At 62.2% G+C, this 55,705-nt stretch carries 54 protein-coding genes and 1 tRNA gene (1 of these 55 only partly in view); 37 read left to right on the top strand and 18 right to left on the bottom strand.

Features of this window, described 5'->3' with window-relative positions; all coding sequences use genetic code 11:
* The 4 genes in view from ROS217_RS00305 to ROS217_RS00290 are tightly spaced (at most 39 nt apart) and all read right to left on the bottom strand, a layout consistent with a single transcriptional unit that may run on beyond the window.
* Positions 1-271: the start of an ABC transporter permease gene (locus ROS217_RS00305; RefSeq protein ID WP_009815625.1), read on the bottom strand. It extends 515 nt beyond the left edge of the window; only the first 271 of its 786 coding nucleotides appear in the window; its start codon is at positions 269-271; the stop codon falls past the left edge of the window.
* Entirely contained in the window at positions 268-1,020 is a 753-nt protein-coding gene (locus tag ROS217_RS00300) for an ABC transporter permease (protein WP_009815624.1), read from the bottom strand. Before ROS217_RS00300 ends, ROS217_RS00305 begins: the two co-directional genes overlap by 4 nt.
* Positions 1,021-1,025: 5 nt before the next feature.
* Complete coding sequence (locus ROS217_RS00295; RefSeq protein WP_009815623.1) at positions 1,026-1,787, bottom strand: transporter substrate-binding domain-containing protein; 762 nt, start codon at positions 1,785-1,787, stop codon at positions 1,026-1,028.
* Between the two features lie 39 nt (positions 1,788-1,826).
* Entirely contained in the window at positions 1,827-2,624 is a 798-nt protein-coding gene (locus ROS217_RS00290; protein WP_009815622.1) for an ABC transporter ATP-binding protein, read from the bottom strand.
* 92 nt (positions 2,625-2,716) lie between these two features.
* Here ROS217_RS00290 and ROS217_RS00285 point away from each other — a divergent pair, with 92 nt between their 5' ends.
* The 11 genes from ROS217_RS00285 to ROS217_RS00235 all read left to right on the top strand — a co-directional run bounded on the left by ROS217_RS00285 (position 2,717) and on the right by ROS217_RS00235 (position 12,775).
* Positions 2,717-3,358 (top strand): TetR/AcrR family transcriptional regulator, encoded by a 642-nt coding sequence (locus tag ROS217_RS00285; RefSeq protein WP_040650250.1) that lies wholly within the window; start codon positions 2,717-2,719, stop codon positions 3,356-3,358.
* On the top strand, positions 3,355-4,542 hold the full coding sequence (locus ROS217_RS00280) for a pyridoxal phosphate-dependent aminotransferase (RefSeq protein ID WP_009815620.1): 1,188 nt from the start codon (positions 3,355-3,357) through the stop codon (positions 4,540-4,542). The genes ROS217_RS00285 and ROS217_RS00280 overlap by 4 nt, the downstream gene beginning before the upstream one ends.
* A gap of 24 nt (positions 4,543-4,566) precedes the next feature.
* On the top strand, positions 4,567-5,352 hold the full coding sequence (locus ROS217_RS00275) for a dimethylarginine dimethylaminohydrolase family protein (protein WP_009815619.1): 786 nt from the start codon (positions 4,567-4,569) through the stop codon (positions 5,350-5,352).
* A gap of 81 nt (positions 5,353-5,433) precedes the next feature.
* On the top strand, positions 5,434-6,756 hold the full coding sequence (locus ROS217_RS00270; RefSeq protein ID WP_009815618.1) for an NAD(P)/FAD-dependent oxidoreductase: 1,323 nt from the start codon (positions 5,434-5,436) through the stop codon (positions 6,754-6,756).
* Positions 6,757-6,963: 207 nt separating this feature from the next.
* Positions 6,964-8,139: a porin gene (locus tag ROS217_RS00265; protein WP_009815617.1), complete on the top strand. Its 1,176-nt coding sequence runs from the start codon at positions 6,964-6,966 to the stop codon at positions 8,137-8,139.
* Positions 8,140-8,262: 123 nt separating this feature from the next.
* Positions 8,263-8,649: a carboxymuconolactone decarboxylase family protein gene (locus tag ROS217_RS00260; RefSeq protein ID WP_040650812.1), complete on the top strand. Its 387-nt coding sequence runs from the start codon at positions 8,263-8,265 to the stop codon at positions 8,647-8,649.
* A 189-nt stretch (positions 8,650-8,838) separates the two neighbouring features.
* On the top strand, positions 8,839-10,005 hold the full coding sequence (locus ROS217_RS00255) for a porin (protein ID WP_083781482.1): 1,167 nt from the start codon (positions 8,839-8,841) through the stop codon (positions 10,003-10,005).
* A gap of 96 nt (positions 10,006-10,101) precedes the next feature.
* The gene (locus ROS217_RS00250) at positions 10,102-10,932 is read left to right on the top strand and encodes a sulfotransferase domain-containing protein (protein WP_009815614.1); all 831 of its coding nucleotides are present in this window, start codon (positions 10,102-10,104) and stop codon (positions 10,930-10,932) included.
* Positions 10,929-11,798 carry a sulfotransferase domain-containing protein gene (locus tag ROS217_RS00245; protein ID WP_009815613.1) on the top strand — a complete coding sequence of 290 codons (870 nt, stop codon included), beginning with the start codon at positions 10,929-10,931 and terminating at the stop codon, positions 11,796-11,798. Before ROS217_RS00250 ends, ROS217_RS00245 begins: the two co-directional genes overlap by 4 nt.
* A gap of 77 nt (positions 11,799-11,875) precedes the next feature.
* Positions 11,876-12,388, top strand: a complete 513-nt coding sequence (locus tag ROS217_RS00240) for a hypothetical protein (protein WP_009815612.1) — start codon at positions 11,876-11,878, stop codon at positions 12,386-12,388.
* A 102-nt stretch (positions 12,389-12,490) separates the two neighbouring features.
* Complete coding sequence (locus ROS217_RS00235) at positions 12,491-12,775, top strand: hypothetical protein (protein WP_009815611.1); 285 nt, start codon at positions 12,491-12,493, stop codon at positions 12,773-12,775.
* A 145-nt stretch (positions 12,776-12,920) separates the two neighbouring features.
* Here the strand turns inward: ROS217_RS00235 and ROS217_RS00230 are convergent, their stop codons facing one another.
* Positions 12,921-13,127 carry a cold-shock protein gene (locus ROS217_RS00230; RefSeq protein WP_008280689.1) on the bottom strand — a complete coding sequence of 69 codons (207 nt, stop codon included), beginning with the start codon at positions 13,125-13,127 and terminating at the stop codon, positions 12,921-12,923.
* Positions 13,128-13,334: 207 nt separating this feature from the next.
* Between ROS217_RS00230 and ROS217_RS00225 the strand changes: the two genes are divergently transcribed.
* Entirely contained in the window at positions 13,335-13,649 is a 315-nt protein-coding gene (locus ROS217_RS00225) for an arsenate reductase family protein (RefSeq protein WP_040650810.1), read from the top strand.
* 46 nt (positions 13,650-13,695) lie between these two features.
* The gene (locus ROS217_RS00220) at positions 13,696-14,064 is read left to right on the top strand and encodes a hypothetical protein (RefSeq protein WP_009815608.1); all 369 of its coding nucleotides are present in this window, start codon (positions 13,696-13,698) and stop codon (positions 14,062-14,064) included.
* Positions 14,065-14,076: 12 nt separating this feature from the next.
* Here ROS217_RS00220 and ROS217_RS00215 read toward each other — a convergent pair whose 3' ends face one another.
* Complete coding sequence (locus ROS217_RS00215; protein ID WP_157046499.1) at positions 14,077-15,360, bottom strand: hypothetical protein; 1,284 nt, start codon at positions 15,358-15,360, stop codon at positions 14,077-14,079.
* A 153-nt stretch (positions 15,361-15,513) separates the two neighbouring features.
* On the opposite strand from ROS217_RS00215, the gene ROS217_RS00210 reads away from it, so the two are divergent.
* Positions 15,514-16,164: a transglycosylase SLT domain-containing protein gene (locus ROS217_RS00210; protein WP_009815606.1), complete on the top strand. Its 651-nt coding sequence runs from the start codon at positions 15,514-15,516 to the stop codon at positions 16,162-16,164.
* Between the two features lie 63 nt (positions 16,165-16,227).
* Here ROS217_RS00210 and pepN read toward each other — a convergent pair whose 3' ends face one another.
* Positions 16,228-18,780, bottom strand: coding sequence for an aminopeptidase N (gene pepN, locus ROS217_RS00205; RefSeq protein WP_009815605.1), 2,553 nt, complete (start codon positions 18,778-18,780; stop codon positions 16,228-16,230).
* Here pepN and ROS217_RS00200 point away from each other — a divergent pair.
* The 3 genes from ROS217_RS00200 (at position 18,779) to ROS217_RS00190 (ending at position 21,519) form a co-directional block, all read left to right on the top strand.
* On the top strand, positions 18,779-20,365 hold the full coding sequence (locus ROS217_RS00200) for an FAD-binding domain-containing protein (RefSeq protein ID WP_009815604.1): 1,587 nt from the start codon (positions 18,779-18,781) through the stop codon (positions 20,363-20,365). The two genes, pepN and ROS217_RS00200, sit on opposite strands and share 2 nt — an antisense overlap.
* Before the next feature lies 1 nt (position 20,366).
* Positions 20,367-20,561, top strand: a complete 195-nt coding sequence (locus tag ROS217_RS00195) for a DUF2256 domain-containing protein (RefSeq protein ID WP_009815603.1) — start codon at positions 20,367-20,369, stop codon at positions 20,559-20,561.
* A gap of 181 nt (positions 20,562-20,742) precedes the next feature.
* Positions 20,743-21,519, top strand: coding sequence for a gamma-glutamyl-gamma-aminobutyrate hydrolase family protein (locus ROS217_RS00190; protein WP_040650244.1), 777 nt, complete (start codon positions 20,743-20,745; stop codon positions 21,517-21,519).
* Between the two features lie 32 nt (positions 21,520-21,551).
* Here ROS217_RS00190 and ROS217_RS00185 read toward each other — a convergent pair whose 3' ends face one another.
* The 3 genes from ROS217_RS00185 to ROS217_RS00175 all read right to left on the bottom strand — a co-directional run bounded on the left by ROS217_RS00185 (position 21,552) and on the right by ROS217_RS00175 (position 29,405).
* Positions 21,552-25,835, bottom strand: a complete 4,284-nt coding sequence (locus ROS217_RS00185; RefSeq protein WP_009815601.1) for a Hint domain-containing protein — start codon at positions 25,833-25,835, stop codon at positions 21,552-21,554.
* Between the two features lie 374 nt (positions 25,836-26,209).
* Positions 26,210-28,462 (bottom strand): Hint domain-containing protein, encoded by a 2,253-nt coding sequence (locus tag ROS217_RS00180; protein WP_009815600.1) that lies wholly within the window; start codon positions 28,460-28,462, stop codon positions 26,210-26,212.
* A 190-nt stretch (positions 28,463-28,652) separates the two neighbouring features.
* Positions 28,653-29,405, bottom strand: a complete 753-nt coding sequence (locus ROS217_RS00175; protein WP_009815599.1) for an SDR family NAD(P)-dependent oxidoreductase — start codon at positions 29,403-29,405, stop codon at positions 28,653-28,655.
* Positions 29,406-29,478: 73 nt separating this feature from the next.
* Here ROS217_RS00175 and ROS217_RS00170 point away from each other — a divergent pair, with 73 nt between their 5' ends.
* The 3 genes from ROS217_RS00170 (at position 29,479) to ROS217_RS00160 (ending at position 33,111) form a co-directional block, all read left to right on the top strand.
* Positions 29,479-29,961 (top strand): methyltransferase family protein, encoded by a 483-nt coding sequence (locus ROS217_RS00170; protein WP_009815598.1) that lies wholly within the window; start codon positions 29,479-29,481, stop codon positions 29,959-29,961.
* A 128-nt stretch (positions 29,962-30,089) separates the two neighbouring features.
* Entirely contained in the window at positions 30,090-31,664 is a 1,575-nt protein-coding gene (locus ROS217_RS00165; protein ID WP_009815597.1) for a Re/Si-specific NAD(P)(+) transhydrogenase subunit alpha, read from the top strand.
* 13 nt (positions 31,665-31,677) lie between these two features.
* On the top strand, positions 31,678-33,111 hold the full coding sequence (locus ROS217_RS00160) for an NAD(P)(+) transhydrogenase (Re/Si-specific) subunit beta (RefSeq protein WP_009815596.1): 1,434 nt from the start codon (positions 31,678-31,680) through the stop codon (positions 33,109-33,111).
* A 91-nt stretch (positions 33,112-33,202) separates the two neighbouring features.
* Here ROS217_RS00160 and ROS217_RS00155 read toward each other — a convergent pair whose 3' ends face one another.
* Positions 33,203-34,153, bottom strand: a complete 951-nt coding sequence (locus tag ROS217_RS00155; protein WP_040650242.1) for a DMT family transporter — start codon at positions 34,151-34,153, stop codon at positions 33,203-33,205.
* A gap of 291 nt (positions 34,154-34,444) precedes the next feature.
* Between ROS217_RS00155 and ROS217_RS00150 the strand changes: the two genes are divergently transcribed.
* Positions 34,445-35,725 carry a DUF3422 family protein gene (locus ROS217_RS00150; protein ID WP_009815594.1) on the top strand — a complete coding sequence of 427 codons (1,281 nt, stop codon included), beginning with the start codon at positions 34,445-34,447 and terminating at the stop codon, positions 35,723-35,725.
* A gap of 6 nt (positions 35,726-35,731) precedes the next feature.
* Here the strand turns inward: ROS217_RS00150 and glyA are convergent, their stop codons facing one another.
* The gene (gene glyA, locus ROS217_RS00145) at positions 35,732-37,048 is read right to left on the bottom strand and encodes a serine hydroxymethyltransferase (protein WP_040650804.1); all 1,317 of its coding nucleotides are present in this window, start codon (positions 37,046-37,048) and stop codon (positions 35,732-35,734) included.
* Between the two features lie 101 nt (positions 37,049-37,149).
* Here glyA and ROS217_RS00140 point away from each other — a divergent pair, with 101 nt between their 5' ends.
* The 6 genes from ROS217_RS00140 (at position 37,150) to ROS217_RS00115 (ending at position 41,568) form a co-directional block, all read left to right on the top strand.
* On the top strand, positions 37,150-38,040 hold the full coding sequence (locus ROS217_RS00140) for a LysR family transcriptional regulator (RefSeq protein WP_009815592.1): 891 nt from the start codon (positions 37,150-37,152) through the stop codon (positions 38,038-38,040).
* A 68-nt stretch (positions 38,041-38,108) separates the two neighbouring features.
* Positions 38,109-39,260 (top strand): 3,4-dihydroxy-2-butanone-4-phosphate synthase, encoded by a 1,152-nt coding sequence (gene ribB, locus ROS217_RS00135; protein ID WP_009815591.1) that lies wholly within the window; start codon positions 38,109-38,111, stop codon positions 39,258-39,260.
* A 4-nt stretch (positions 39,261-39,264) separates the two neighbouring features.
* Entirely contained in the window at positions 39,265-39,810 is a 546-nt protein-coding gene (locus ROS217_RS00130; RefSeq protein ID WP_009815590.1) for a 6,7-dimethyl-8-ribityllumazine synthase, read from the top strand.
* Positions 39,807-40,289: a transcription antitermination factor NusB gene (gene nusB / locus ROS217_RS00125; RefSeq protein ID WP_009815589.1), complete on the top strand. Its 483-nt coding sequence runs from the start codon at positions 39,807-39,809 to the stop codon at positions 40,287-40,289. Before ROS217_RS00130 ends, nusB begins: the two co-directional genes overlap by 4 nt.
* A gap of 145 nt (positions 40,290-40,434) precedes the next feature.
* Positions 40,435-40,770 carry a hypothetical protein gene (locus tag ROS217_RS00120; RefSeq protein WP_009815588.1) on the top strand — a complete coding sequence of 112 codons (336 nt, stop codon included), beginning with the start codon at positions 40,435-40,437 and terminating at the stop codon, positions 40,768-40,770.
* A gap of 354 nt (positions 40,771-41,124) precedes the next feature.
* Positions 41,125-41,568 carry an MmcB family DNA repair protein gene (locus ROS217_RS00115; RefSeq protein WP_009815587.1) on the top strand — a complete coding sequence of 148 codons (444 nt, stop codon included), beginning with the start codon at positions 41,125-41,127 and terminating at the stop codon, positions 41,566-41,568.
* Here the strand turns inward: ROS217_RS00115 and ROS217_RS00110 are convergent, their stop codons facing one another.
* Positions 41,569-41,751 (bottom strand): DUF6324 family protein, encoded by a 183-nt coding sequence (locus ROS217_RS00110; protein ID WP_009815586.1) that lies wholly within the window; start codon positions 41,749-41,751, stop codon positions 41,569-41,571.
* Positions 41,752-41,829: 78 nt separating this feature from the next.
* On the opposite strand from ROS217_RS00110, the gene ROS217_RS00105 reads away from it, so the two are divergent.
* Together ROS217_RS00105 and ROS217_RS00100 are read left to right on the top strand one after the other, a co-directional pair.
* On the top strand, positions 41,830-42,315 hold the full coding sequence (locus ROS217_RS00105; RefSeq protein ID WP_009815585.1) for a GNAT family N-acetyltransferase: 486 nt from the start codon (positions 41,830-41,832) through the stop codon (positions 42,313-42,315).
* Positions 42,316-42,356: 41 nt separating this feature from the next.
* Positions 42,357-42,433 (top strand) — tRNA-His (locus ROS217_RS00100).
* 265 nt (positions 42,434-42,698) lie between these two features.
* Here the strand turns inward: ROS217_RS00100 and cysK are convergent.
* Positions 42,699-43,784 carry a cysteine synthase A gene (cysK, locus tag ROS217_RS00095; RefSeq protein ID WP_009815584.1) on the bottom strand — a complete coding sequence of 362 codons (1,086 nt, stop codon included), beginning with the start codon at positions 43,782-43,784 and terminating at the stop codon, positions 42,699-42,701.
* Between the two features lie 368 nt (positions 43,785-44,152).
* Here cysK and ROS217_RS00090 point away from each other — a divergent pair, with 368 nt between their 5' ends.
* Complete coding sequence (locus ROS217_RS00090; protein WP_254656356.1) at positions 44,153-44,767, top strand: hypothetical protein; 615 nt, start codon at positions 44,153-44,155, stop codon at positions 44,765-44,767.
* A 92-nt stretch (positions 44,768-44,859) separates the two neighbouring features.
* Here the strand turns inward: ROS217_RS00090 and ROS217_RS00085 are convergent, their stop codons facing one another.
* Positions 44,860-45,174 carry a DUF6476 family protein gene (locus ROS217_RS00085; protein ID WP_009815581.1) on the bottom strand — a complete coding sequence of 105 codons (315 nt, stop codon included), beginning with the start codon at positions 45,172-45,174 and terminating at the stop codon, positions 44,860-44,862.
* On the opposite strand from ROS217_RS00085, the gene ROS217_RS00080 reads away from it, so the two are divergent.
* The 4 genes from ROS217_RS00080 (at position 45,173) to ROS217_RS00065 (ending at position 48,748) form a co-directional block, all read left to right on the top strand.
* The gene (locus ROS217_RS00080; RefSeq protein ID WP_009815580.1) at positions 45,173-46,201 is read left to right on the top strand and encodes a pseudouridine synthase; all 1,029 of its coding nucleotides are present in this window, start codon (positions 45,173-45,175) and stop codon (positions 46,199-46,201) included. The two genes, ROS217_RS00085 and ROS217_RS00080, sit on opposite strands and share 2 nt — an antisense overlap.
* Before the next feature lie 161 nt (positions 46,202-46,362).
* Positions 46,363-47,259 carry an RNA polymerase sigma factor RpoH gene (rpoH, locus tag ROS217_RS00075; protein ID WP_040650238.1) on the top strand — a complete coding sequence of 299 codons (897 nt, stop codon included), beginning with the start codon at positions 46,363-46,365 and terminating at the stop codon, positions 47,257-47,259.
* Positions 47,260-47,326: 67 nt separating this feature from the next.
* The gene (locus ROS217_RS00070) at positions 47,327-48,415 is read left to right on the top strand and encodes an alpha/beta hydrolase (protein ID WP_254656355.1); all 1,089 of its coding nucleotides are present in this window, start codon (positions 47,327-47,329) and stop codon (positions 48,413-48,415) included.
* Between the two features lie 63 nt (positions 48,416-48,478).
* Positions 48,479-48,748: a DksA/TraR family C4-type zinc finger protein gene (locus ROS217_RS00065; RefSeq protein ID WP_009815577.1), complete on the top strand. Its 270-nt coding sequence runs from the start codon at positions 48,479-48,481 to the stop codon at positions 48,746-48,748.
* A gap of 85 nt (positions 48,749-48,833) precedes the next feature.
* Here ROS217_RS00065 and ROS217_RS00060 read toward each other — a convergent pair whose 3' ends face one another.
* Positions 48,834-50,654: a M3 family oligoendopeptidase gene (locus ROS217_RS00060; RefSeq protein ID WP_009815576.1), complete on the bottom strand. Its 1,821-nt coding sequence runs from the start codon at positions 50,652-50,654 to the stop codon at positions 48,834-48,836.
* A gap of 134 nt (positions 50,655-50,788) precedes the next feature.
* On the opposite strand from ROS217_RS00060, the gene ROS217_RS00055 reads away from it, so the two are divergent.
* Positions 50,789-51,619, top strand: a complete 831-nt coding sequence (locus tag ROS217_RS00055) for a fumarylacetoacetate hydrolase family protein (RefSeq protein WP_009815575.1) — start codon at positions 50,789-50,791, stop codon at positions 51,617-51,619.
* Here ROS217_RS00055 and ROS217_RS00050 read toward each other — a convergent pair.
* Positions 51,573-52,562: an alpha/beta fold hydrolase gene (locus tag ROS217_RS00050; RefSeq protein WP_009815574.1), complete on the bottom strand. Its 990-nt coding sequence runs from the start codon at positions 52,560-52,562 to the stop codon at positions 51,573-51,575. The genes ROS217_RS00055 and ROS217_RS00050 overlap by 47 nt on opposite strands.
* Positions 52,562-52,852, bottom strand: coding sequence for an SCP2 sterol-binding domain-containing protein (locus ROS217_RS00045; RefSeq protein ID WP_009815573.1), 291 nt, complete (start codon positions 52,850-52,852; stop codon positions 52,562-52,564). Before ROS217_RS00045 ends, ROS217_RS00050 begins: the two co-directional genes overlap by 1 nt.
* Positions 52,853-52,923: 71 nt before the next feature.
* Here ROS217_RS00045 and ROS217_RS00040 point away from each other — a divergent pair, with 71 nt between their 5' ends.
* Both ROS217_RS00040 and ROS217_RS00035 read left to right on the top strand, forming a co-directional pair.
* A complete protein-coding gene (locus ROS217_RS00040; protein WP_009815572.1) occupies positions 52,924-53,484 on the top strand; it encodes a tetratricopeptide repeat protein in 561 nt (186 codons plus the stop codon).
* A gap of 21 nt (positions 53,485-53,505) precedes the next feature.
* On the top strand, positions 53,506-55,705 hold a 2,200-nt coding region (locus ROS217_RS00035), incomplete at its 3' end, for a helicase-related protein (protein WP_009815571.1).

Here is a 55,705-nt window from a genome sequence, read left to right as displayed (position 1 = left end):
CGCGAATGATGGTGCAGAAAATGCGCGCAGGGGCTGCCAGATACCAAGGCCCCGCCGCCTGTGCGAGACCAAGCGGCACCGCGAGCGTGAAACCCAGCACGACCGTCACCACCAAGATCCAGATCGTGCGCCACAGCCCCTCAAGCGCCAAAGGCAGGTATTGCGGCAGCCAGTCCCACCGCATGGACAGGGCGCACCAGAGCACGAACCCGGCGAAAAGCGCCATGAGAAACAGGCGGCGTGGGATCAGAAGCGCGCGCAAGTCACTCATTGTCCGCCCTCCCTAAGCGACGGCTGGCCGCGCCGCGCCCATTTCTCAATCCGGGCAAAGATCACGCCGGAAAACAGCGTGACGATCAGGTAAAGCGCGCCCGCCGCGAGGAAAAAGGTGAAATAGGCCCGCGTGCTGCCCGCTGCCTGCCGGGTTTCCAGTGTCAACTCGCTAAAGCCTACGATGGCCAAGAGGGCCGTGTCTTTGGTGGCGATCAACCAAAGATTGGCAAGCCCCGGCGTGGCAAAGCCCATCATTGCGGGGATTGTTACGCGTCGCAGCGTCATCAGCGGCGGCATGCCAAAGGCACGCGCGGCCTCAAGCTGTCCGGGTGGGATCGCCTGAATGGCCCCGCGCAACACCTCCGTGGCATAGGCACCCTGCACCACGCCCAAGACCCAGATGCCCGCAACAACTCCGCTGATTTCCACACGGCCATAACCCATGGCGATAGCCGCCTGATTGATCATATCCGATCCGACGTAATAGAGTATCAGGATCAGCACCAGTTCCGGCACGGCGCGAATGACGGTGGTATAAACCGCCAAAAGATCGCGCAAGAGCGGCCCGCCGTAGAGCTTGCCATAGGCGCCGCCCAGTCCGATCACGAGGCCAAAACCAAAGGCCCCAAGCGCGATCTGGAGCGAATTCGCCAGCCCGCGCAAGAGGTTGGCACCCCAGCCCGGAGGCTCGAGCGCGAGCAGGCTGGCGGCATCCGCCAGCCCCAATGTGTCAAGCAGCGCCTCCAAAGGGCTTAGTAGATGCTGGCTTTGAAGTAGCGCGCGGTGATCGCCTCATGGGTGCCGTCGGTCAGAATGGTGGCGATGCCCTTATTCAGCGCCTCGCGCAGCGCGTCGTGCCCCTTGCGCACGCCCGCGCCCACGCCAAGGCCCAGAATAGCCGGATCATCGGCGACATTGCCCTTGATCTCGCAGCAGGCCCCCGCCTCGGTGGCAACGAAATCGGCCATGGCGATGCTGTCGGCCTGCGTGGCGTCGATCCGGCCAGAGACCAGATCCTGATTGGCCTCGTCCTGCGTCTGATAGATGCGGATTTCGGCGGCGTCCTTGAAATATTCCTGCGCATAGGCCTGATGGATGGTCGAGGCCTGCACGCCGAGGATCTTGCCGTTCAGGCTCTCGGGGCTGGCGTCCATTTCAATCGCCTTTCCAGCCACGACCACGGTCGGCGTGTTGTAGTAAGCGTCTGAAAAGTCAATGGTTTTCATCCGTTCCTCGGTGATCGACATCGAGGCCATGATGGCATCGATCTGCCCGCCCGTGAGCGAGGGGATGATCCCGTCCCAAGCCACCGGGGTGATCACGCAATTGAGGTCGGCTGCCTTGCACACGGCGTCGATCACCTCGACCTCCCAGCCGACCCAGGTTCCAGAGGAATCGAGCGAGGCAAAGGGCGGATAGGGTTCGGCGGCGATGCCGATCTTGACCTCTTGCGCGGCAAGCCCGGTGCCGAGGGCTGCCAATGTGGCGGCGGCGAGGATGGTTTTCAGTGTCATGTTAGTCTCCCTTGTTGGTTCTGGTTGATCTGCCCCGCCTTATCCGACGGTTTGCAGAAATTGCTTGAGGCGGGCCGATTGTGGCGCGCCAAAGACGCGCTCGGGGGGGCCTTCTTCCTCGATCCGCCCTTGATAGAGATAGACCACATGATTGGCCACCTCACGGGCGAATTTCATCTCATGCGTGACGATCAGCATGGTGCGCCCCTCGGCGGCAAGATCGCGGATCACGCTCAGCACCTCGCCCACAAGCTCGGGGTCAAGGGCGCTGGTGGGTTCGTCAAAGAGCATCACGGCGGGATCGACGGCGAGGGCCCGCGCAATGGCCGCGCGCTGTTGCTGGCCACCGGACAGAAAGGCGGGAAAAGTATCGGCCTTGTCGCCAAGGCCTACACGGTCAAGCAGCGCACGCGCCCGCTCAATCGCTTGATTTTTCGGGGTTTTCAGGACATGCATTGGCACCTCGATCACGTTTTCCAAGAGGGTGCGATGGGTCCAGAGGTTGAAGGCCTGAAATACCATGCCAAGCCGGGTGCGGATGCGTTCGATCTGGCGGCGGTCGGCGGGGCTTCCGTCTGCGCGCATGGCGATTTCCTCGCCATTGACCACGATCCGGCCAGAGCTGGGCGTTTCGAGAAAGTTGATACAGCGCAGCATGGTCGATTTCCCCGACCCGGACCCGCCGATGATCGCCACCACATCGCCCTTTTGTGCGGTGAGCGACACGCCCTTGAGCACTTCGAGCGGCCCGAATGACTTGTGCAGGTTTTCGACAAGGATCGCGGGCGACACCGGGTCGGGCGCGTCGGACGGTCGGGGCGCTGCGGTCAAGGGCATGTCTCCGGCAGGGTCACTTTCGGCTTGTAGTAAGGCGGAAGAGTTGTAATTATGCAAGCGTATAATTGAGCCTGCGCAGGTTGGAGGCGCTCATGACCGGAGAACGCCGCAAATTCAGGCGCGAAGGGGCCGACAGCCGGCGTCAGGCGTTGGTGCTGGCAACGCTTGATCTGATCGCCGAACAGGGCGTGCGCGGGGCCACGGTGCGCGCCATCGCGGAGCGGGCGGATGTGACCCAAGGCCTTATACGGCATTACTTTTCCACCAAGGATGAGCTGGTGCAGGAGGCCTATCTGGCGCATATGGCGGGCCTGACAGAGCAGACCTTTGCCGGGGTTGTAGAGCGGGAAGCGGCCCTCGGACGGCTGGCGGCGCTGGTGGTGGCCTCGGTGACGCCGCCGGTGGTTGATGCGGCCTCGGTCGGGCTCTGGGCCGGGTTTCTCAACCATGTGCGGCAGGATGCGCGGATGCGCGCGGTGCATGCGCAGACCTATCACGATTTTCGTGACCGGCTGGAGCGGTTGATCGTGGCGGCGCTGGAGGAAGCGGGGCGCGCGCCGGATGCGGGGCAGGCGCGGCGGCTGGCGATTGCCTGCAACGCGGTGATTGATGGGCTCTGGCTCGAGGGTGGCGCGCTGCCCGAAGCGTTTGGGCCGGACGAACTGACAGGGATTGCCCTCACGGCGGTGGGGGCGATTTTGCAACTGGATTTGGAAGAGGCGGCGAAGACATGAGATTTTCCTCTATAAATGAACGACTTGCTGGGCTTGGCGGGGCCAAGTGGAAGGTTCATGCGCGGGCCAAGGAGATGGCGCGCGCAGGTCGCGACGTGATCCGCTTGACCATCGGAGAGCCGGATGTGCCGACGCCGGAGCACCTCAAGGACGCGGCCTATGCTGCGATGAAGGCGGGGCGCACGGGCTATTCGGACGGGCGCGGCGAGCCGGGGTTGCGGGCGGCTCTGGCGGAAAAATACAGCAAAAACAGAGGCCGTGCGTTTCATCCCGATCAGGTGATGTGTTTTCCGGGCACACAAACAGCACTTTTCGCCGTGATGATGGCGGTGGCGGAGGCGGGCGCGGAGGTGCTGGTCGGCGATCCGATGTATGCCACCTATGAAGGGGTGATCCGCGCCACGGGGGCGACGATGGTGCCGGTTCCACTGCGGCCTGAGAATGGCTTTCGGATGGCGGCGGCGGATATAGCACCCCTGATAACCCCTAGAACACGCGCGATTTTATTGACCACGCCGCATAATCCCACGGGGGCGATTCTGACCCGCGCGGATATTGCCGCCTTGGGGCAGTTGGCGATTGAGCATGACCTCTGGATCATTTCGGATGAGGTCTATGAGGATCTGGTGTTCGAGGGATCCGAGTTTGTCTCGCCCCTGTCCGAGCCGGGTTTGGCGGAGCGGGTGGTGGCGGTGTCGTCGATCTCCAAGAGCCACGCCGCGCCGGGATTTCGCAGTGGCTGGTGTGTCGGGTCGTTGGAGTTTTCGGCCAATCTTTTGGCGTTGTCCGAGACAATGCTCTTTGGAAATCAACCGTTTATCGCGGATATGACGGAACAGGCGGTGCGCGAGGGTTCGGATGTGGCAGCAGGTATGCGGCAGAGGTTCGCGGCGCGGGCCGATCTTTTGGCCACGCGGTTGGAGCGGGAGACGGCGTTGGTTGCGCATCGGCCCGAAGCGGGAATGTTCGCCATGGTGGATATTGCCGCGACGGGGATGGACGGCGAGAGCTATGCCTCTGATCTTTTGGAGAAAACCGGCGTAGCAGTGATGCCCGGCGCGTCCTTTGGCAAGACGCTGGAGACATGGGTGCGCTTGGCGCTGACGGTGGACGACGCGCCCTTTGCCCAAGCGATCGACCGGATCGTGGCCCATGCCAATGCACGGCGTGTCAAGATCGCCTGAAATCAAACATAATCAGAGGGTTAGATGATGAATTCCAGCTACGAATTCCGCCGGGCGATCACCCGCAAGCCGGGCAAGAGCATTGTGGGCGGATTGCGGGCCGAGGATATCGGCACGCCGGATCTCACGCGGATGCTGGAGGCGCATGCCGCCTATGTCGCGACCCTGCGCAGCACCGGGGCGGAGGTGGTGGAATTGCGCGCGCTCGAGGACTATCCCGACGCAGTTTTTGTAGAAGATACAATGCTTTGCCTGCCGGAGTTGGCCATCACCATGCGCCCCGGAGCGCCAACGCGGATGGGCGAAGTGGCCGAGATGCGCCCGGCGATTGCGGGGTTTTATGGGGACAGGATCGCAGAAATCACCGCGCCGGGGACCATTGAGGGGGGCGATATTCTGGTGACGGGGCGTGAGATTCTGGTGGGGCTGTCAGCCCGGACCAATCGTGAAGGAGTGGCCCAACTCTCTGATATTGTTAGTGAATATGGATATACTCTGAGGTTGGTTGAGACCCCTGCGGGGGTTTTGCATTTCAAGACCGATTGCGGCCTCTTGGCCCCCGAGACGATCCTGAGCACGCGCAGACTATCGGCGTCGGGCTGCTTTGAAGGCTACGAGGTGCTGCTTGTTCCTGACGGCGAGGAGGCCGCAAGTAATTGTATTCGCTTCAATAATCTGGTGATCATGGCCGCCGGTTTTCCGCGCACGGCAGAGATGCTGGCGGGGCATGGCTATGAGGTCGTGGAGATCGACAATATCGAATGTGCCAAGCTGGATGGCGGGATGTCTTGTCTTTCGCTGCGATTCTGAATGTACATGACGTACGTTTTGTACGCGCGTTGTGGACGCAATTCAGATGCGCCCAATCGGGCGTGAGATCAGGAGAAGATCATGCGGATCGAATGGGCGCGGGAGGCCGATCTTGGCATCCCTTACTGGTGGTCGGCGCTGAGTGCGCCCGAGGCGGGGGAGGACCTGCCCGACACCTGTGACGTGCTGGTGATCGGGGCGGGCTATGCCGGGTTGTCGGCGGCGCTGGCGGCGCATGATGGCGGCGCGCGGGTCGTTGTGGTCGATGCTGCGGAGCCGGGGCATGGGGCGTCCACCCGCAACGGCGGCATGTTCGGGGCGCATCCGCGTCTGGGCTGGGCCGAGTTGGAGGCGAAGTTCGGGGCCGGGGTGGCGGATGCGCTCTTTGCCGAGGCGAAGCCGGCGCTCGACTGGGCCAAGGATCTGATCGCGCGCGAGGGGATCGAGTGCGATTTCCAGAACACCGGGCGGGTGCAACTGGCCTATACGCCCGCGCATTTCGCCAATCAGCGGCGGATGGCACAGGTCGTTACCGAGAAATCAGAAGTGAACGTGCGGATCATTGAGCGCGCTGATCTGGAGCAGGAGATCACGACCGAGAAATATCACGGCGGGCTGTTGTTCTCGGAGCATGGTGCGATTCACCCGGCCAAGTTCCATCAGGGCCTGTTGCGGGCGGTGCGGGCGCGCGGCGTGCCGGTGGTGTCCCATGCGGCGGTGACCGCGCGCGAGGCCGAGGGTGCAGGATACCGGGTGCAGACCGCCAAGGGCGTGATCCGCGCGGCCAAGGTGGTTTTGACCACGAACGGCTACACGCGCCGCCCGTTTCGCTGGCATATGGCGCGGGTGTTCCCGCTGCCGTCTTATATCATCGCGACCGAGGACTTGCCGTCGAACCTGATCGGCCATATCGCGCCGGGGCGGCGGATGATGGTCGAGACGCGGGCGCGGCACAGCTATTTCCGCATTTCGCCGGATGGCCGCCGTGTGCTCTTTGGCGGGCGCGCCTCGATGGCGGAGATGGGGCCGGAGGCGGCTGCGGCGCAGCTCTATAAGGTCATGGTGGGAATCTGGCCTGATCTGGCGGGCGTCAAGCTCAGCCATTCGTGGCAGGGCTTCACCGGCTATAGCTTTTCGCATATGCCGCATGTGGGGCAGGATGAGGGCGTGCATTACGCGATGGGCTTTTCGGGGTCAGGGACGGTGATGGCGCCCTGGTTGGGATCGAAAGCCGCCTATCAGGCGATTGGCGATGCCCGGGGGGCCACGGCCTATAGCGCCACGCCGCTCAGCCGGAGCTGGCTGCATCCGGGCGAGCGGCCACATTTCCTGCGGGCCGCGAATCTCTGGTATCGGCAGGTGGTGGACCGGGTTGAGGACTGGCAGGCGCGGGCCGGTCGCTAGGGCGGCTGAGACAGGCTTTGCCTGTTTTGCGAGCGTTGTGGGCGGCTGGAAGGCAGGAGTGTGTCGGCCCTGCATCATATGCAACAGATTCGTGACATTCACTAATCGGTGTTTTGACTGTGAACCGTTCGTGAGCGTCATGGTGATTATCAGCCGGTCGCGAATTTTCGCGACGGCACGTATCAGAATATTTCTGGAGGGACTTCCTTGAAACACCTACTCACGAGCACCAGCGCGATCGCCCTCGGCGTCGTCATGGTCGCCCCCGCATCGGCCCAGGAATGGGATATGAAATGGGGCGGCTATTTCTCGAGCCATGTGGCCTATGCCACGGTCGATACGAACACAGCCGCGCATCTTGGCGCTGATTTCGACGGCGTTGATGTCTACAGCGAAACCGAAATCGAATTCACCCCCTCGGTGACGCTCGACAACGGCATGACCTTTGGCGTCAACGTGCAGATGGAAGGCACCAACAACGGTGGCGGCGCGACCGGCATCGACGAAACCTACATGACGATTTCGAGCGACGCATTCGGCAAGATCGACCTCGGCAACGAGAACTCGGCTGGTTACAAGATGATGGTGTCGGCGCCGCAGATCGACGGCAGCATCTGGATCAACTCGCCATCGATCTCGGGCTTCATTCCGATTTCGGTCAGCGCCGGTGGCAACCTGCCGTGGAACTTTCGTCAGTCGGCCATCTCGGCCTACACCGAGGTTCTGGGCAACAACGACGTGGCGCGGATCAGCTACTATACCCCGTCCTTCAACGGTCTGACGCTGGGTATCTCCTATGCGGCTTCGGATAACATTGTCGGCACCGGTGCCAACGCAGGCAACAACTTTGGTGTGAACCGCAACGCGGGCGTGACGGACATCTTTGACGTCGCAGTGGCCTATAGCGGGTCATTCGGCGGTTTCGATCTGGATGCCGCGGCGCGCTGGGGCACTGCCGAGAACAACACCGGCCTTGCAGGCACCGATGATCCCGAGACTTGGGGTGTCGGTGCAACCGTCGGCTTCAACGGCTTTGCCTTTGGTGGCTCCTACTCGGAGAATGACAACGGCGGGCTTTTGCCGGATGAAGAGGGCTGGGCGCTGGGCGTCACCTATGACCTGGCCGGTCCCTGGAAATTCGGGATCGACACCTATCAGGGTGAATACAGCGGCACCGGTGCGGCCTCTGGCGACAAGGCCGAATTCGAAGCCTATCAGATCATCGGCAGCCGTGAACTTGGCGAGGGCGTGAGCTGGGCGATCTATGCCGTCTATGCCGAAGGCTCTGTCAACGGCAACGCCGGCGGCACCTTTGCACCGGGCACAGCCAACACCGAGGTTGAAGGCACTCTGATCGGCACGTCGATCAACCTGACCTTCTAAATCCGGATCTGGATTGACTGAGGCGCGCGGGGGTCATTCCCCGCGCGTTTTGCATGTCTGGCGCTTGTCCTATCGCGCAGCCCTGCGATGATGCGTTACGTCAGGCATCAAAAGGAGCAGGTGATGAGCATTTTCGACGAGGATCTCTTTCTCAGGGGGCTGGAGCAGCGCAAATCGACGCTGGGGGCGGAGTATGTAGAGCGCAGTCTGGAGGCGGCGGATGACTTTACCCGTCCGTTTCAAGAGGCGATGACCGCCTGGTGCTGGGGGTTTGGCTGGGGTGACGAGGTGATTCCCCCCAAGACCCGCAGCATGATGAATCTGGCCATGCTGGGCGCGCTGGGCAAAATGCACGAGTGGGAATTGCATTGTCGGGGCGCGATCAACAACGGAGTCACGCCCGAGGAAATCCGTGCAATCATTCATGTTGTGGGAATTTACTGCGGGGTGCCGCAGGCGCTTGAATGTTTCCGGGCCGCAAAAAAAGTCCTGAGTGAGGACCAGGGATGAGCGAAGCCCCTTGTTTGAAAGGGCGCTGGAACTGTGGTGTGGTTTCTGCGTCACAATCCGGGCGGGATGCGGCAAGAGCAGGGGGGTTGCGTTGACAGTTTGGGGGCGAATGGCGCATTTCATAGCACAAGCCGTTTCCAATGACTGGTGCGGCGGATCTGATTAACCTGCTTCTGAGGAGGGACACCCTTGAAAAAGCAACTTCTGAGCACCAGCGCGATTGCTCTTGGCGTAGCATTCGCCGCACCTGCATCGGCACAAGAATGGAACATGAAATGGGGCGGGTTCTACAACTCGCACGTTGGTTATGTAACTGTTGACTCCGATACCCCTGCCCATGCTGGCGCAGACTTCGACGGCGTTGACGTGTATGCGAACACCGAAATCCACTTCAAGCCCTCGGTTACTCTGGACAACGGCCTGACCTTCGGCGTCGACATCCAGATGGAAGGCACCAACAACGGTGGCGGCGCGACCGGCATCGACGAAACCTACCTCTCGATCTCGGGCGACGCGCTCGGAAAGATCGACCTCGGCAACGAGAACTCGGCTGGTTACAAGATGACTGTGGCTGCGCCGCAGGTCAAAGGCGGCATCGGCATCAACTCTCCGTCGATCTCGGGCTTTGTTCCGATCTCGAACGGCGCTGGCGGCAACCTGCCGTGGCTGTTCCGTGACTCGGGCATTTCGTCCTATGCTGAAGTTCTGGCAAACAACGACGTTCCGCGCATCACCTACTACACGCCTTCCTTCAACGGTCTGACCCTCGGCGTGTCCTACGCTGCTGCGTCGAACGTTGCAGGTACCGGTGCAAACGCTGGTAACAACTTTGGTGTGAACCGTAATGCCGGCGTGACCGACATTTTCGACATCGGTATCGCATACAGCCAGTCGTTCAGCGGCGTTGACCTTGATCTGTCGGCTCGTTGGGGTACTGCAGAATCCAACGTTGCTGGCACCAGTGATCCCGAAGTTTGGGGCGTTGGCGCAAGCGTTGGCTTCAGCGGCTTTGTCATCGGCGGTGGTTACAGCGAGAACGACAACGGTGGCATCCGTGCATTCGACTCCGAAGGCTGGAGCCTTGGTGTGACCTATGACATCGCTGGCCCGTGGTCGGTTGGTTTCGACACCTACCAGGGTGAGTACAATGGCGTTGGCGCCGGTTCCGGCGACGCTGCCGAATACGAAGCCTACCAGCTGGTCGGCAGCCGTTCGCTCGGCGCTGGCGTGACCTGGGCCGTGTACGCAGCCTATGTTGAAGGTACTGTGAACGCAGATGCCGGCGGCACCTTTGGTAACGCCAACACCACGACCGAAGGTACCCTCATCGGCACCTCGATCAACCTGTCGTTCTAATCGACCGGTAACAAGACAAGGGGCGGGGGGTGACTTTTCCCCCCGCCTTTTCTATGTGTGCCGCATATGTGAGCAAACTGCGGAGGCCGACGGGGCATGAAGCGAAGCATCATTTGGCTGGCCTCTTATCCGAAGTCCGGGAATACGTGGACGCGGCTGTTCCTCGCCAATTATCTTATGAACGCGCAAGAGCCGGTGCCGATCAATCAGGCGCACCGCTTTGCTGTGGGCGACGCCGTCGTCAAGATGTACAACCGGGTTGCCGGGCGCGAGATTGATCCGCAGGATCTGGCGCTGTGTTTGCGTCTGCGTGATCCGGTCCTGCGCGCCATCGTCGCCAACAATGCCGATGTCAATTTCGTCAAAACGCATAACGCGCGGGTGGCTCCGGAGAAGATCGACCTGATCCCCGACCGCTACACACGCTCTGCGATTTATATCATCCGCAATCCGCTGGATATGGTCCTGTCCTATGCGCGCCATTACGGCATCACGCAGGAGGACGCGGCCCAGAAGATTTGCCATCCCGACAATGGCAATCTGCCGACAGAGACATCCGTGGCGCAATACCTCAGTTCGTGGGAGTTGCATGTCAAGAGTTGGATGGCCTATGCCCCGTGGAAGCGCCTGCTTGTGCGCTACGAGGATCTGTTGGACGATCCCGAGACGCAGTTCGCCAAGGTGCTGGATCTGGTGGGCGTGCCGGTGGACAAGGAGCGCCTGCAACGGGCGATCCGGTTCTCCAGCTTTGACGAGTTGTCGCGGCAGGAAGACGAACAGGGGTTCATCGAGCGGCCCGAACAGAGCGCGAAATTCTTTGGCAAGGGGCAGAAGGATCAGTGGAAAACCGATCTCGACCCCGCGCTGGCGGAGATGATCCGCACCAAGATGGGGCAGACGATGAAGCGATACGGGTATCTGGAATGAGTGATTTGCGGCGGATCATCTGGCTGGCGAGCTATCCCAAATCGGGCAATACATGGATGCGCAGCCTCTTGGCGCAGTATTTCATGCCCGCAGGTAAAGCGCCGGATATCAACAACTTGAGACAGTTCACGACTGGCGACACGCGGCAGGATTTCTTTGACGCGGCCAATGGCGGACCGTTTCGAGGGCAGGGGGTAGAAGACTGGATGCGGGTGCGGGGCCGCGCGCTGCGCCTGATTGCGGGCTCAAAACCGGACCATCATTTCGTCAAGACCCATTGCCAGACGGTGCGGATTTTCGATCAGGATGTGATCCCGCCCGAACTGACCGCCGCCGCGATCTATATCATCCGCAACCCGTTCGATCTGGCCCCGTCCTTTGCCCGGCATCAGAATTGCGATCTGGATCTGGCGATTGAACGGATGTGCAACGCCGACACGATCACCGGCACGCCGAATGGCATCATCGACCTGCTTGGCCGTTGGGACGATCATATCCGCGTCTGGACCAATGCGCCGGGCTTGCCGATCCATGTGGTGCGCTACGAGGATATGCTGCACAATCCCGGCAAGGCGATGCGCGGCCTGCTGGAGAAATTCCTTAGGGTCAAGGTGGACGGTCCCAAGCTGGCGCGCGCCATCAAGGCCACGAGTTTCGAGGCGATGAAGCGGCAGGAAGAGACGCTGGGATTCGCGGAAAAGCCCAAGGGCATGACCGCGTTCTTTGCCAAAGGGCAGGCCGGGGTCTGGCGCGAGGATTTGACGCCGGCGCAGGTGGCGCGATTGCACGAAGCGTTTTTGCCGACGCTGGAGCGGTGGTATCCTGAGATGCTCAAGGAAATTGCTGCTGTTGCCGCGCGGGCCTGAAGCCGCATAGCTGGCAATCGCGGGCCGTGTCGCTATGTTGAAGCACGAATATCAACCGCCTGACGGGAGGCTCTGAGATGATGCGCAAGAGTTTGATCTTTGGAGCTGTGGCGCTGGCCGGGTGCACGGCGGTGGGTCCGCAGATGGTGGCGCGGCTGGGCGCTGATCCGGTGGTCTCTGGGGGCCATTACGATTCCGGTGGTGGGCTGAGTGTGGCGGCGGATCTGCGAGAGCATCAGGGCCGCGTGCTGGTCTGCGGTGTCTGGGCGCAGAGCCATCAGCAATCGGTGCTGACCAAGGGCAAGGCCGTCGATGTCATGGGCTCGGGCGCGGTCTATCTGGGAAATCATGCGCTGGTGCGTGGGCTGGTGTTCATGCGCGAGGTGCCGCCCGCGCTTGATTACGCAGGGCAAGAAGCGGGCTGCGTGCTGACCGAGCGGGTCTGGCAGGCGGCCTATGCCAAGGCCGCGCCGGTGATCCGTCTGCCGCGCCAAGTGGTGCACGTCGAAGGGGATGTTGGGCATTTTGTCGTGACGTTCACGCAGACCGGACCGGGTGCCGGGGCACCGAAGCCCGCAACAGAGGGCTAAAATCACACTGAATCGCCTCCTTTGCCGGGAAAGAAATTGACAGAAGACGGTTATCCCATACGGTTGCCGGAGTATGTTCCACGGTTTGCCCAAGAGGTTACGATGCGTAATTCCACGAAATCCATCATCTCAGCTCTGACGCTTGCGGGACTGGCCGCGCCGGCCATGGCGCAGAGTGCCAAGGTCTATGCCTATGAGTCCCAAGCCAATTATTGCCCTGCCGGATTGCAGCCGGTAACGATCAGCGGCGTGATCTGTTGCGGTCAACCCAATCAGACGCAGAGCTATCAACAGGCGCTGCGCCATCCTGTGACCAAGGTCCGGCATCAAACCTATAGCGCCACGTCGCATCTCAATTGCCCAGAAGGGGCGAAGGGCTGTTACTGAGGCCTGAAAGGCCTGTTGCAGAAAAAGTTACCAAACAGGGCGGGCCTCGGCGCGCCCTGTTTTGTTTTCTTGACCGTTCTGGCTGCATCGGGTTTGGGACCGCTGGCACGGCACCCCACCGGACTGCAAAAGGATGTCACATGCGTTAAAGCAGCCGCAGATCAGATGCCATTTGCCGCCCGTCGCGCCCTTCCTGAAGCTCGAAACCGACCTTTTGATTGTCTGCGAGCCCTGTCAGCCCCGAACGTTCGACCGCAGAGATATGCACAAACACATCCTTGCCGCCGCCATCAGGGGCGATGAATCCATAACCTTTGGTGGTGTTAAACCATTTCACGGTGCCGGTTGGCATTCCGCTTCTCCTTTTGCGTCGCTTCCCCGGGAATATGCCGGGCCATGTGACTCCGGACCCTCAGGGACCGGCCAAGCGTTGCAAAGGCGGAATCTGAATGCCCATCGTTACGAGGACGATGATTGCATCGCCATTGTAAAAATCAAGCAAAACTCCATAACGGGCGGGGTTTTGACCGATAATGACGCAAAAATGAAGGACTGTGCGATGATCCTCTACGGATTGAAAACCTGTGATACCTGCCGCAAGGCATTGAAAGCGCTTGAAAACGTGACGTTTCACGATGTCCGGGCGCAAGGCTTGCCCAAGGATGTGGCAGAGGCGGCGCTGGCGCAGTTTGGGGATGCGCTGGTGAATCGTCAGTCAACGACGTGGCGGGGGCTGAGCGAAGACGAGCGGGCGCGCGATACTCTCACAGTCTTGGCCGAGTATCCGGCGTTGATGAAACGCCCGTTGATTGACGATGACGGCACGCTCTATCTGGGCTGGAGCAAGGAGACACAGAAGGCGCTCCTTGGTTAAGGCGGCGTGACCGCCTATATCGGGGCGAGGTTAAGGAGGCAGGTGAATGCGCAGTGCGGCAATGGTGTTGGGGGTAATCGGCGGCTGTCTGGCGGTGCTGGTCGGGTTTTTCAGCTATGGCTATACCGAGGTGATCAACCGGGTCGGCGAGGTGGACGGATTGTTCTATCAGGTGCATGATCCGGCGCTGATCCGCACCGCGAGCTTTCTGGCGCCACTTTTGGCGATTGCCGGGGGGGCGATGGCCAAGATGCGTGCGCTATGGGGTGGGCTGTTGCTGCTCGTGTCGGCGGGGCTGATGTATTACGCCTTTGGCTTCAATGTCTTTACCATGTTCCCGCTGGGCTTTACCGGCTTGGCCGGGATTCTGGCCATCGCGGCGGGCAAACCGGATGAGCCAAAGGCGCATTTCTGAGCGCGTCTGCTCTCAGAGTGCGGGCAAGCGGTACATGCCGGAGCTGGAAAAGGCGATGGAACTGCCGTCCGCGATGTCCTCTTCAAAGCATTGGGCGATGATGCGCAGAGCGGTTTGACGGCCCTTGAGAACCAGCGCGCGGCGCGAGGGCAGCGACGGTGTCAGGCCGGGGCTGAGCAGGGTTTGCGACCAGATGAGCGGATGCAATTCCTGCAAATGGTTCTCCAGAAGCCAATCCAGACAGTCGTGAATGCGGCGGCGCGCGGCCTCTTGTGGGGCTGAGACGCGCTGTTTGCCGGTCTTGGGGGCCATGACGATGCCGCAAAAGGCCGAAAGCTGGTTGATCACATGCTGATCGCGACGCCGCGCCACGATGTCGCGCAGCCCGTCCACAAAGAAATCCGCGTCCAAGCGGGCCATCGCATCGGGATCAAGCGCCAGAGCGTCAAGATAGACCCACGCATAGGCCCCAGCGCCCCAAATCTCGCCGGTGCGTGAGGCCGTGCGCCGCGCTTCGAGATCGAGCATCTCGTAACTGCCATAGCGCGCGGGCAAGAGCGCCTCGCCAAGGGCGCGCATGTGGCGCGGGCTGTCGGGATCAAGGTCGATCAGACGCTCGTAATCGTCCGCCACGCGCATCCGGGGCTGTCGCCGCGCCGCCAGAAGCGCGCATTGCGCGGCGGCCAGGGAGGGCGCATCGAGATCAACCCCGTCGAAGGGCGCAAGCATATCTTCGGCGCGTTTGAAATGTTCGAGAAAGCGCAATTCATGCGCCGCGCGGGTGCGGTCGGTCGCGGTGGCGCGCCACGCCCAGCCGATGTCGATATGCGCCAGCGCCACGATCAGGGCACAGGGGTAGCTGTCGGAACAGTCTGACTGCATTTCTTCGAGCGCGTCGATGCCGAAGGGGTCCGGTTCTGCCCCGTCATGCAGCGCGTCCTCGGCGGCGGACACCACATCGGCGCGCGCGCCCACGGCCAGAAGCGTTGTCGCGTTCTCGCCGCCGGGGGTGCGCAGGCGCGCGGCATCGGTATATTCGATCACCTGCGCCAGTTCCGGCCACATTTCTTGGCGGGCGAGCTTTTGCCCCCGGTCCTGATGCATGGCGCGGGCCATTTCCTCATCCGTCACGGGCAGGGAGGGAAGCAGGATTCGTTTGGACAGCCTGTCGAGGTCTGTGTCGGGCTTGCGCCGCAAAAGTCCCAAGAGATCGGGCCAGCGTCCTGCTGCCTGTGACCGCCGCTTGCGCTGGGTGGGCTCGCTTGGTTCTGGCTTGGCAATTGGTTCAAACGGCATGATGACTCCGGTTCGCATGTTATCCCTGAATCTGCCTTTGGATTTCGACCAAATAAGGGCAATGCTTGGGTGAAGGCGGGGAATATGAGGGAGCGGCATGGGGACATTGCCATGTCATCCGCTTTACGCCAAAATTGCCGGATGAAGAGAATTATGACGATTGTTTTCATTGTGTTTTTCTCTCTTCCGAGCGTCGCTCAGGAGGGAGTTTCCGGGTTTGTTCCGCTCGCTCCGCCTGTCCGCGATGGCAATATTCCGCGCACGCGCTGGGAGCATCGCAGCGACGCGCCGCTCTTGACGCGCAGCGCGCTCTCGGCGCTGAAGGCGCATGGCGCCCCGTTGGTGCGGACTGTGCCGCGTGATATTGCCAGTTGGTGCCCCGCCTATGCCACGGGCGGCGAGACCCGCCGCCGCGCCTTTTGGGTGGGCTTTCTGTCAACGCTCGCCAAGTATGAAAGCACCTATAATCCCAAAGCTGTCGGAGGCGGTGGGCGGTGGCACGGGCTGTTGCAGATCCTGCCCGCGACGGCGCGGGGCTATAAATGCCGGGCGGGCAGTGGCGAGGCATTACGCAACGGGCCAGACAACCTAAGCTGTGCGATCCGGATCATGGCGCATACGGTGCTGCGCGACGGTGTCGTCTCTGAGGGGCGGCGCGGGGTGGCGGCCGATTGGGGACCGCTGAGCAATGTGAAGATGCGTGAGGATATGCAGCGCTGGACGCGGGCGCAGACCTATTGCAAGCCGCTGTCTTCGGTACGGCCAAGAGCGCGGCCGGTAAGGGTGGCGCAGGTCGAGGACTAGGGCGCGCGGTGGCTTGAGGCTCAGCGCCCCGCGCCGAACAAGACGCGGGGGCAATGCCGCCTCTCAATCCCCCCGTATTCGCCCGACCATCTCGGTCGTGTCGCGGCTGAGATCCGGGGTGGCGAGGATGCGGTCGAGTTCTGCCGCGATCATGCCCTGACGCACCGGATCGTAGCGGCGCCATGTCTCGAAGGCCGAGCACATCCGCGCCGTGGTCTGAGGGTTGAGTGGATCGAGCCGGATGAGCATATCCGCCAGCAGGCGATAGCCGCGCCCCGAGGCGTGGTGAAAGCCTGCGGGCGAACTGCTGAGCGCGCCAAGCGTGGCGCGGAAACGGTTTGGGTTGCGCAGCGTGAAATCGGGATGGCGCGTCAACCGCTCGGCCACCTCTGCCGCGTGCTCTGGTGCGGCCTGCATGATTTGCAGGCTGAACCATTTGTCGATCACCAGCCGGTCGTGTTTCCACTGGGTATAAAAGGCCCCGGTGGCGCGGTCGCCGGCCCCCGCCTGCAACAGGCAGGACCACGCTGCCAATTGCTGCGTCATGTTGTCGGCGGCGTCATATTGCGCCTGCGCGCGGGCCCCGCCATCCCGGCGGCTGAGCATCGCCAGCGCCGCATTGGCCAGCGCCCGCGCGCCCACCTGATCGGGGTCGGGCCGGTAGGGCGCTGTGACCTGATGGCGGGTGTAGAGATCCTGTGCGATGCTTTCGAGCGCCACGGCGCGGGCGTCGCGCAGGGTCTCAATCGCCTGCCAGATCGCTTGCGGGTCAGGCGTGTGCCCCGCGTCAAAGAGCGCCTGTGCAAGATCATCCTCGGAGGGCAGGCCGAGGGCCAGCGCGCGGAAGGCGGGATCGAGTGTGTCGTCGCGCGCCACGCGGGCAATCGCATCGAGATAGGCGGCATCGGGGGCCGCGCCCTCGGTGATCATGGCGATGAGGCCTGCGCGGGCCAAGGCGCGTCCGGCCTCCCATTTGTTGAACGGGTCGGTGTCATGCGCCAGAAGAAAGGCGCGCTCTTGATTGCTGCTCTCACGCTCCAGGATCACCGGGGCGGAAAAATCGCGCAGGATCGAGGGGATCGGGCGCGATGCTAATCCATCGAAGCTGAAGCTCTGGCGGGGCTGCGTCATTTCCAGCACGCAGGTTGCCTGCACCTCGTCGCCATTGGGGCCGAGCAGGCCCACGGCAATCGGGATCACGCGGGGGTGTTTTTCCTCCTGTCCCGGTGTGGGCGGGGTTTTCTGTTCGAAATGAAGCGTGTAGCGGCCATTGTTGAACTCTTCGGTAACGCGCAGGCGCGGCGTGCCCGCCTCGGAATACCAGCGCTTGAATTGGCTCAGGTCGCGGCCTGTGACATCCTCGAAGACTTGTAACCAGTCCTCGATGGTGCAGGCCTGTCCGTCATGGCGGGTGAAGTAGAGATCGAGCGTCTCCTTATAGGCCGCATCGCCCACGAGGCGTTTGAGCATACCGATCAGTTCGGCACCTTTTTCATAGACGGTTGCGGTGTAGAAGTTGTTGATTTCAATGAAGCTTTCAGGGCGCACAGGATGCGCCAGCGGACCGTTATCCTCGCGGAACTGGCGGGCGCGCAGGGCGATCACATCCGAGATGCGTTTGACCGGGGCGGAGCGCAGGTCAGAGGTGAACTGACTGTCGCGATAGACCGTCAACCCCTCTTTGAGGCAGAGCTGGAACCAGTCGCGGCAGGTGATGCGGTTGCCGGTCCAGTTGTGGAAATACTCATGTGCGACAATCGCCTCGATACGTTCGAAATTGGCATCTGTGGCGGTCTCTGCAGTGGATAAGACGCAAGAGGAGTTGAAGATGTTCAAACCCTTGTTCTCCATCGCGCCCATGTTGAAATCGTCCACGGCGACGATATTGAAGAGATCGAGGTCATATTCGCGCCCGTAGACCTCTTCATCCCAAGCCATCGATTTCTTGAGCGCCTCCATGCCAAAGGCGCATTTGTCCTCATCCCCTGGCCGCACCCAGATGTTGAGGGCGACCTCGCGGCCAGAGCGGGTGGTGAAGGTATCGGGATGCGCCACCAGGTCGCCTGCGACGAGCGCAAAGAGATAGGACGGTTTCGGCCATGGATCGTGCCATTCTGCCCAGCCTGCACCGCTGTCGGTCAGGTTGCCGTTGGAGAGCATGACCGGCGCGTCGCCTTCGATGCGCACGGTGAAAATGCTCATGACATCGGGGCGGTCGGGGTAATAGGTGATCTTGCGAAAGCCCTCGGCCTCGCATTGGGTGCAATACATGGCGTTCGACATGTATAGCCCTTCGAGGGCGGTGTTGCCTTCGGGGTCAATCTCGACCTCGGCCTCGAACACAAAAGGCGCGTCGGGCACTTGGGCGCGGAGGCCTTGGGCTGTCAGCTCTGGTGTGATTTCTGCCCCGTTGATGTGGGCGGAGATGAGGGTAAGCGCCTCGCCATGCAGGAAAAAATCGCGCGACGTGGCCTCTGGATTGGGGCGAAATTCGATGCGGCTGAGGACGCGGGTGGTTTTGGGCGCAAGCCTGAAGGTCAGATGCACCGCGTCCACCAGATAGGCAGGGGGTGTGTAATCCTCGAGATAAACGGGCTGCGGGGCTGCATCTTTCATGGCGCTCTCCTTTGGCTTTGGCGCGAAGGTAGGCGTTGGGCAAGGGGGCTGCAATGGGCTTTCCTTCGGGCGGTCCACCGCTATTTCCTGTGGCATGGAACGCCCGGTCATTCTCTGGTTCAAGCGCGATTTGCGGGTGCAGGATCATCCGGCGCTGAGCCATGCCGCGCGGTTGGGGCCGATCATTCCGCTTTATATCGTCGAGCCGGAGGCATGGGCAGAGCCCGATGCCTCAGAGCGGCAGTATGCGTTTATTTGCGAGTGTCTGGAGAGCCTGCGCTCGGATCTGGCGGCGCTGGGACTGTCGCTCGTCTTGCGGGTGGGCGATGCGGTGACGGTGCTCGAGGCGCTGCGCGCCGATCAGGGCGTGGCGCATCTGGTGAGCCATGAGGAAACCGGCAATCTCTGGAGTTATGCGCGCGACCGGAAGGTGGCGGAGTGGGCGCGGGGGCAGGGGGTGCGCTGGCACGAGATGCCGCAATCGGGCGTGGTGCGGCGGCTGAGCAGTCGCGATGCCTGGCAGGGCGCGCGCGATAGGGTCATGCGCGCGCCGGTGCTAGGGGCGGTGCAGGGTGCCCGAGGGGCGGCCGTGGCCAGTGATGACCTGCCAAGCCCCGAGGCTTTGGGGCTGATGGAGGCTTGCCCGCTGCGGCAAAAGGGTGGGCGCGGTGCCGGGGTACGGGCGCTTACCTCGTTCGTGAGCACACGCGGCGAGAGCTATCAGCGGGCGATGTCGTCGCCCTTGCACGGCGCGCGGGCCTGTTCGCGGATCAGCCCGCATCTGGCCTTTGGCACGCTGTCGCTGCGCGAGGCGGTGCAGGCGGGGGCAGCGGCCCCCACCGGGCGGGGGCCGGATTGGGCGCGCTCGATGCGGTCGTTTCAGGCGCGATTGGCATGGCGGGATCATTTCATGCAAAAGCTGGAAGATGAGCCGGAGATCGAGCGCCGCTGCCTGCACCCGGCCTATGAAGGGCTGCGTCCGCGCGTGGCCGATGCCGTACGGCTGGCGGCGTGGTCGAAGGGGGAGACGGGCCTGCCCTTTGTCGATGCCTGCATGCGGTCGCTGCGGGCGACGGGCTGGCTCAATTTCCGCATGCGTTCGATGCTGATGGCGGTGGCGTCCTATCACCTGTGGCTGGATTGGCGCAGCACCGGGCCGGTTCTGGCGCGGGCCTTTACGGATTACGAGCCGGGGATTCACTGGCCACAGGTGCAGATGCAATCGGGCACCACGGGGATGAATACGATCCGGATTTACAACCCGGTGAAACAGGGGCTGGATCAGGACCCGAGTGGAGAGTTTACCCGCCGCTGGCTACCGGAATTGGCACATGTGCCGGATGCCTATTTGCAACGCCCGTGGGCGTGGTCAGAGGCGGAGGCGCTGTTGGGGCGGGGATACCCTGCGCCGATTGTCGATCCGGTCGAGGCGGCGCGGGTGGCGCGTGAGGCGGTCTGGGCCTGTCGGCGGGCGCATCGCGGCGATGCAGAGACAGCGCGGATCGTGACCCGCCATGCCAGCCGCAAACGCCCAAGGCGGGCCAAGCCCAAGGCGGCGACGGCGCAATTGCGTTTGGATCTCTGATATGCCGCGCGCGCGTCGAAAATTCGATCTGCCGGTCAAGACCTGCGCCACCTGTGGGCGGCCGATGGAATGGCGGCGCAAATGGGCGCGCGTCTGGGACGAGGTGCGCCATTGCAGCGAACGCTGTCGGCGCAGCCGCAAGACGGCTGGTGTGGACGGGGAGAACCCGGCCGGTCGGGATGCGTTTGACCGGTGACGGGGTAGCCCCGCCCACAGCGGCCAGTTTGCCGCCGAAAGATCAACAAACGGTGCAGGGTTTTTGGGCAAATCCGCATCATCGCACGGAAATATGTGCGGGAATTGATGTTTTGTTATTCCATTTCGCACTATAATTTAGGCAAATGAATGAAAGTGTGGCGCAACCCAGAAAGACGAAAATGAAACGCCCGGTCGTTGGTGTCATCGCCAACCAATATCAGATCGACAATCGCTATCCGACCCATGCGGGCGGCACGATCAATTCCTCTGCGATGGCCGATGTGGCGGGCTGTATGCCGCTGATCATCCCGGCAGACCCGCGCTATGTTTCGGTGGCAGAATTGATGGAGATCTGTGATGGATTTCTGCTGACGGGCGGGCGACCCAATGTGCATCCCGAGGAATATGGTGAGGCTGCAACCGAAGCGCATGGCGCATTCGATCGTGCCCGCGATGCGATCACCTTGCCGCTGGCGCGTGCCTGTATCGAGCGGGGGCAACCGATCCTTGGCATTTGCCGCGGGTTTCAAGAGATGAATGTCGCCATGGGTGGCACGCTGCATCCTGAAATCCGCGATCTGCCGGGGCGCGACAATCACCGCATGCCCCCCGAGGGCACGATGGACGAGCAATTCGCGCTGCGCCACAAGGTGCGGTTTGCGCCGGGCGGGGTGTTTCACCGGCTGATGGGGGCCGAGGAAGTGATGACCAACACACTGCACGGTCAGGGCATCCTGCGCGCCGGTGCAGGGGTGGTGATCGACGGGTGGGCGCTGGATGAAACGCCCGAGGCGCTCTATATCGATGGCGCGCCGGGCTTTACCCTGTCGGTGCAATGGCATCCCGAATACAATGCCGCGCATGATCCGGTCAGTCGCCCGCTCTTTACCGCCTTTGGCGATGCGGTGCGGGCCTGGGCCGCGGGGCACACGGCCCCGCTGCGCCGTTCGGCCTGAATAGGCGGCCTGAATCGTCGACCTGAGCGGGCTCAGGCCACCTCTCGTTCGCCCAAGCCACACAAAAGCTGCGCCTCGTGACGGCGCAGGCAGGGGCGCACGGTGTCGCGGTGCTGACCCGGTGCGCTGCGCAATTCCGGAAAGATGTCGAACAGCTCTTCACGCGCGGCAGCATCGACGGCGCTCAGCGCCATGTCCCCGGCATAAAAGCTCTCGGTGCCGAGGCCATCGGCAAAGATGATCTCGTGGCGATCGAACATGACGTGGATATAGGTCACCTCGTCGCAGGGGCTGACCGTCACATCACGCCCGTTCACCATATGCTTGGCCGCAATCAGAACCTCGCTCTCGCCAAAGAGCAATTCGGCCTGATAGCCGGTAAAGAGCAGCCGGTGTTGCGGCGAGACCAAGAGCGCGTCTCGCCCGCCCATCACGCTGGAGGCGACGGAAATGGGGGCGAAATCGCCCAGACCGGCCACCGTGCGTTTGCCCACCCATCGCACCGGTTGCAACCCGTGGTCGCGTGTCACCACCATATCGCCCAAGCGCAGGCTCTCGACCGGACGCTCCCCCCATTGGGTGAGGATCCGCGCACCGGGGGTAAAGCAGATGATGTTCTCGATCTCGGAGAAGGTCACGACCGTGCCATTGACCATCGCAAAGCTGCCCGAGAGCCCGCCCGTCGCATCATCCGAATTGGAGAAGGTGATATCGGATTTCTTCGCGGTCTCGCCCAGCCAGAGCGTATCGCCTATGGTCTCGTCGCCTTCGCCGCCAAGGATCGAAATTGCGCCGGTCTCAGTCTCGCCGGTATCGGTCAGGGTAAAGAAATCGTCGCCATCGCCACCTTGGACGCTGTCGCCTTGACCCACAGACACCGTGTCATTGCCTGCGCCGCCAAAGATGGTGTCAGCCCCAAGTCCGGCCATGATCACGTCATTGCCCGCGCCTGCGTCGATCACATCGGCGTTGTCATTGTTGCGACTGTCGGCATTGTCGATCTGGTCGCCTTGGGGGTCGCCGCTATAGCTTGCGTCGATCACATCATCGCCAGCCGTGCCCTGCACGATGTAATCGGGCTGGAAAATGCCCATGGCGGCCAATGCATCGTGGCTAGACACCGAGGCGGGATCGACCCCGACCAAGGTGATGCTCTCGCCATTCGGAAAGCTGAGGACGGCATTGCCGCTGCCATCGCTGCCGACCGTGACATCTGCAACGTTGACCGGGTTGCCCGCCGCGTCCGTGAGGTTCGACACATCAAGCTGATCGCGGCCCGTAAAGGTGCCGTCGCCGTTGTCGATGGGGATCTCAAAGCTAGAGACCACATCAGCGCCATCGCCATCCGAAAAGATCAAAAGATCGGTTTCGCCGTCGCCCGGCCCGAGGTCAATCTGATCGTTGCCCGCGCCGCCCGAGACCGTATCCGCCCCCGAGGAGGAGAGGATCGAGTCATCGCCCGCGCCGCCATCGACATAGTCATTGTCAAAGCCGGAAAAGATCGTGTCGTTGCCGCCGCCTGCAAGAATGCTGTCATCGCCGTAGTTGCCGATGATTTCCTCAACCCCGTCAGAGCCGATCACCGTATCCGCGCCAGTGCCCATCTGAAAACGCTCGATCTCCGAGAACTCGGTGACAGAGGTGCCATCGGTGATGGTGCCGGTTCCAGGTGCGGTGAAGTTGATCAGCAGCCCGTCGGAAATGGCGGAAAAGTTGATCCGGTCGCCTTCGCTCACGGTCTCTTCGGTTTCACCGCCGATGATGGTGTCGTTTTGCAGGCTGCCGTCGAGGAAAATCTCGTCATCGCCCGCGCCTGCATTGATCAGATCGTTGCCAAGCCCGGAATCGATGCTGTCACTGCCCGCGCCCGCGAAGATCACGTCATCCTGAGAGCCGTTGGCGGCATCCCCGGCGTCCACCCGGTCGCCTTCGGGATCGCCGGTGTAATCGACGTTGATGAGGTCGGCACCGGCACTGCCCTCAATCACGAAATCACGCGCGTCGGGAATGCCCATCGCCACGAGGGCGGCGGTGCTGTCGACATCGGTCATCGGCACGCCGATCAGCGTCAGGTTCTCGCCGTTCGGGAAGGTCAGGATCGCATCGCCAGTGCCGTCGCCATTGGTATCTGTCACGGTCACATCGGCCGTGGTGACAGGGGTGGTGCCATCTGAGGTCAGACCCGACACATCCAGCAGATCGCCGCTGGTATAGGTGCCATTGCCAGTGTCGGTGGGGGCCGTGAACCCGGTGACCGCGTCGCTGCCCGAGCCATCGGCCAGCACCAGCGTATCAGTGCCAGCCCCGAGAAGGATGTTCTCGATTTCGGAGAAACTGGCGGTTGCGGTGCCATCGCTGACCGTGCCGCTCTCGGAAACGGCATTGGACAGATTAAGCGTGAGCGGCCCGGTGACGCCGCTGAGGTCCAGCGTGTCGCCTGCCGTCTCGTCGGTCTCGCCGCCGGTGATGGTATCCGCGCCAAAGCCGTTTTGCAGGGTGAAACGATCGTCGCCGCCTTCGCCGAACAGGTGATCGTTGCCCGCGTCGCCTGCGATGGTGTCATTTTCGGCCCCACCGAAGAGCGAGTCATCGCCTTCGCCACCAAAGATGACATCGGCCCCGGACTCGCCCAGCACGGTATCATTGCCAGCCCCGGCGACGATCGTGTCATTGCCAGCCCCCGCCAGCACCGAATCCGCATTGCTGCCATCGGAGTGGTCGAGATTGTCGATCTTGTCCCCTTCGGGATCACCGGCATAGGAGGCGTCGATCAGATCCGCGCCTGCCGTGCCTTCGACGATGTAATCGGAATTGGTGAGAATCAGGTTTTCGATATCGGTATAGTTGATGGTCGCGCCTTCGAATCCGCGCGTGAGCTGGATTTGGCCGCTGAATCCGGGATTGCCGTTGTTCTCGGCATTCTGGGTCATGCCAGTGATGACCCAACCGTCGGCGATCAGCTCAGAGAGATCGAGCGTGTCATTGTCAACGCCGCCTGAGCCGCCGTCGACGGTGAAGTTTCTGATGCCCGAGAGATTGAGCGCCGTGGCATGGATCAGATCGGCGCCATCGCCGCCAAAGATGCTGTCATTGTCGCCTGCGACCAGAATCGTGTCATCGCCCGCGCCGCCAAAGATCGTGTCGGTGCCATCGCCGCCGTCGAGCCAGTCGCCATCCGCGCCGCCGTCGATCAGGTCATTGCCACCGCCGCCGAGGATCGTGTCACTGCCGGTGCCGCCAAGAAGGCTGTCCCCGCCGTTGCGCCCGTCGATGAAATCGTTGCCCGCGCCGCCATCAATATAGGTGGTGTAGATGTCCGTCCCGGAGGTGCTGCTGGCATCCGAGCCGATGAGCGTGTCGTCATAGGCCGAGCCGATTATCCCATCAATGCCCTGATTGATAACGTCGCCTGTGGCATCCCCCCCGGTTGCGGTGCCAGCCGCAAGATCGACCGTCACCGCCGCGCCGGAGGTGGAGTAGTCGACGATGTCAAGCCCGACGCCGCCAATCATCGTGTCCGCCCCGGCACCGCCGATCAGCGTGTCGTTCCCGTTGCCGCCTTGGAGCAAATCGTTGCCCGCGCCGCCATCCAGCAGGTCGTTGCCGTCCTCGCCGTAAACCGTGTCGTTGCCCGCACCCGCGCGCACGGTGTCATTGCCGGCACCGGCAAAGACCAGGTCGTCATTGGTCCCGGCCAGATTGTCTGTGTCATCAATCCTGTCGCCTTCGGGGTCACCCAGATAGGCGGCGTTGATCAGATCATTGCCCGCCGTTCCCTCGACCATGTAATCCGACAGGGTCAGATCATACCGATCTGCGGTCATGCCAAAGACATCCGTGCCGTTCGCGGGCGCTGCGGTGCCGAGGGTCACCGAAAGAATCGGCTTGGCCTCGAGCGCGGCAGAATAGGTGTTTGGCCCGGAGGGCGGCGGGATCAGATAGAGATTGCCATTGGTGTCCTGCATGACAATGGCTTCGACAATGGCCGTGGTGCCATCGGTATAGGTGATCACCGAATTGGTGTAGCGCATCGTCGCGTCATGCGTGTAGGTCACGCCGCCGATGATGAATTGTTCGTTGCTCGAGAAATTGTTCGAGTCATAGGCGCTGGACGTGGCCCCGCCGGTGTAGGAGTCGACAAGACCCAGAAGAGTTTTTGCGGGAGAGAGCGACGTCAGAGTGCTCGATACCGGAGCGAGCGCGCTGCCGAACACCTGTCCGTTCAGGGCTGTATGATTTTCGGAGGTTAGATTTCCCTCGACCGTGTCGATCTGCGGTGCAACCCCAAGGTAGAAAAGGTCAAATGTCGTAGCCATGGTCAAGATGCTCGCTGTCTGTCGGGACGGGGCGCGACGGTGTCGCTCTGCGGGGTCGTTTCAAGTCGGGCGGGAAGAGTGGGCAGGTCGGATGCCATCCTGTCATCCGGCGGTCGTCTCAGGCGGACCTGCTCTGACGTCGGACTGTCGGGCGCAAAATGCCTCACGCCCGCCCGTGGCGGGCTGCATTCCAACTGCTGTCTCTACCGCGTATTTCATTTCACCTCACTTTCCGCACATCACACAGACCGGCGCCAAATGACCCCGTTGATCTTAGGAAAAACCCTTTGGAATTCTGTTAATGGCCTGGCTTGCTCTAACTTTGTCTGGAGTCAGACTATTTAACGGCACGGGTTTGGCAGAATTTAGGGATCTCATCCGCAGGGTTGCAAAAGCCGTGCCTCGTGCCGCTTGAGGCAGGGCCGCGCGGTGTCGCCATAGGCGTTGGGATTGCTGCGCAACTCGGGAAAAACCGCGAACATCTCTTCGCGCGCCTGGTCCGAAATGGCCGAAAGTCCGACAGCGCCTGCATGAAAGCTCTCGGTTGCGGCGCCTTCGGCATAGATCACCTCGTGCTGGTCGAACATGATATGGATATAGGTCACCGCCGCCTGTGCGACCCGCGTGACGGCCTGTCCATCCACCAGATGCGTGGCGGCAATCAACACCTCATCGCAGCCAAAGAGCAACTCGGCCTTGTAGCCGGTAAACAGAAAGCGGTGCTGCGGCGAGACCAGGAGCGGCGCGCGCGCCCCGTCAAGCACATGCGCGGCCACGCGCACCGGCGCAAAGCGGTCAAGTCCCGGCACCGTCCGGCGACCGGTCCAACGGACGGGTTGCGGGCCGTGATCGCGGGTGAGTACCAAATCCCCGGCGCGCAAGGTCTCTACGTTGCGCTCGCCGTTGGGCGTCAGAAGGCGGATGCCGGGGGTGAAACAGATGATGTTCTCGATCTCGGAGAAATTCACCACCGTGCCGTCAGTCAGGGTGAAACTGCCCGAGAGCCCACCCGCCGCATCGTCGGGGTTGGAGAATGTGATGTCTGCCTTGCGCGCCTCGGGCGACAGAAAGAGCGTGTCGCCGCCGGTTTCGCTGCCTTCGCCACCGACGATGGTGATCGTGCCGGTGCCGGTCTCGGCGGGCGAGCCGATGACAAAGAGGTCATCGCCATCGCCGCCATATAGCGTGTCATTCTCGCCTGCGATCAGCGTGTCAGTGCCGCCCTCGCCAAAGAGCAGGTCCGCCCCCGCGCCACCATCGAGGTAATCATTGCCCGCAATGCTATCGCTACCCACGATCAAGGGGCTGGTCGCCAGATCCTGCACCGCCCCCCCCGGCAAGGTCACGGTGCCCGAGAGCACATTGCCGCCGAGGTTTTCCCAGTAGCGCACCTCGATGGTGTAACTCTGGCCCGCCTCAAGCGTCACCTCGCCCCAACGGGTCGTCGCGCCCTGATGGAAATCGTTGTCGAGAAACGATCCCGTCGTGCCGTTCTGATTGGTGAAGGTGACAGGATCGCCGTTGCTGTCCAGAATGCGAACGGTCGAGCCATCATCCGAGGTGGTGGCAAAGCGGTAGACCCCGTCCGCCGTGGCAATGAGGTTCGAGCTATAGATGACGCCGTAATCGTTCGGATCGCCCTGACCTGTCGCCTGTTGGCCGTGGCCTGTGACGTCGAACGCGGCAGAGGTGCCAGAGCCAGCCAACGTGCCGCTCTCGATGTCGAACGCCTGCCCGTTGGCCGATGTGAAATCGCGGGTATAGACCTGATAGCTCCAGCGTGCGGCAGTGCCGCCATCGCCATAAAGCGTGTCATTGCCTGTGCCGCCGTCGAGGCTGTCATCCCCCGCGCCACCGATCAGCGTATCGGTGCCGCCCTCGCCCAAAAGCGTGTCATTGCCGCTCTCGCCGCTTAGACTGTCGGCGCCGGTGCCGCCCTGGACCGAATCGTTGCCCAGCCCCGCCAGCACGGTGTCATTGCCCGCGCCCGCGTTGATGACATCGTCGTTGCCGCCGCCCGGTGCGTCGTTGTTGTCCACCCGGTCAGAGCCAGAGGCGACCGGCTCGGTATAGCCGCTGTTGATGAGATCAGCGCCGCCGGTGCCCTGCACGATGCCATCATCAATGCCGATGTCAGCCCGGTCAGCCCCGAGATTGGTATTGGTGGAGGTGTTGACCGAGTTGAAGGTGACAGACTCGATCGGGCGCGCGGTCATGGCCGCGATATTCGCGGCATTCGCCGGCGTGGTATTGAGCGGCGGCGCCAGAAAGAGATTGCCATTGGTGTCCTGCACCAGAATCGCAAGAAACGATGCCGTCGTGCCATCGGTATAGGTCAGCGTGGCGTTGAATGTGGACAGGCCGTCAAAGGTAAAGGTCTGCGTGCCGCTGCCGATGTCGGTCGAGAATTGATCATTCGATGCGGTATTGTTCATATCCAGCGCGCCCGCCGCGCCACCATTGTCGATGGTGGTGACGCGCGTCACGTTCTGGTAGAGCGGATCAATCGCGGTGCCATAGGTGCGGTTGACGAACAGGCCTGCGTTCTCGGCATTGCTGTTGCCTTCGGTCGGATCGAGAATTATCGGCTCGTTGCCTAAAAAAATCCAGTTGAAGGTCGTTGGCATTGTATTGGCACCCTGTTGTTTCCAAACTGGATACACAGCGTCTGCGGCGGCAATGGGCGCGGATTCAGGAGAAATTTAGACGAGTGTGTTCAAATTCGGACGCGTTCGACGTGTCGCAAGGCAGGGGGCGCTGCCCCCCGGACCCCCGGAGTACTTCAGCCAAGAAAAAGCCAAGAGGGCCGGGGATGGATCAGACCTGTCCGCCCGCGATTTCAAGCGCTTGGCCATTGATGCTCGATGATCCCGGACCGCAGAGCCAGAGCACCGCCTGCGCCACCTCGTCGGGGGTAATCAGGCGCTTGTGGCGGTTGGCCTCGACCATCATGGCGCGCGCCTCTTGCTCTGATACGCCTGCGCGCGCGGAGATGGCGGTGACATTGCGGCTGATGATTTCGGTGTCCACATAGCCGGGGCAAATCGCATTGAAGGTCAGACCTGTGCCAAGATAATCCTCGCTCAAGCTGCGGATCAGGCCGATCATCCCGTGTTTGCTGGCGCTATAGGCCGCAGCCCCCTTGAGCCCCTTGATCCCTGCAATCGAGGAAATTGCGATCACCCGCCCCCAATCGGTCTGGCGCATGCCGCCCAGACAGTCGCGCACCGTATAAAACGCGCCGTCGAGATTGGTGGCCATGATCTGCCGCCAGAATGCGGCATCCGTCTTGTGCAGGGCGCGGCCTTCGGCGATGCCGGCATTGGGGATGCAGATTTGCACCGGGCCGCGTGCCTTGACCGCGGCGGCCACGCCCGCTGCGACCTCATGCTCTTGGGTCACATCCATGGACAGCGGGTAGAGGCCCGCGCCTGCCACCTCGTCCAACACCGCCGCACGGCGTCCGGTGATCGTCACCTCAGCACCCGCCCCGGCGAGCGCGCGGGCGATGGCGAGGCCAATGCCGCTGCCGCCCCCCGTCACCAAAGCGTGCTTGCCCGCTATTGTCATCTTGCCTCCGCCATATCTCACGCTACTCTACCCGCTCTTGCTCCAGAGACAACCACGAGAGGACCGCAGGCCCATGCTGAAATGGCCCATGCTGAAATGGCCAGTGCTGAAATGGATCGACATGCCACCGGTCTGGCTTGTGGGGTTTTTGGCCGTGGCCTGGGCGCAGTCCAGTCGGTACGCCATGGGTCTCAGCTTTGGCGAGACATGGGCCGATCTCTTGGGGGGGCTGCTGGTCGGCGGGGGGATTTTGCTAGTGGCGATGGCCGCACTGGAATTTCGCCGCCATAAAACCACCATCGTCCCGCATGAGACGCCAGAGCGGGTGATCCAGTCCGGCATCTTTCGCCGCTCACGCAATCCGATCTATCTCGGTGACACCCTGATTCTCGCCGGGCTGATTCTGCGCTGGGACGCCGTTTTGGCGCTGCCGCTGATTCCCATTTTCGTCTGGGTGATTGAAAAACGCTTCATTATCCCGGAAGAGGACCGTATGCGGCGCAAATTCCGCATGGATTTTGCCCGATACTGTGAAAAAACCAGACGTTGGTTGTAGAAACCGCGACAATCTTGATCTCGTCACTCACGAAATAGTGTGAAATAACGACCTTCGGGACAAAGAAACCGGCATGCCGCAGATGCGGGGCCATCAGAACACGTCATCTGCCAGAGGGGGAGACAGCATTGAAGATCGGAACGCCAAAGGAAGTGCTTGAGGGCGAGAACCGGGTTGCCATGACGCCCGACTCGGCGCTGCAATTGCAAAAGTTGGGCTATGACTGCGCGATCGAGAGCGGCGCAGGCGCTGCGGCCGGGTTCTCGGACGCCGCCTATAAGGAGGCTGGCGTCGAGGTGCTCAAGACCGCCGCGGCGCTTTACAAGGCCGCCGATGTGGTGGCCAAGGTCCGCCCCCCCAATGAGACAGAGGCCAAGCGCCTGACCGAAGGCCAGCTTCTGATTTCCTTCTTCTGGCCTGCGCAGAATGAGGCGCAGATGAAGCAGCTCGCCGAAAAAGGCGCTTCGGTCATCGCGATGGATATGGTGCCGCGCATCAGCCGGGCGCAGAAGATGGACGCGCTCTCAAGCATGGCCAATATCGCCGGCTACCGCGCGGTGATCGAGGCGGGCAATAACTTTGGCCGCTTTTTCACCGGCCAGATCACGGCGGCGGGCAAGGTGCCCCCGGCCAAGGTTCTGATCGTCGGGGCCGGGGTTGCTGGCCTCGCGGCGATTGGCACCTCGACCAGCCTCGGGGCCATCACCTACGCGTTCGACGTGCGCCCCGAAGTGGCCGAGCAGGTCGAATCGATGGGCGCGCAATTCGTCTATCTCGATTTCAAGGAAGAGCAGCAGGACGGGGCCGCCTCCGGCGGCTATGCCTCTGTCTCCAGCCCCGAGTTCCGCGAGGCGCAATTGGCCAAGTTCCGCGAACTGGCCCCCGAGATGGATATCGTCATCACCACGGCGCTGATCCCCAACCGCGAAGCCCCCGAGCTCTGGACCGAGGATATGGTCAAGGCGATGAAGCCCGGCTCGGTCATCGTCGACCTTGCCGCGGAAAAGGGCGGCAATTGCAAAATGACGGTGATGGACGACAAGATCGTCACCGACAACGGCGTGACCATCATCGGCTATACCGATTTCCCCAGCCGGATGGCTGCGCAATCCTCGACGCTCTATGCCACCAACATCCGCCACATGATGACCGACCTCACGCCCGACAAGGACGGCAAGGTCAATCACAACATGGAGGATGACGTGATCCGGGGCGCGACCGTGGCCCATGCCGGTGCGGTCACCTTCCCGCCACCGCCGCCCAAGGTTGCGGCGATTGCGGCGGCCAAGCCCAAGGAAAAAGTCAAGGAACTGACTTCTGAGCAGAAGCGCGCGGCAGAACTGGCGGCGTTCAAGGCGCAGACCAAGAACCAGGTCACGCTGCTTGTGGTCGGTGCGGCCCTGCTCTTGGCGGTGGGTCTGGTGGCCCCGGCCAGCTTTATGCAGCATTTCATCGTCTTCGTGCTGGCCGTTTTCGTGGGCTTTCAGGTGATCTGGAACGTGTCGCATTCGCTGCACACGCCGCTGATGGCGATCACCAACGCGATCTCGTCGATCATCATTCTGGGCGCGCTCATGCAGATCGGATCGGGGTCTTTCCTCGTGATCGTGCTGGCGGCGCTGTCGGTGTTCATGGCCGGGATCAATATTTTCGGTGGCTTCCTCGTCACCCGGCGCATGCTCGCCATGTTCCAGAAGTCATAAGGAGTAGAGGATCATGGATTACGGTTTCACGACGGCCGCCTATGTGGTGGCGGCCATCCTCTTCATCCTCTCTCTGGGTGGGCTCTCGGGGCAGGAAAGCGCCAAGCGCGCGGTGTGGTATGGCATGGCAGGCATGGCGCTGGCGGTTGTCGCCACGCTGATCGGCCCCGGTGCCGGGCTCTGGCTCTTGTCGCTGGTGCTGATCGCCGCCGGGGGCGGGATCGGCTATGTCGTCGCCACGCGGGTGCAGATGACCGAAATGCCGCAGCTTGTGGCGGCGATGCACAGTCTTGTGGGTCTGGCGGCGGTGTTTGTCGGCTTTAATGCCGATCTCGAACTGGGCCGCGTGCTGGCGATGGACGAGACCGCGCGCAAGGGGCTTGAGGGCTTTGCCGCCGTGCTGGCCAAGAAAACCAGTGTCGAGGTGGCAATCCTGCGGGTCGAGGTGTTCCTCGGCGTCTTCATCGGGGCCGTGACCTTTACCGGCTCGATCATCGCCTTTGGCAAGCTGGCGGGCAAGGTCGATACCGCCGCCAAAAAGCTGCCGGGTGGGCATATGCTCAACGCCGGGGCGGCGTTCCTGTCGGTGGTTCTGGGGGTGATGTATTTCAACGACGCAGGCCTCTGGACGCTGGTGGTGATGACGCTTCTGGCGTTCTTCATCGGCTATCACCTGATCATGGGCATTGGCGGCGCGGATATGCCCGTGGTGGTCTCGATGCTCAACAGCTACTCGGGCTGGGCGGCGGCGGCGATCGGCTTCAGCCTTGGCAACGACCTCTTGATCGTGGTCGGTGCCTTGGTCGGCTCAAGCGGTGCGATCCTGAGTTACATCATGTGCAAGGCGATGAACCGCTCGTTCATCTCGGTCATTCTGGGCGGCTTCGGCGGCCCGGCGGGCGAACAGATGGCCGTTGAGGGCGAACAGATCGCGATTGACGTCGATGGCGTCGCCGCAGCCCTGAACGAGGCCGACAGCATCATCATCATCCCGGGCTACGGCATGGCGGTGGCGCAGGCGCAGGGGGCGGTCAGTGAACTGACCTCGAAGCTGCGGGCCAGGGGCAAGACCGTGCGCTTTGCCATCCACCCGGTCGCAGGCCGTCTGCCGGGGCATATGAACGTGCTTCTGGCCGAGGCCAAGGTGCCCTATGACATCGTGCTGGAAATGGACGAGATCAACGAGGATTTCCCCAGCACGGATGTGGCGATCGTGATTGGCTCCAACGACATCGTCAACCCGGCGGCGCAGGACGATCCCAACTCGCCCATCGCCGGCATGCCGGTGCTGGAATGCTGGAAAGCCAAGCAGGTCTTCGTCTCCAAACGTGGCCAGGGCACCGGCTATTCGGGGATCGAGAACCCGCTGTTCTACAAGGACAACACCCGCATGTTCTACGGCGACGCCAAGGCGAGCCTGTCGAGCCTCTTGCCCAAGATCGACTGATCCTTGGAGGTGTGATTTGCGGAGGGCGCGGCCGAAAGGCTGCGCCCTTTGGCTTTGCTGCGCCCTTTGGTTTTGCTGCGCCAGCGTATCGTCAGACAGATCGCCTGCGGCGTGTGACGACTCTTCGCAGGTGTGTCACCGGACGACCGTCGACCGCGCAGGGACCTGCGCCGATCAACGCCATACCCCAGATATGCCGCGCGAGCAGCGCCTCGCCCAGAAACAATGTCCCCAACAGAATCGCGCTGATCGGCACAAGAAGCGTCACCAGCAAGAGATTGGTCGCGCCCGCCGTCGACAGGATGCGGAAATAGAGCGTATACGCGAAGGCCGTCGATATGGCGGCGACGCCGATCACCGCGCCGATGCTCCGCCATCCGGGGACGGGCAGGGTCCAGGGCTGATCCACGACCATCACCAATGGCAAAAGGATCAGGCTGGACGCGATGACCTGACCGGTCGCGGTGCTCATCGGGCTAACGCCCAAGGTGCGAAACCTGCGCCCGAAGATGCCCGCGACAGCATAGGAAACCGCAGCGAGAAGGCATAGGATCTGGGCTGCGACGTGAACGCCAAGATCGCGCAGGGCCCCAGTGCCGATCATCACCGCGACCCCGGCAAAGCCGATCAGTACACCCGAGAGCTTGCCGCGACTCATCTGCTCGTCCTGCGTCAACAGATGCGCAAGCAAGACTCCAAAGAACGGGGTCGAGGCGTTCAGGATCGACGCCGCACCCGAGGTGATATGCTGCTGCCCCCAGACGATCAGGGTGAAGGGAATGGCATTGTTCAAAAGACCCATGCCAAGAAAGGCCGCCCAGACCCGCCGGTCCTGCGGCATCCGTTCGCCGCGCAGCCGCAGAAGCGCAAGCAGAAGGATCGCGGCAAGGGCCACCCGTGCCAGAACCACGGTCAAGACCGGCAATTCCCGCAGCGCGACGCTGTTGAAGAAGAAAGACCCGCCCCAGACGGTTGCAAGGGCCAAAAGCATGACCCATTCCCGTCCCGTCATGGGGCGGTTTGCAGGGGTGAGGAGTGGCATGTCCTGTCCTTTCACTTGGCGCTCCGGCAGAGCGGGTTGACACCACCTTGTCATCGACACGCGCGCCGGACGACCCGTTTCCTGCGCTAAAGGGGTTTTAGACGCGCGCGTGTCATCCTCTGACGCTTTCGTCTTTGGCTGTCGTTGAAAATTGAGTATTTAGACCAAGAAAAAGCCCAAAGGTCAGGCTGTATACACTTGTGTTCCGCTAAATCATTGGGTTTGAACGAAAAACCTCTTTTTCGCGGGCGCGGCACGCGCTAAGAGCGGTCAGGATCAGGAGAACGGCGCATGCCCCCCATTCAGGACCACCCGCTGCGCTATGATCTGGCCAATGAGCTGCATGCGCGGCCGTTTCCGTCACTTGAGGCGCCCTGTACGGCGGTGTTTCTGGCCGTCAAGCAACCGCATGACGCGGCCAAGCGCGACCGCGCGGCGGATCTGGCGCATCTGACGGCGCTTCTGGATCGCTACGGGGCCAAGCATCCGCAGCCGGGGGCCACGCATTATTCCGGTCAGATCGGGCGGCACAGCCTGAAATGGGAAAGCCATACCGAGATGGTGACCTATACCGTCTTTACCGACGGGGTCAGCGCGCGCCCCTTTGATCCGGCAGATTTCGAGGTCTTTCCCGTCGATTGGCTGTCCGATGCGCCGGGGCTGCGCGTCACCTCGGCGATGATCCGGGTGATCCCGTGGAAAAGCCGCGAGGCGACGCGCGACGAGATTGATCAGTGGTTCGTGTCCGAGAGCGTGGCTGTGGCGCGGGTGCTGGATGATGCGGCCGTGATGGCGGGCGATTTCCGGATTGATCCGGCGGGGCATCTGCGGTTCTCGCTACATGTCGCCCCCTCAACCGGCGCGCGCCGGATTGGCCGTGTGGTGCAGCGCCTCTGCGAGATCGAGACCTACAAGGCGATGTCGATGCTGGGCTTTGCCCGCGTTCGCGAAATGGGCCGCCAGATGGGCGACACCGACAGCCAGTTGAGCCGCCTCATCAATGACATGACCGGCGGCAGCCAGCCGGCGGAGGAAACGCTGCAAAGCCTGTTGCGGGTCTCGGCGGAACTGGAGGCGCTGGTGGCGCAATCCTCGTTCCGCTTTGGCGCCACGGCAGCCTATGAGCAGATCGTGCATCAGCGGATCGTCGTTCTGCGCGAGGAGCGCTTTGAGGGCCGTCAGACATTCGCGGAATTCATGATGCGCCGCTATGATCCGGCGATGCGCACGGTGCGCGCCACCAAGGACCGGCTGGCCGCGATGGCAGACCGGGCGATGCGGGCGGGCGAATTGCTGCGCACCCGCGTCGATGTCGAACGCAGCGCGCAGAATCAGGCGCTGTTGGAGAGCATGGACAAACGCGCCGATTTGCAATTGCGCCTGCAAAAGACCGTTGAAGGCCTGTCAGTGGTGGCGATCAGCTATTACGCCGTCTCGCTCGCGGGCTATCTGCTCTATCCGTTGGCGGAGGCGCTGGAGGTGAGCAAAGGCATGGTCACAGCCATTGCGACCCTGCCGGTGATCGTGCTCGTGTGGTGGATGGTTCAGCGCATCCGCAAGAAACTGCATTGACGCCGCTCAGGTGATGTAATGCAGTCGGTCAAAGCTCTGTCGCCAGTCTGACACCTCGGGGCGCAGCGCGTCCGGGTCATTGCCGCGCAGCGCCCGCGCGATCAGGGCGGCCATGCGCGGAGCATGGTCTGGCGTGACCCCCCAGCGGACCAATTCCGGCGTGCCGATGCGCAGCCCATTCATGTCGCCCGCCACAGCGGGTAGGGGCAGGCCGATGCCACAGGCGAGAAAGCCTGCGCGGCGCAGTGTTTTGGATGCCGCCTGACCGCCGCCAAATCCGGCTGCCGCGATGGCGAATTGATGCGAGGCCGTGGCGATGCCCCCGGCCTTGAAGACCGGCAGACCTTCTGCCTCGAGCGCCGCTGCCAGCGCCTGCGCCAGTGCGATCATCTGCGCGGCATAGGCGCGCCCATGCATCCGCCAATCCAAGAGCGTTACCGCCAGAGCCGCCGATTTCGCCGCGTCGAAATTCGCGGTAAGCCCCGGAAAGGCGATGGCATCCAGCCGCTCGGCCAGAGCGGTGTCATTGCTGACGATGAGCCCACCGGCAGGCCCGCCAAGGCTCTTGTAGGTGCTCATCGTCATCAGATGCGCGCCCTCATGGAGGGGGTTCTTCCATGCGCCACCCGCAATGATCCCACATTGATGCGCCGCGTCAAAGAGCAGATGCGCGCCCACGTCATCGGCAATCGCGCGCACCTCGCGCACCGGATGTTCCTGCAGATTGAGGCTCGCGCCCAGCGTGATCAGCCGGGGGTGTTCAGCCTCAGCCAGCGCGCGCAGCCTCTCGACATCCACCGTATACCCATCGGCATGGACCGGCGCCTCAAGGATGCGCAGCCCGTAGAGCCCGGCACAGCCCGGCGCGTGATGGGTCACATGCCCGCCGATGCTGGCAGGCGGCGCAATGATCGTGTCGCCGGGTTTGCAGGTGGCCATAAAGGCGTAGAGGTTGGCAATCGCGCCGGAGGGGACGCGAATCTCGGCATAGCGGGCGTCAAACACCTCGGCGGCGAGTTCGGCCGCGATGACCTCGATTTCCTCGATCGCCTCAAGCCCCATTTCGTATTTGTCGCCCGGATAGCCCAACGACGGGCGCGACCCGATGCCAGAGGCGAGAAGAGCCTCGGCGCGCGGGTTCATCACATTGGTGGCGGGGTTGAGGTTGAAACACTCGGCCTCATGGATGCGGCGGTTGTCCTCGGCCAGCGCCTCGATGCGCGCGGCGATTGTGTCTGCGTCTTGGGTGGCGGTGCGGGTGGCAAGCGTCTGGATCAGGTCTTCGCATAGGCTGGGCACCCAGGGGCGGCGGGCAAGTGTCATGGCGGTCTCCTCAGGATCGGTTTCCAGCAAAATGCTTTGACGGGCTGGACGGCGCAAACGAGATTATATAAAATTCAGCGTAGAAAAACTAAGGCTAGAAAATGTCTGTATCGCCTCCGCGTCCCAAGGGTCCGCCGCTCAATGCGTTGCGTGCGTTTGAGGCCGCCGCTCGTCTGGGTGGTTTTGCCAATGCCGCCGAAGAGCTCTGCGTCACCCCCGGTGCGATCTCGCAGCATATCCGCGCGCTGGAGGCGTGGATCGGCGCGGACCTCTTTGAGCGCCGCTCGCAGGGGGTGCGGCTGACCGCGCTGGGGGCCGAGGCGCTGCCGGGGTTTGCCACGGCTTTTGATGCGATGGGGGCGGCTGTGCATGCCATGCGGAGCGCCGCGCGGCATGGCACGCTGCATATCGCGGCGCTGCCATCGGTGGCGCAACTCTGGCTCTCGCCGCGCCTGCCGGCGGTGCGCGCGGCGCTGCCGGACCTGCGCATTTCCGTCTCGGCCATCGAGAGCCCGCCCAATCTGGCGCGCGATCTCTTTGACCTCAGCCTCTTTATCCGTCCGCCGACCGGCGTCCGGGGCGAACGGGTGCTGGCGCGGGATATGATCCTGCCGGTCTGTGCGCCCGAGATTGCCGCAGGTTTGCGCAGCTCTGACGATCTTGTCGGGGAAACCCTGTTGCATGATGCGCTCTGGTCCGAGGATTGGGCGCAATGGGCACGGGCGAGGCTGCCGGGTATCAGCCTGCCCACCAACGGGCCGCGCTATTCACTCTATGCCATCGCGTTGGAGGAGGCGCGACATGGGGCGGGGGTAATGATGGGGCATCAGAGCCTTGTGCAGAGCGCGTTAGACGATGGCACCCTTGTCGCGCCCTTTGATCTGGCTGTGCCGACGGGCAAGGCGCTGGTGCTGGAGCATCCGGCCTTTGATCCGCCCCGCGCCGATCTGGCGCGGGTGTTGGCACTGTTCGGCGGACAGGTCACGGGCTGATCCCCTCTGGCCATTGCCGCGCGGCTGCGGTATCCGGGCCGGGTTGCAACACCCCGGAGGGCGCGCTCATGTCCGACACCGTTCCATTCGAGAAACCCGGCCCCGTCGAGGCCGATCTGCGTCACGCCATCGCGCCGACCGAAGAGATCATCGCCGAGGCGCGCAAGGGCCGGATGTTCATCCTCGTGGACCATGAGGACCGCGAGAACGAGGGTGATCTGGTGATCGCCGCCGAATTCGCCACGCCCGAGGCGGTGAATTTCATGGCGACCCACGGGCGTGGCCTGATTTGTCTGCCGATGACAGCCGAGCGGATCGACGGGCTGGGCCTGCCGATGATGGCGGTCAACAATTCCTCGCGGCATGAAACCGCCTTTACCGTCTCGATCGAGGCGCGCGAAGGGGTGAGCACCGGGATTTCCGCCCATGATCGCGCCCTGACCATTGCCACGGCGATCAACGAGCAAAATACCATGGCGGCGATTGCCACGCCGGGGCATGTGTTTCCGCTGCGCGCGCGGCGCGGCGGCGTGCTGGTGCGCGCCGGTCATACCGAGGCGGCGGTTGATATCGCGCGCCTTGCCGGGCTGAACCCCTCGGGCGTGATCTGTGAGATCATGAAGGAAGACGGCGGGATGGCGCGGCTGCCCGACCTCATCGAATTTGCGGCCAAGCATGACCTGAAAATCGGCACGATTTCAGACCTCATTGCCTACCGGCACAAGCACGATAACCTGATCACCGAAATCCGGCGCGAAACCGTGACATCGAGTCACGGTGGCGCCTGGGACATGCGGATTTTCGCCGACCAGATCACGCAGACCGAACATGTCGTGCTGAGCAAGGGGGACATCACCGATGGACGCCCCGTGCTGGCGCGCACCCATGCGCTCAATGCGCTGGAGGATGTGCTGGGCATAGGCCTGAGCAAACGCGCCGAAGGCCCCACCGGCAAGCTGCCGCGTGCGATGGAAATCATTGCCCGCGAGGGGCGCGGTGCCGTGTTCCTGTTCCGCCAACCCCGGCCCAAGCTGGCGGGCGAGATGGAGGATGAGGATGCGCCGCGCACCATCAAGCACACCGGGCTTGGGGCGCAGATCATGTCGACCATGGGCATTCACGAGTTGGTTCTGCTGACCGATAGCCCGAAAACCCGCTATCTGGGTCTGGATGCCTATGGCATTTCGATCATCGGCACCCAGCCGCTGACCGAGGAGTGAGAGCATGGCCGAGCATGAATACACCCTGCCGCGTGCCGAGTTTGACAAGCCAGTGAAGCTCTTGATCGTCGTGGCGCCGTTCTACCGCGACATCGCCGACAATCTGATTGCCGGGGCCACCGCCGAGATCGAGGCCACGGGCGGCACCTATGAGATTGCCGAAGTGCCCGGCGCGCTGGAAATCCCCACCGCTATCGGCATCGCGGAACGCATGTCCAACTTTGACGGCTATGTCGGGCTGGGCTGTGTGATCCGGGGCGAGACCACGCATTACGAGACCGTCTGCAATGACAGCTCGCGCGGGATTGCGCTCTTGGGCTTGCAGGGGCTGTGCATCGGCAATGGCATTCTCACCGTCGAGAACCGCCCGCAAGCCGAGGTGCGCGCCGATCCCAAAGCCATGAACAAAGGCGCAGGGGCGGCGGCAGCGGCCTTGCATCTGGTGGCCTTGGCCCGTAAATGGGGCGGCCCGCGCAAAGGCGTCGGCTTTAAACCCGCGACCGAAGAGATCCAGATCGCGGGTCAGACAAAAGGCAAGCCCACCGCATGACCACCGATCCCGCCCTCTCTGGCAACCGCAAACGCCAGATGAAATCCGCAGCCCGCCTCTATGCGGTGCAGGCGCTGTTTCAGATGGAACATTCCGGCCAGACCTCTGACGTGGTGCGCGAGGAGTTTCTGGATTTCCGGTTCGGAGCCGAAGTGGACGAGGGCGTCGACATGGCCGAGGGCGATGTCGATCTGTTTCGCAAACTGCTCGACGATGCGGTGAACTGGCAGGCCAAGATTGACCAGATGACTGACCGCGCCTTGGTGGCGAAATGGCCGATTGCGCGGATTGATCCGACCCTGCGCGCACTCTTTCGCGCAGCGGGGGCCGAACTGGTCGAGTCCGACACGCCGCCCAAGGTGGTGATCATGGAATATGTCGATGTTGCCAAGGCCTTTTACCCGGCGGGCAAGGAATCGAAATTCGTCAATGCCGTGCTCGATCACATGGCGCGCGAGGCGCGACCCGAGGCGTTCTGAACGAGGCCCCGCCAGCGTGAGGGCCAGCCCCAAACCCCGAGGTATTTGCGGCCAGATGAAAGCGACAGGTAAAAGGGTCGCGGGGCGCCGACTTGTAATTCTGTGTCAAAAGCGTAAACTTGAGCCAAAGCAAAGGAGTCGTTTCATGCCCAAGCTTATACGCCTCTACATCACGCAGGTTGCCATCGGCTTTGGCATCGCGGGGGTCTTTGTCGCCCTGCTGCTGTGGTTCAATGTCGCAAATCTCTGGCATCTGGTCAGCCATTCCGACAAGGGGCTGCTGGCCGTTGTGATCCTGTGGTTTGCGAACGGCATCGTGTTCGCAGGCGTGCAATTCGCCATTGCCGTGATGCGGATGAAAGATGACGATGATGACGAGCCGCGCGGTGGGCACCGTCAGCATATGATGCAGCGCGACTATATGGCTATCCCGGTCCGGGTCGATGATGGCCGCGCCCGCGAGGCATGGCGCAAGCGCTAGGACCGTTCACCGCGTTCGAACCGAAGCCTGAAGCGCCCCCTCGCGGGGCGTTTTCATTGCGTACAGACTGTGTGTCCACACAGGACACGGTGTCCGCAGGTGAAAGGTTGGATCTGGGTGTGACGGGCCCGTAGCAACCGTTCGGTGGTATGATTCCCGAGGACCTGTATGTACAGGTGGGCATCGGATAACTGGACCAGGGCACAGACAGAGCCAATTCCCTCGGATTTGCTTAAGGCCACTGGAATGCAACCGTTATCGAGAAGAACAGAACCCGCCACGCCTCACAGTTAAGCCTTTGCTCGGGCCACGACAAGGGGTTGCGCGCGTTCGTGGTTTGTTCATAATCGCCGCATGGAATGGACCGCCGATCAAATCCTGCAACCGGGGCAACTTCTGGCACGCGGTGTGTGCCGCCATTTACGCGGCTATGATTTTGATTCTATTGTAGAGTTTGTGCCGGAGCGGGGGCGGCGCGTGGATGTCATGGCGATTGGTCCCAAGGGTGAAATTTGGGTGATCGAGTGCAAATCAAGCCGCGCCGATTTCATGGGGGACGCCAAATGGCAAGGATATCTGCAATGGTGTGACCGCTATTTCTGGGCCGTAGACGCGGAGTTTCCCATCGACCTGCTGCCAGATGGCACCGGGCTGATTCTCGCCGATGCCTATAATGCAGAGATCATTCGCATGGCGCCGGAAACCCGGCTGGCCGGGGCGCGCCGTGCCGCGCTCACCCGTAAATTCGCCCGTCATGCGGCGCGGCGTCTGCAATCGGTGCTGGACCCGCGCCTGTGATCACTTGGCCCGCGCAGCCGTGGCCGAAGCGATGAGCTCTTGAGCGATTTCCTCGGCCTCATCTGGGGTGAAGTCCATAGGAATTTCAAGGCCTTGCGCCTCAATGTAGAGGCGCACCATGCCCTGATCGGTGGGCCCGATTTGCAGGTTGGCTTCGACGTCGCTCTCTGAATTGATACCCATTGCGCTCTCCTTGAAAGAGCCGGTTTGCTACTCTTTTCCCACTTGCTTGACAAGCGCCTTGGCGCTTTGGTGAGGGGTATGGACGAAATCACTCTGCGCCTCTTTCATCCGGACGATGCCCCTTGGCTCATTGAGCGTCACGGGACCCACTATGCACAGGAGGCGGGGTTCGATGCTACGTTCGCCCCGCTCGTGGCCGAAATCGTCAATGACTTCATAGCGATGCATGATCCAGAGCGCGAAGCGGGCTGGGTCGCGGAGGCAGGCGGGCAGCCGCTTGGGTCAATCTTTTGCGTCGCGTTGAGCGAGGATATCGCCAAATTGCGGCTCTTTCTGCTCGACCCCGGCGCGCGGGGCAGGGGCCTTGGCCAGCGGATGTTGAGCCATTGCATGGCCTTTGCCCGAACGGCGGGCTACCGCGGCATGCAGCTTGCGACCCATGAAAGCCACCGCGCCGCTTGCGCGCTTTATGCGCGCAACGGCTGGCGGATCGCCACTTCGCACCCGGTGCGGTCGTATGGCTGTGATCTTGTGGAACAAACCTGGGAAATCCGCTTTCATTAGGCTTGCATTCGGAGAACGGTAAAGTTACATCGCCCTCCAGTGCCGCCTTAGCTCAGTTGGTTAGAGCGCTGGATTGTGGATCCAGAGGTCCCCTGTTCAAGCCAGGGAGGCGGTACCATCAAAACCCGATAGAACATGCCAAGCGGGTCTGACTGAGTTCAGAGATCCGCGTGATTTCTGCATGCTTCGCAAACCTCTCGACATGCGACCGCAACGCACTGGCGTTGCCCCTCCGGTTCGGACGGGTTTACGGTCGTCTGAAGTGTACCCGGTTTAGGTCTTACACTGCGTGTCTTTGCTCCAAGCCCGACCAATATGCAGGGTTGGGCCTCTGCGGATCATGTCAGGGCGTGTGCCCGTCACCACCTTGGGTCAGTGACGGGTTATTCGGCTGCCATTCGGTATCCCGGCGTCGAGTTTGACATGGCCAGTTCCTCGTCATCCATGAACTCGACAATGTCTTCGAACAGCGGCGTGGACAGGTAACGCTCTCCTGTGTCGGGCAACATGGCGAGGATCACCGATCCTTTGGGCGCCCGTTCGGCAATCTGCATGGCGACAGCAAAGCTCGCGCCGCCCGAGACACCGGTCAGGATTCCCTCGCGTGCGGCGAGTTTCTTGGCCCAAGCGATGCCGTCTGCACCAGTGACCGGGATCAAGTCGTCATAGCCGCCCGTGTCCAAGGCTTCTTGGAGCACCAGCGGAATGAAATCCGGCGTCCAACCTTGGATGGGATGTGGCTCAAAGGCGGGATGACTGCCCGCGGGGGCACCGTTGCTGCTACGCTCCTGAGCGATCCCACTTGCGATCAGCGCGGCATTCGCGGGTTCGCTGAGAATGATCTTTGTCTCCGGACGCTCCTTGCGCAGAACCCGCGCGAGTCCCGTGACCGTGCCGCCGGTTCCGTATCCTGTGACGAGATAATCCAGCCTGTCACCGGAAAAATCATTGATGATCTCGCGCGCGGTTGTTGATTCGTGGATATCCGCATTTGCCGATGTCTCAAATTGATGCGCGAGGAACCAGCCGTTCTTTTCGGCCAATTCCACGGCTTTCATATACATTCCCGTGCCCTTTTCCGCGCGCGGCGTCAGCACGACCTTGGCGCCCAGCATCCGCATCATCCGCCGACGTTCGACCGAAAAGCTGTCGGCCATGGTGACAACCAGCGGATAGCCTTTCTGCGCACAGACCATCGCGAGCCCGATGCCGGTATTCCCGCTGGTGGCCTCGACCACGGTCTGACCCGGCTTCAGAGTACCTGCGCGTTCCGCAGCCTCTATGATGTTGAGGGCAAGCCGGTCCTTGACCGATGCTGCCGGATTGAAAAACTCGGCCTTGACGTAAACGCGCACATCCGGCGGCGCGATATTGTTGATACGAACGACCGGTGTGTCGCCAACGGTATCAAGGATCGAGTCGTAGAGGCGTCCTCGTCCATTTGTGGTTCGGAGTGTTCCAGTTGTCATTCGTGTTCTCCCTTAGTCTGTCCGGTCGTGCGGTGGTGGGCCCGTCTTCGCCTGAGACCTGAACGGATACGCCGCAGCAAGACGTCTTGCACGACACGCAAAGGACAACGAAGATGGTGAAGGATACCATCGGCGCGGACATCTCGAAAGACCATCTCGACGCGCGCCGCCTGATTGACGTCGAGCCCAAGGGCAGGGGTCATGATCGCTGACAGACGGTCCGACATCTGGAATGAACAGGCAAAGCAGAGCGGAACAGGCGCATTGCCTTGCCTTTGCTGGCGTATGGCACCCGTCGCACGCGTGTGGCTGAGGTCAGGCGATGAGAGGTTCCGGGGCTCCACTCAACTCTCGGAAACTCTGGAGTCGTGAAAGTCGTCAGCATCAGGCATAATGCGCGAACGACGCCCCGTTCGGCGGTGCGGGACTGGGGTGCGGGAATGGGGTGCGGGACTGGCCACGAGCAACCATCGCATGTGCCTTTTCCGTTTACCCGGTGGCCCGACCGGGTATTACTTTCAGTGACGCGCCATGCTGGCGCCGCCTCTGCCACGCGACATCCGGAGATCAACGCTTTGACCAGAGTTTCAAGAATCTTTGCAGCCCTTGTGCTGGCATCATTTGCCGCTGGCTGCAGCACGCCGCGCGAAAGCTGCATCGCCTCTGTGACGCGTGACTACAGGGCGCTTGAAAGTCTGATGGTCGAAACGCAGCAAAATATCATTCGGGGCTACGCGGTCCATTCGCAAAGCGTGCCCTATACCGTCCAAGGCATCTGCCACTGGAGCGATCCCTATACATACCGGACATTGCCCTATCCCTGCCCGTCAACCCAATACCGGACCCAGACAACGCCGGTGGCGATTGATGTCAGCCATGAGAAGGAAAAACTTGCGCAATACAAACGTTTGTTGCCCGATTACGCCGCCAGGGCCGCAAATGGTGTAAAGCAGTGCAACGCGCAGTTTCCGGAAAATTCATAGGCCCTGACCCTGCGCGACCCTGTGCGTTGTGTGATCGGCCACGCGGGCCCGAGAGGCTGCGCGATGTGGTTCGATGTCCCCGTCTTTCGGGGTCACTCTTGCCGCTCAAGGGTCACAGTTTGCCGCAGGGTTCCGCTCTGGCGGTCATAAATCAAGATGCGGTTGTCGTCGGTCACGATCGCATACCAGTCGCGGCCTTGGGTAAAGGCTGTGGCGTTGGTGCCATCTGGCAGGGCGATGCTGTCAGGCACAACAGGCCGCGCCACGGTGTCATACCCCCAGAAGCGGGTGACAAGCAGCCCCACGATCACTAGAACGCCGACAATCATGGTCGCGGTCAGGACAGTGACCAGCCGCGCCAGAAATTTCAGTGTCGCCGGACTGATCGGCGCGGAGTTGTCATCCATGGGGCTAGAACCACTTGTCTTTCGGATCGGGGATGATCCGCCTCAACGCCTTGATAAGGCGCTTTCGCGCGATGTGCCAGAGGAGGCGACCCTGTCGCGCACCCGTCTGGCGCGGCTGCTCGAAGAGGGGGCTGTGCAGGTCAATGGCGCGGTGATGCGCGACGCCAAGGCGCGGGTGACTGCGGGCGACCTGATAGAAATCCTCGTGCCAGAGGCGCGCGAGAGCCATATCAGCGCCGAGGCGATAGCGCTGACCGTCGTCTATGAGGATGACGATCTGATCGTCATCAACAAACCGGCCGGAATGGTTGTGCATCCGGCACCCGGCAGTCCGGAGGGGACGCTGGTCAATGCGCTGTTGCATCATTGCGGCGACAGCCTGTCAGGGGTGGGCGGGTCCAAACGACCCGGCATTGTCCACCGCATCGACAAGGACACCAGTGGTCTCTTGGTGGTTGCCAAATCGGATGCCGCGCATCAGGGGTTGGCCGCGCAATTCGAGGCGCATAGCGTCGAGCGCTCATACCGCGCCGTGGTCAATGGTGTGCCCGATGCTGGCGACCCGCGTCTGCGGGGCCTGCCCGGCATCAGTTTCGAGGCCGGCAATATCCTGCGCATCGCCACCCGTCTGGCCCGACACAAGACCGACCGTCAAAAACAGGCCGTGTTGTTTGAGGGCGGGCGGCATGCGGTGACGCGGGCACGGGTGATCGAGTCCTTTGGGACGCCGGGCGTTGTTTCGCTCATGGAGTGCTGGCTGGAGACCGGGCGCACCCACCAGATTCGGGTGCATATGGCGCATGCCGGGCACGGGCTGATTGGTGATCCGGTCTATGGCGGACGCCGAAAACTGTCGGAGAAGGCACTTTCAGCCACGGCCGTGGCGGCCGCGCGCGACTTTCCCCGGCAGGCGCTGCATGCGGCTGTGCTGGGGTTTGTGCATCCGGTGAGCGGCATGGCCCTGCGGTTCGAGGCGGCGCTGCCCGAGGACATGACAACCCTGATCGCTGCGCTGCGTGGATCGTGACAGAGGCGCAAGATCGCGTGACTTTTTGTCATAATGCGGGCGTAGCGACGGAACTATCCTAGATCAGCGTTAGTTGATCTAGAGTACGACAGCACCTAGAAAGGGTGTCAGCCTGTACCTAGTTCAATGTTAACGATGTAAACATCAGGAGGGACAACCGAGTGGGAAATTACAAGAATCTGCCGGCCCCAACGCCGGAAGGCGGTTTGAACCGCTACATGCAGGAAATCCGCAAATTCCCGCTGCTAGAGCCGGAAGAGGAATACATGCTGGCGAAACGTTGGGTCGAGGAACAGGACACCGAGGCCGCGCATAAGATGGTCACGAGCCATCTGCGTCTCGCTGCCAAAATTGCCATGGGCTATCGCGGCTATGGGTTGCCGCAGGCCGAGGTGATTTCAGAGGCCAACGTGGGTCTGATGCAGGCGGTCAAGCGGTTTGACCCCGAGCGCGGCTTTCGGCTTGCGACCTATGCGATGTGGTGGATTCGCGCCAGCATTCAGGAATATATCCTGCGCTCTTGGAGCCTTGTGAAACTGGGCACCACCTCGGCGCAGAAAAAGCTGTTTTTCAATCTGCGCAAGGCCAAAGCCAAGATCGGCGCGCTGGAAGATGGCGATATGCGGCCCGAAGTCGTCAAGAAGATCGCGACTGATCTGGGCGTGACCGAGGCCGAAGTCATCAGCATGAATCAGCGGATGGCCGGGGCTGACGCATCGCTCAATGCCACGGTTGGCTCTGAGGGCGAAGGGTCGATGCAGTGGCAGGACTGGCTCGAGGATGAGGATGCCGATCAGGCTGGTGATTACGAGCGACGCGATGAAATGGATGCGCGACGCGAATTGCTGACCATGGCGATGGACGTGCTCAACGAGCGTGAGCGCGATATCCTGACACAGCGCCGCCTGAGCGATGAAACCGTGACCCTCGAAGATCTGAGCGCGGAATATGACGTGAGTCGTGAACGTATCCGTCAGATCGAGGTGCGGGCCTTTGAGAAACTGCAAAAGCGGATGCGGGCGCTGGCGCAGGAAAAAGGCATGCTTGCATCGGTCTGAAGCAACGCTTGGCGCGACCGAACAAAACGCGTATCTCTCGACCGACAACCAGTGTGCGAGGGATACAGTGACGCAAGCAGCAGGGCAGGCGGTGACAGGGGCAAACCGTGGTGTCAGGCTTTTGTGCTTTGGCATGGTTCTTCTCATCGCCGCCTGTGCGCCGCGCGCAACCGCCGAGCGCGCGGCCCCCAATCCCGCAGCCACGGTCGTGCCGATCTATGTTGCGACGGGGCGCAGGCTCGATCAGACCGGGCCGATCTTTGGGTTGGAGCGGACAGAGGGTCTGCGCTATTTCCGGACCGATGTGTCCGTTCCACCAACCCACCAACCGGGGCAGATCGAATGGCCGGACGGCCCTCCGGACGCGGCCACGGATTTTGTCGTCACCGGAACCGAGGTCTTCCCCAGTCCCGGCGCGATGGTCAATGAGGTCAGGCAAGAGCACGCAGGGCGCGAGACCCTGCTCTTTGTGCATGGCTACAACAACACGCTGTCCGAAGCGATGTATCGGCTGGCACAGATCCAGACCGATTTCGACACGGGCATGCCGGGACTGTTGTTCTCGTGGCCCTCGGCGGGCGATCCGCGTGGCTATATCTATGACCGCGATTCGGTGCTTTATGCGCGCGATGATCTGACCGATATGCTGCGCCAGCTGACCCGCGCGCCGGGTGACAAGGTGTTCTTGCTGGCGCATTCCATGGGGTCGAGCCTGGTGATGGAATCACTGCGCGAAATCGCCCTCAGTGGGGACCGCCATTTGCTGAACCGGATCAGCGGTGTGGTGCTGATGTCGCCTGATATCGACCCGGATGTGTTTGACCGTCAGGCCGAGGTGATCGGCAAACTGCCGCAACCGTTCCTGATCTTCATCACCAAGGCGGACCGGGCGCTGACTGTCTCGGGGTTCATTACCGGGCGCAAACCGCGTTTGGGCATGATCGACACCGTTGACAAGGTGCAGCGGCCGGATGTTCAGGTCTTCGACTTCAGCACTTTGGCGGATGGCTCCGGGCTCAATCACTTTGTGCCCGTTACATCGCCTGCCGCCATCGGTCTTCTGCGCGAGATATTGGCCGAGTCAGGGCCACAGAGCAGTGACTTCGTCAAGAGCATGGCGCTGCGCCTTCCCAAACCCAAAGTGTTGCAGCCCTGAGGAAGTGGGAATTGACGCAAAGTGCAGGGCGCGTAGACTGAAACTCTGCGAAAGGAGGATGCCATGGCTGGCGGATGGGCGCGCGACGGCGCGGTAAGTGAACAGATCGAGGCGTCGATTTCTGATGAATTGGCGCGGTTGAAGGCGCGGCGCGGCCCGCAGGGCGAGAGCCTGACGCATTGCGCCGAATGCGAGGAACCGATCCCCGAGGCGCGGCGCGTGGCGATTCCGGGGGTCAAGCTCTGCATCGACTGCCAGCAAGAGCGCGACGCGGCCCAATCCCCGCGCGGCGGCATCAACCGGCGCGGATCAAAGGACAGCCAGTTGAAGTGACGGGGGGAAAGCGGGGGCTCTGCCCCCTTGGCCTACGGCCAATTCCCCCGAAGTATTTTGGGCAAGATGAAAGCCCGACCGAGCCTCAGCCCTCCATCGCCTCCAACTCGTCGATCATACCAGAGATCATCGACAGCCCCTTGTCCCAGAACGCCGGGTCAGAGGCATCAAGGCCGAACGGGGCAAGCAGGTCCTTGTGATGTTTGGACCCACCCGCCTTGAGCATCTCGAAATACTTGTCCTGAAATCCCTCGGGATTTTCCTCGTAGACCGCATAAAGAGCGTTCACCAGCCCGTCACCAAAGGCGTAGGCGTAGACGTAGAAGGGCGAGTGGATGAAGTGTGGGATATAGGCCCAAAAAGTCTCATACCCGTCCATGAAATCAAACGCTTCACCGAGACTTTGGGCCTGCACTGACATCCAGAGCAGGTTGATATCGTCAGGGGTCAGTTCGCCGTCGCGCCGCGCGGCGTGGAGTTTGCATTCGAAATCGTAAAACGCGATCTGGCGCACGACCGTGTTGATCATGTCCTCGACCTTGCCCGCCAGCAGAACCTTGCGTTCGGCTTGCGTTTTGGCCCCGTCGAGCATGCGTTGGAAGGTGAGCATCTCGCCAAACACGCTTGCGGTCTCGGCCAGTGTGAGTGGGGTGGAGGAGAGCAATTCGCCCTGATCCGCCGCCAGCCGCTGATGCACGCCGTGGCCCAGCTCATGCGCCAATGTCATCACGTCGCGCGGTTTGCCAAGGTAGTTCAGCATCACGTAGGGGTGGACATTGGTCACGGTGGGATGGGCAAAGGCACCCGGTGCCTTGCCCGGTTTGACGCCTGCGTCGATCCAGCCCTGCTCAAAAAACGGCTGCGCCAGATCGGCCATCCGCGGATCAAAGGCACCATAGGCCGTCATCACCGTCTCGCGCGCCTCGTCCCAATCAACGATGCGCGTGGCGTCCATCGGCAGGGGGGCGTTGCGGTCCCAGACCTGCATGCGGTCCAGCCCCAGCCACTTGCGCTTGAGCTCGTAATAGCGATGCGAGAGTTTCGGATAGGCCGCCACCACCGCATTGCGCAGCGCCTCGACGACCTCGGGTTCCACATCATTCGAGAGGTGGCGTCCTGTCTGCGCCGATGGCATCTTGCGCCAGCGGTCGATGACCTCCTTCTCCTTGGCTTGCGTGTTGTGGACACGGGCAAAGGTGCGGATGTTCTCGCCAAAGACCCGCGCCAGTTCGCGAGCCGCCGCTTCGCGTTTGCTGCGGTCCTGTTCGGTGAGCAGATTCAGCGTGCCCTCGATGCTGAGGTCATCGCCATCGACGGTAAAGGTCAGCCCGGCGATGGTCTCGTCAAAGAGCCGCTCCCATGCGTCGCCCACAACGCCCAGATCGTGCAGGAATTTCTCCAACTCATCCGAGAGTTGGTAGGGCTTCATCGCGCGGATGCGGTCAAGAACCGGCTTGTAGCGGGCGAGATCGTTGTTTTCGGAATACATCGCCGTCAGCGCAGTCTCGTCGAGCCGGTTCAACTCCAGCGAAAAGAACACCAGCGGCGTGGTCGAATTGGTCACCTTTTCCTGACAATCAGACATGAATTTCGCCCGTCCGCCATCGGTGGTCAACTGGTAATAGCGCAGGCCCGCGTAGGACATGATGCGTCCCGCGATATTGCTGATCGCCTCATCGCGTTGGATACAGTCCACAAGGCCCTTGGCGTCGAGCGTGGCCAGTTTCCCCTCGTAATCGGCGGCAAACTCGGCGCAGGCGCTCTGTAGCCACTCAAGATCGCGTTTGAGTTCCGGGGCCGTCTCCGAGGTGTAGAGATCGCTCAGATCCCATTCCGGCAGGTTTCCCAGGTTCCTGTTACCAGATGTTGCATTGGCGTCGCGGACGGGAAACGGCAGATTGAGCATAGGGCACCTCGTGTTGATATGGCCCAGACATAGGCCGGAGGTGCCGGGGCTACAAGAGGACAGGCACCACTGGTGCTTGCCATTCGCGACCTGCTGGCTAGGGTGGCGCGCACCATGAACCGGGGAGGTGAGACATGAAATTCGCACGATATGGTACGGCCGGGCAGGAAAAGCCTGCGGTTCTGGACGATCAGGGGCGGTTGCGCGATCTGTCAGGCGTTTTGCCTGATCTGGCGGGGCCGCTGTTGGCGGACCTGCCGCGCATCGACCCCGAGAGCCTGCCGTTGGTCAAGGGAACGCCCCGGATCGGCGCGCCGGTGGGCCAGGTGGGCAAGCTCATCTGCATTGGGCTGAACTATACCGATCATGCCGAGGAGTTGGGCGTTGACGCGCCACCAGAGCCGGTGGTGTTCCTCAAGGCGACATCGGCCATCACGGGCCCCTATGACCCGGTCAGCCTGCCGCGTGGCGCGCGCAAGGGCGATTGGGAGATCGAGTTGGGCGTGGTAATCGGTCGTCGCGCAAAATACGTGACCGAGGCAGAAGCGTTGTGCCATGTCGCGGGCTACACCATCGTCAACGACGTGTCAGAGCGCGCCTATCAGATGGAGCGGGCCGGCCAATGGACCAAGGGCAAGAGCTGTGACAGTTTCGCGCCGATTGGTCCCTGGCTGGTCACGCCTGACGAGGTGGGCGATCTAGAGGCGCTCGACCTTTCGCTCGACCTCAATGGCACGCGGATGCAGACCGGCAGCACGGCGCGGATGATCTTTCCGGTGGCGCATATCGTGGCCTATCTAAGCGAATTGATGACGCTTGAACCCGGCGACGTGATCGCAACCGGCACGCCTCCCGGTGTGGGCATGGGCCAAAGGCCGCCGCGCTATCTGGCCGAGGGCGATGAAATGGTGTTGCGGATCAGTGGGCTTGGGGAGCAGCGCTCGCCCGTGGTGCGGGACCGCTAGAGCCAAGGCGCGCGGCGCTGCCGTAGAAATCGCAAAGCTGTTGCAGCAGGCGTTTGCGCATGTCTTGCGTGTCCATCAGCGTCTCATGCCGCCCGCCGGGCACCACGTCCAGGTGTCCGCCCGGCCACTGCGCCATGCGTTCGTGCACACGGGGCACATCGACGATCTGCTCGTCGCTGCCCAGAATGGTCAGGCAGGGCAGGGCGGGTGAGGGCAGGCGTGCGAGATCGCGGGTCTCGCGCAGGGCCTCGTGCAGCCAGTGCAGACTGGGGCCACCCAGCCCAAGTTCGGGATGCGCCCGCAACTGCCGCGCCATGTCGTCATACATCTCGCGGTCATTGGTCAGCTTGTTGGTCTCGAACGGTTCGGCCAGCACGTAATGTTCGCCCGCCGTGCCGGGGGCGTAGCGATGGCTCATGCCGAGTTGCCGACTGCCCCAAGACAGCGACCACGCGACCGGGCGCAGCGCTTGGGCCATGTGGATGCCCCACATCGGGCTGGAAAAGGCACAGCTTTGAACGTCCATCCCCTGGATCACCGCACGCAGCCCGATGCAGCCGCCCATGGAATGCGCCAGGAGATACCAAGGGCGCGGCAGATCGAGGCGCTTGGCGGCCTCGCTCATGGCGATGACATCCTGCTGGTAGTCTATGAAGTGATGCACATGGCCCGCCATGGCATCCTCGGTCAGCCGGTCAGAGAGACCCTGACCGCGCCAGTCGATCGCCAAAGTCGCATAGCCACATCCGGCAAAATGCGTGGCGGCACGACCGTATTTTTCGATGTATTCCGTCCGTCCGGGAAACAGCAGAATGGTGCCCTTCGACCCCTGCCGGTTCCACAAGCCAACGCGTAGGCGCACCCCGTCGGCTGCGGTCAGCCACCACGCAGCACCGCCCTCAGGCCCGTAGGCCACATCGTCAAAGAGCGGTGCCTCGTGCATCAGGCCAGCACGCTGCCCAGCTTCATCGCCATGCCCATGTCGCCGTCGACGCTGAGGCGGCCAGACATGAAGGCGGCGGTCGGATCGAGATCGCCGGCGAGAATCGATTCGAACGTGTCGCGGCTGGCCGTCATCGTGACATCGGTCTCGTCGTCACCTTCGCGCGCGCCATCGGCGTCGATCACGATCGCACCCTCGTCCTCGATGACGAATTTCGCGGTGCCGTCAAACCCTTCGCCGCCGAGTTTTTCATTCAGGGCAGCCACCGCTGCGGTCATAACGTCGCTCATTTGCGCTTCCTTTCACATTTGCGATGCCGGGGCTGTGCAACCGGACAATCTGCGCTAAACTCACACATGTTATGGGTGCAGTAATCATCAATCTCAACCGTATCGTCGCGGCAGGTGTCGCGATAGTCACGTTTTCCCTACCCGTGCTGGCGGAGGAGACGCGATTGGATGTGCTCTTTGCCCAACTCTCGCAGGCCGAGGCGCCCGAGGCGCGCAAGATTGCCGCAGAGATAGAGCTGGCGTTGTCGCGCTCTGGGTCGCCCGCGATGGACCTCTTGCTGAGGCGCGGGCAGGATGCGCTCGAAGCGGGGGACCTTGGGGCGGCAATCGAGCATTTGAGTGCCGCCATCGACCATGCGCCGGACTTTGCCGAGGCGTGGCATCTGCGCTCCGTCGCGTTCTTCAAGCAGGAAAGATACGGTCTTGCGCTGTATGACATCGAGCAGGCCTTGGCGCTCGAGCCGCGGCATTTCAACGTGATCTATGGCCTGGGTGTCCTTTTGGACGAACTCGGCCAGCCCGATCTGGCAGAGGATGCGTTTTCGCGCGCCTTGGCTATACATCCCCATCACGAGGACGTAACCAAGGCCCGGGAGAGCGTGACCCGGGACTTGGGCGGCGCGGAACTCTGACACCTTCAAGGAGCACGGCGGATGCCCGAGCAGTCAAGAACCTTTGCGGTTCTGGGCCCGACCAATACCGGCAAGACGCATTACGCCATTGAGCGGATGCTGGGCTATCGCACCGGAATCATCGGCCTGCCGTTGCGCCTCTTGGCACGCGAGGTCTATGACAAGATCGTAGCCGTGCGCGGCCCCTCTGTCGTGGCGCTGGTCACGGGCGAAGAACGCATTGTACCCGAGCGTGCGCAGTACTGGGTCTGCACCGTCGAGGCGATGCCCGAGGGGATGGGCACGGATTTCGTCGCGGTGGATGAGATCCAGCTCTGCGCCGACCCTGAGCGCGGCCATGTCTTCACCGACCGGCTGTTGCGCATGCGCGGATTACGCGAGACGCAATTTCTCGGCAGTCACACCATGCGCCAAACCATTGCCGCGCTGGTGCCGGGGGTGGAATTCCTGAGCCGCGCGCGCATGTCACAACTGACATACACCGGCCCCAAGAAGATCGCCAAGATGCCCGCCCGCAGCGCGATTGTCGGGTTCTCAGTTGAGAATGTCTATGCCATCGCTGAATTGCTGCGCCGTCAAAAAGGCGGGGCCGCAGTGGTCATGGGCGCGCTCAGCCCGCGCACCCGCAATGCACAGGTAGAGCTCTATCAGAATGGCGATGTCGATTATCTCGTCGCGACGGATGCCATCGGCATGGGGCTGAATCTCGATATCAACCATGTGGCGTTTTCCTCTCTCAGCAAATTCGACGGGCGCAGAATGCGCTATCTGCAGCCGAACGAGTTGGGGCAAATCGCCGGGCGCGCCGGGCGGGGGATGAGCAACGGCACCTTTGGGGTGACCGGCGAGGCCCCCGATCTTGATCCCGAACTGGCCGAGGCGATCATGGAGCATCGCTTTGCGCCGATCCGCAAACTCGAATGGCGCAATGCGCGTCTGCAATTCGGCACCACGGCCGCACTGATCGGCAGTCTTGAGGCGCGACCGGAGCACGAGTTGCTGGCCCGCGCCCGCGAGGCGGATGATCTCACCGCGCTCAAGACCTTGTCTGACCTTCCAGACGTGGCGCGGCGGGCCATCGGCGGGCCTGCCGTGAAACTGCTCTGGGATGTCTGCCGAATTCCCGATTTCCGGGGCATCAGCGCGGCAGAACACGCGAGCCTTCTGGAACGAATCTTTTGTGATCTGGTTGAGTATGGTCGGGTGCCCGATGACTGGCTGGCACAGCAGGTGAGCCGCATCGACCGGACCGATGGCGATATCGACACACTGTCGAAACGGTTGGCGTATATCCGCACATGGACCTATGTCGCGCAGCGAAAAGGCTGGGTGGATGACGAAAAACATTGGCGCGGCGCGACACGCGCTGTAGAAGACCGCCTGTCGGACGCGCTGCACGAACGTCTGACCCAGAGATTTGTGGACCGGCGCACATCCGTGCTCTTGCGCCGGCTCAAGCAGAAGGAAGCCATGGTGGCCGAAGTGAACGATCAAGGTGACGTGACCGTCGAAGGCGAATTCGTCGGACGGCTCGAAGGGTTCCGCTTTATGCAGGACAGGTCTGCGGTGGGCAACGAAGCGCGCACGCTGCAACAGGCGAGCACGGCGGCACTGGCCCCGCATTTTCATCTCAAGGCGGACCGGTTCTACAACGCGCCCGACACCGAGATCGACTTTACCGAGCAAGGCGGCCTCTTGTGGGGCAAGGAGGCGGTGGGCAAACTGACGCCCGGTGCCGACCCGCTCAAGCCGCAGATCGTGGCCTTTGTCGATGACGAGGCGGGGCCGGATGTGGCCGCCAAGGTGCAACGCCGCTTGCAGCATTACATCGACCGCAAGATCGCCACCCTGTTCGAGCCGCTCCTGAACATCCAGCGCGACGAGACGCTGAACGGTCTGGCGCGCGGATTCGGCTTTCGCATGGTCGAGGCGATGGGTCTCATCCCGCGCGGTGAAGTGGCGGATGAAGTCAAGGCGCTGGATCAGGACGCCCGTGGCGCGCTGCGCAAACATGGCATCCGCTTTGGTCAGTTCACGGTATTCCTGCCACTCCTGCTCAAGCCCGCGCCGACGCGCCTGCGGCTGGTGCTGTGGTCGCTAAGCCAAGGGATGGATGAATTCCCCGAGGCCCCGCCGCCGGGTCTGGTCACGGTTCCCGCGCGCAGTGACGCGCCCAAGGGCTATTTCACCATGGCTGGCTATCGCGCCGCCGGGGATCGGG

Source organism: Roseovarius sp. 217, assembly GCF_000152845.1.
Taxonomy (GTDB): Bacteria; Pseudomonadota; Alphaproteobacteria; order Rhodobacterales; family Rhodobacteraceae; genus Roseovarius.
The sequence above is the reverse complement of the archived record's forward strand: the minus strand, read 5'-3'. Positions and strand labels throughout refer to the sequence as shown.

What these genes read in the sequence shown, in the direction of transcription:
- ROS217_RS00215 (WP_157046499.1), bottom strand. Translation starts at nt 15,360, where the DNA reads ATGCCGTTTGAACCAATTGCCAAGCCAGAACCAAGCGAGCCCACCCAG.
- ROS217_RS00160 (WP_009815596.1), top strand. Translation starts at nt 31,678, where the DNA reads ATGGATTACGGTTTCACGACGGCCGCCTATGTGGTGGCGGCCATCCTC.
- ROS217_RS00040 (WP_009815572.1), top strand. Translation starts at nt 52,924, where the DNA reads ATGGGTGCAGTAATCATCAATCTCAACCGTATCGTCGCGGCAGGTGTC.
- ROS217_RS00065 (WP_009815577.1), top strand. Translation starts at nt 48,479, where the DNA reads ATGGCTGGCGGATGGGCGCGCGACGGCGCGGTAAGTGAACAGATCGAG.
- ROS217_RS00275 (WP_009815619.1), top strand. Translation starts at nt 4,567, where the DNA reads ATGATGAATTCCAGCTACGAATTCCGCCGGGCGATCACCCGCAAGCCG.
- ROS217_RS00130 (WP_009815590.1), top strand. Translation starts at nt 39,265, where the DNA reads ATGGCCGAGCATGAATACACCCTGCCGCGTGCCGAGTTTGACAAGCCA.
- ROS217_RS00280 (WP_009815620.1), top strand. Translation starts at nt 3,355, where the DNA reads ATGAGATTTTCCTCTATAAATGAACGACTTGCTGGGCTTGGCGGGGCC.
- cysK (WP_009815584.1), bottom strand. Translation starts at nt 43,784, where the DNA reads ATGACAACTGGAACACTCCGAACCACAAATGGACGAGGACGCCTCTAC.
- ROS217_RS00200 (WP_009815604.1), top strand. Translation starts at nt 18,779, where the DNA reads ATGGCGCTCTCCTTTGGCTTTGGCGCGAAGGTAGGCGTTGGGCAAGGG.
- ROS217_RS00045 (WP_009815573.1), bottom strand. Translation starts at nt 52,852, where the DNA reads ATGAGCGACGTTATGACCGCAGCGGTGGCTGCCCTGAATGAAAAACTC.
- nusB (WP_009815589.1), top strand. Translation starts at nt 39,807, where the DNA reads ATGACCACCGATCCCGCCCTCTCTGGCAACCGCAAACGCCAGATGAAA.
- ROS217_RS00220 (WP_009815608.1), top strand. Translation starts at nt 13,696, where the DNA reads ATGCGCAGTGCGGCAATGGTGTTGGGGGTAATCGGCGGCTGTCTGGCG.
- ROS217_RS00250 (WP_009815614.1), top strand. Translation starts at nt 10,102, where the DNA reads ATGAAGCGAAGCATCATTTGGCTGGCCTCTTATCCGAAGTCCGGGAAT.
- ROS217_RS00175 (WP_009815599.1), bottom strand. Translation starts at nt 29,405, where the DNA reads ATGACAATAGCGGGCAAGCACGCTTTGGTGACGGGGGGCGGCAGCGGC.
- ROS217_RS00260 (WP_040650812.1), top strand. Translation starts at nt 8,263, where the DNA reads ATGAGCATTTTCGACGAGGATCTCTTTCTCAGGGGGCTGGAGCAGCGC.
- ROS217_RS00150 (WP_009815594.1), top strand. Translation starts at nt 34,445, where the DNA reads ATGCCCCCCATTCAGGACCACCCGCTGCGCTATGATCTGGCCAATGAG.
- ROS217_RS00120 (WP_009815588.1), top strand. Translation starts at nt 40,435, where the DNA reads ATGCCCAAGCTTATACGCCTCTACATCACGCAGGTTGCCATCGGCTTT.
- ROS217_RS00080 (WP_009815580.1), top strand. Translation starts at nt 45,173, where the DNA reads ATGGGGCTAGAACCACTTGTCTTTCGGATCGGGGATGATCCGCCTCAA.
- ROS217_RS00110 (WP_009815586.1), bottom strand. Translation starts at nt 41,751, where the DNA reads ATGGGTATCAATTCAGAGAGCGACGTCGAAGCCAACCTGCAAATCGGG.
- ROS217_RS00115 (WP_009815587.1), top strand. Translation starts at nt 41,125, where the DNA reads ATGGAATGGACCGCCGATCAAATCCTGCAACCGGGGCAACTTCTGGCA.
- ROS217_RS00225 (WP_040650810.1), top strand. Translation starts at nt 13,335, where the DNA reads ATGATCCTCTACGGATTGAAAACCTGTGATACCTGCCGCAAGGCATTG.
- ROS217_RS00235 (WP_009815611.1), top strand. Translation starts at nt 12,491, where the DNA reads ATGCGTAATTCCACGAAATCCATCATCTCAGCTCTGACGCTTGCGGGA.
- ROS217_RS00245 (WP_009815613.1), top strand. Translation starts at nt 10,929, where the DNA reads ATGAGTGATTTGCGGCGGATCATCTGGCTGGCGAGCTATCCCAAATCG.
- ROS217_RS00190 (WP_040650244.1), top strand. Translation starts at nt 20,743, where the DNA reads ATGAAACGCCCGGTCGTTGGTGTCATCGCCAACCAATATCAGATCGAC.
- ROS217_RS00055 (WP_009815575.1), top strand. Translation starts at nt 50,789, where the DNA reads ATGAAATTCGCACGATATGGTACGGCCGGGCAGGAAAAGCCTGCGGTT.
- ROS217_RS00170 (WP_009815598.1), top strand. Translation starts at nt 29,479, where the DNA reads ATGCTGAAATGGCCCATGCTGAAATGGCCAGTGCTGAAATGGATCGAC.
- ROS217_RS00140 (WP_009815592.1), top strand. Translation starts at nt 37,150, where the DNA reads ATGTCTGTATCGCCTCCGCGTCCCAAGGGTCCGCCGCTCAATGCGTTG.
- ROS217_RS00230 (WP_008280689.1), bottom strand. Translation starts at nt 13,127, where the DNA reads ATGCCAACCGGCACCGTGAAATGGTTTAACACCACCAAAGGTTATGGA.
- ROS217_RS00240 (WP_009815612.1), top strand. Translation starts at nt 11,876, where the DNA reads ATGATGCGCAAGAGTTTGATCTTTGGAGCTGTGGCGCTGGCCGGGTGC.
- ROS217_RS00105 (WP_009815585.1), top strand. Translation starts at nt 41,830, where the DNA reads ATGGACGAAATCACTCTGCGCCTCTTTCATCCGGACGATGCCCCTTGG.
- ROS217_RS00155 (WP_040650242.1), bottom strand. Translation starts at nt 34,153, where the DNA reads ATGCCACTCCTCACCCCTGCAAACCGCCCCATGACGGGACGGGAATGG.
- pepN (WP_009815605.1), bottom strand. Translation starts at nt 18,780, where the DNA reads ATGAAAGATGCAGCCCCGCAGCCCGTTTATCTCGAGGATTACACACCC.
- ROS217_RS00210 (WP_009815606.1), top strand. Translation starts at nt 15,514, where the DNA reads ATGACGATTGTTTTCATTGTGTTTTTCTCTCTTCCGAGCGTCGCTCAG.
- ROS217_RS00050 (WP_009815574.1), bottom strand. Translation starts at nt 52,562, where the DNA reads ATGCACGAGGCACCGCTCTTTGACGATGTGGCCTACGGGCCTGAGGGC.
- ROS217_RS00270 (WP_009815618.1), top strand. Translation starts at nt 5,434, where the DNA reads ATGCGGATCGAATGGGCGCGGGAGGCCGATCTTGGCATCCCTTACTGG.
- ROS217_RS00060 (WP_009815576.1), bottom strand. Translation starts at nt 50,654, where the DNA reads ATGCTCAATCTGCCGTTTCCCGTCCGCGACGCCAATGCAACATCTGGT.
- ROS217_RS00185 (WP_009815601.1), bottom strand. Translation starts at nt 25,835, where the DNA reads ATGGCTACGACATTTGACCTTTTCTACCTTGGGGTTGCACCGCAGATC.
- ROS217_RS00180 (WP_009815600.1), bottom strand. Translation starts at nt 28,462, where the DNA reads ATGCCAACGACCTTCAACTGGATTTTTTTAGGCAACGAGCCGATAATT.
- glyA (WP_040650804.1), bottom strand. Translation starts at nt 37,048, where the DNA reads ATGACACTTGCCCGCCGCCCCTGGGTGCCCAGCCTATGCGAAGACCTG.
- ROS217_RS00290 (WP_009815622.1), bottom strand. Translation starts at nt 2,624, where the DNA reads ATGCCCTTGACCGCAGCGCCCCGACCGTCCGACGCGCCCGACCCGGTG.
- ROS217_RS00285 (WP_040650250.1), top strand. Translation starts at nt 2,717, where the DNA reads ATGACCGGAGAACGCCGCAAATTCAGGCGCGAAGGGGCCGACAGCCGG.
- ROS217_RS00295 (WP_009815623.1), bottom strand. Translation starts at nt 1,787, where the DNA reads ATGACACTGAAAACCATCCTCGCCGCCGCCACATTGGCAGCCCTCGGC.
- ROS217_RS00195 (WP_009815603.1), top strand. Translation starts at nt 20,367, where the DNA reads ATGCCGCGCGCGCGTCGAAAATTCGATCTGCCGGTCAAGACCTGCGCC.
- ribB (WP_009815591.1), top strand. Translation starts at nt 38,109, where the DNA reads ATGTCCGACACCGTTCCATTCGAGAAACCCGGCCCCGTCGAGGCCGAT.
- ROS217_RS00085 (WP_009815581.1), bottom strand. Translation starts at nt 45,174, where the DNA reads ATGGATGACAACTCCGCGCCGATCAGTCCGGCGACACTGAAATTTCTG.